At 42.4% G+C, this 46,161-nt stretch carries 34 protein-coding genes, 1 tRNA gene and 3 pseudogenes; 22 read left to right on the plus strand and 16 right to left on the minus strand.

Annotated features, from left to right (window positions below):
• Positions 1-160 precede the first annotated feature (160 nt).
• Positions 161-511: a hypothetical protein gene (locus tag V7K48_RS09580; RefSeq protein WP_335071805.1), complete on the plus strand. Its 351-nt coding sequence runs from the start codon at positions 161-163 to the stop codon at positions 509-511.
• A gap of 112 nt (positions 512-623) precedes the next feature.
• Here V7K48_RS09580 and pyrE read toward each other — a convergent pair whose 3' ends face one another.
• The gene (gene pyrE / locus V7K48_RS09585) at positions 624-1,247 is read right to left on the minus strand and encodes an orotate phosphoribosyltransferase (protein WP_335071807.1); all 624 of its coding nucleotides are present in this window, start codon (positions 1,245-1,247) and stop codon (positions 624-626) included.
• Positions 1,248-1,347: 100 nt separating this feature from the next.
• Here pyrE and V7K48_RS09590 point away from each other — a divergent pair, with 100 nt between their 5' ends.
• Entirely contained in the window at positions 1,348-1,782 is a 435-nt protein-coding gene (locus V7K48_RS09590; protein ID WP_335071809.1) for a hypothetical protein, read from the plus strand.
• Between the two features lie 198 nt (positions 1,783-1,980).
• Here V7K48_RS09590 and V7K48_RS09595 read toward each other — a convergent pair.
• Positions 1,981-2,053, minus strand: a tRNA-Ile gene (locus tag V7K48_RS09595).
• Between the two features lie 295 nt (positions 2,054-2,348).
• Here V7K48_RS09595 and V7K48_RS09600 point away from each other — a divergent pair.
• Entirely contained in the window at positions 2,349-3,050 is a 702-nt protein-coding gene (locus tag V7K48_RS09600; protein ID WP_335071811.1) for a hypothetical protein, read from the plus strand.
• A 279-nt stretch (positions 3,051-3,329) separates the two neighbouring features.
• Entirely contained in the window at positions 3,330-4,724 is a 1,395-nt protein-coding gene (locus V7K48_RS09605; protein ID WP_335071813.1) for a hemolysin family protein, read from the plus strand.
• Positions 4,725-4,769: 45 nt separating this feature from the next.
• On the opposite strand, the gene queC is transcribed toward V7K48_RS09605, so the two are convergent.
• Positions 4,770-5,447, minus strand: coding sequence for a 7-cyano-7-deazaguanine synthase QueC (gene queC / locus V7K48_RS09610; protein ID WP_335071815.1), 678 nt, complete (start codon positions 5,445-5,447; stop codon positions 4,770-4,772).
• A 687-nt stretch (positions 5,448-6,134) separates the two neighbouring features.
• Between queC and V7K48_RS09615 the strand changes: the two genes are divergently transcribed.
• The 9 genes and pseudogenes from V7K48_RS09615 (at position 6,135) to V7K48_RS09655 (ending at position 15,812) form a co-directional block, all read left to right on the plus strand.
• Positions 6,135-7,217, plus strand: a complete 1,083-nt coding sequence (locus V7K48_RS09615; RefSeq protein ID WP_334971684.1) for a Gfo/Idh/MocA family oxidoreductase — start codon at positions 6,135-6,137, stop codon at positions 7,215-7,217.
• A 329-nt stretch (positions 7,218-7,546) separates the two neighbouring features.
• A pseudogene (locus tag V7K48_RS09620) lies at positions 7,547-8,281 on the plus strand (IS5 family transposase).
• Positions 8,282-8,301: 20 nt separating this feature from the next.
• A pseudogene (locus V7K48_RS09625) lies at positions 8,302-8,787 on the plus strand (DedA family protein); the annotation flags it as partial.
• Between the two features lie 238 nt (positions 8,788-9,025).
• Positions 9,026-10,195 (plus strand): ParM/StbA family protein, encoded by a 1,170-nt coding sequence (locus tag V7K48_RS09630; RefSeq protein WP_335071817.1) that lies wholly within the window; start codon positions 9,026-9,028, stop codon positions 10,193-10,195.
• Positions 10,196-10,200: 5 nt separating this feature from the next.
• On the plus strand, positions 10,201-10,680 hold the full coding sequence (locus tag V7K48_RS09635) for a plasmid segregation centromere-binding protein ParR (protein WP_335071819.1): 480 nt from the start codon (positions 10,201-10,203) through the stop codon (positions 10,678-10,680).
• A gap of 224 nt (positions 10,681-10,904) precedes the next feature.
• Positions 10,905-11,609: a hypothetical protein gene (locus V7K48_RS09640; protein WP_335071821.1), complete on the plus strand. Its 705-nt coding sequence runs from the start codon at positions 10,905-10,907 to the stop codon at positions 11,607-11,609.
• A 120-nt stretch (positions 11,610-11,729) separates the two neighbouring features.
• On the plus strand, positions 11,730-13,166 hold the full coding sequence (locus V7K48_RS09645) for a phosphoglucomutase/phosphomannomutase family protein (protein ID WP_335071822.1): 1,437 nt from the start codon (positions 11,730-11,732) through the stop codon (positions 13,164-13,166).
• 79 nt (positions 13,167-13,245) lie between these two features.
• Positions 13,246-13,830 carry an RdgB/HAM1 family non-canonical purine NTP pyrophosphatase gene (gene rdgB / locus V7K48_RS09650; protein ID WP_335071824.1) on the plus strand — a complete coding sequence of 195 codons (585 nt, stop codon included), beginning with the start codon at positions 13,246-13,248 and terminating at the stop codon, positions 13,828-13,830.
• Between the two features lie 254 nt (positions 13,831-14,084).
• Positions 14,085-15,812, plus strand: coding sequence for a caspase family protein (locus tag V7K48_RS09655; protein WP_335071826.1), 1,728 nt, complete (start codon positions 14,085-14,087; stop codon positions 15,810-15,812).
• 278 nt (positions 15,813-16,090) lie between these two features.
• Here the strand turns inward: V7K48_RS09655 and V7K48_RS09660 are convergent, their stop codons facing one another.
• The 4 genes from V7K48_RS09660 to V7K48_RS09675 form a co-directional block, all read right to left on the minus strand.
• Entirely contained in the window at positions 16,091-16,429 is a 339-nt protein-coding gene (locus V7K48_RS09660; protein ID WP_012410794.1) for a P-II family nitrogen regulator, read from the minus strand.
• Between the two features lie 353 nt (positions 16,430-16,782).
• Positions 16,783-17,370 carry a hypothetical protein gene (locus V7K48_RS09665; protein WP_335071827.1) on the minus strand — a complete coding sequence of 196 codons (588 nt, stop codon included), beginning with the start codon at positions 17,368-17,370 and terminating at the stop codon, positions 16,783-16,785.
• A gap of 482 nt (positions 17,371-17,852) precedes the next feature.
• A complete protein-coding gene (gene thiD, locus V7K48_RS09670) occupies positions 17,853-18,674 on the minus strand; it encodes a bifunctional hydroxymethylpyrimidine kinase/phosphomethylpyrimidine kinase (protein WP_335071829.1) in 822 nt (273 codons plus the stop codon).
• 43 nt (positions 18,675-18,717) lie between these two features.
• Positions 18,718-18,927 carry a hypothetical protein gene (locus V7K48_RS09675; protein WP_335071831.1) on the minus strand — a complete coding sequence of 70 codons (210 nt, stop codon included), beginning with the start codon at positions 18,925-18,927 and terminating at the stop codon, positions 18,718-18,720.
• Positions 18,928-19,281: 354 nt separating this feature from the next.
• Here V7K48_RS09675 and V7K48_RS09680 point away from each other — a divergent pair, with 354 nt between their 5' ends.
• Positions 19,282-19,473, plus strand: coding sequence for a hypothetical protein (locus V7K48_RS09680; protein ID WP_335071833.1), 192 nt, complete (start codon positions 19,282-19,284; stop codon positions 19,471-19,473).
• 260 nt (positions 19,474-19,733) lie between these two features.
• On the plus strand, positions 19,734-22,136 hold the full coding sequence (locus tag V7K48_RS09685) for a choice-of-anchor D domain-containing protein (protein ID WP_335071835.1): 2,403 nt from the start codon (positions 19,734-19,736) through the stop codon (positions 22,134-22,136).
• A 567-nt stretch (positions 22,137-22,703) separates the two neighbouring features.
• On the opposite strand, the gene V7K48_RS09690 is transcribed toward V7K48_RS09685, so the two are convergent.
• A complete protein-coding gene (locus tag V7K48_RS09690; protein ID WP_335071837.1) occupies positions 22,704-23,138 on the minus strand; it encodes a hypothetical protein in 435 nt (144 codons plus the stop codon).
• Between the two features lie 120 nt (positions 23,139-23,258).
• Here V7K48_RS09690 and V7K48_RS09695 point away from each other — a divergent pair, with 120 nt between their 5' ends.
• The gene (locus tag V7K48_RS09695; protein WP_335071839.1) at positions 23,259-25,109 is read left to right on the plus strand and encodes a S8 family peptidase; all 1,851 of its coding nucleotides are present in this window, start codon (positions 23,259-23,261) and stop codon (positions 25,107-25,109) included.
• 121 nt (positions 25,110-25,230) lie between these two features.
• Positions 25,231-25,464, plus strand: coding sequence for a hypothetical protein (locus V7K48_RS09700; protein WP_335065949.1), 234 nt, complete (start codon positions 25,231-25,233; stop codon positions 25,462-25,464).
• Here V7K48_RS09700 and V7K48_RS09705 read toward each other — a convergent pair.
• Positions 25,451-25,774 (minus strand): thioredoxin family protein, encoded by a 324-nt coding sequence (locus V7K48_RS09705; RefSeq protein WP_335071864.1) that lies wholly within the window; start codon positions 25,772-25,774, stop codon positions 25,451-25,453. The genes V7K48_RS09700 and V7K48_RS09705 overlap by 14 nt on opposite strands.
• A gap of 1,754 nt (positions 25,775-27,528) precedes the next feature.
• Here V7K48_RS09705 and hetF point away from each other — a divergent pair.
• Positions 27,529-30,045, plus strand: a complete 2,517-nt coding sequence (hetF, locus tag V7K48_RS09710) for a cell division protein HetF (RefSeq protein ID WP_335071840.1) — start codon at positions 27,529-27,531, stop codon at positions 30,043-30,045.
• Positions 30,046-30,311: 266 nt separating this feature from the next.
• Here hetF and V7K48_RS09715 read toward each other — a convergent pair whose 3' ends face one another.
• Positions 30,312-30,635, minus strand: a complete 324-nt coding sequence (locus V7K48_RS09715; protein ID WP_335071842.1) for a hypothetical protein — start codon at positions 30,633-30,635, stop codon at positions 30,312-30,314.
• A 9-nt stretch (positions 30,636-30,644) separates the two neighbouring features.
• A pseudogene (locus V7K48_RS09725) lies at positions 30,645-32,855 on the minus strand (COR domain-containing protein).
• Between the two features lie 494 nt (positions 32,856-33,349).
• Here V7K48_RS09725 and V7K48_RS09730 point away from each other — a divergent pair.
• Entirely contained in the window at positions 33,350-34,555 is a 1,206-nt protein-coding gene (locus V7K48_RS09730; protein ID WP_335071848.1) for a glutathione S-transferase family protein, read from the plus strand.
• A gap of 721 nt (positions 34,556-35,276) precedes the next feature.
• Here the strand turns inward: V7K48_RS09730 and V7K48_RS09735 are convergent.
• From V7K48_RS09735 to V7K48_RS09745, 3 genes are all read right to left on the minus strand, one after another.
• Positions 35,277-36,260 (minus strand): RNA polymerase sigma factor, RpoD/SigA family, encoded by a 984-nt coding sequence (locus V7K48_RS09735; RefSeq protein WP_335071850.1) that lies wholly within the window; start codon positions 36,258-36,260, stop codon positions 35,277-35,279.
• Between the two features lie 760 nt (positions 36,261-37,020).
• Positions 37,021-38,751: an ATP-binding protein gene (locus V7K48_RS09740; RefSeq protein WP_335071852.1), complete on the minus strand. Its 1,731-nt coding sequence runs from the start codon at positions 38,749-38,751 to the stop codon at positions 37,021-37,023.
• 260 nt (positions 38,752-39,011) lie between these two features.
• On the minus strand, positions 39,012-39,806 hold the full coding sequence (locus V7K48_RS09745; protein ID WP_335071854.1) for a glutathione S-transferase family protein: 795 nt from the start codon (positions 39,804-39,806) through the stop codon (positions 39,012-39,014).
• A gap of 1,124 nt (positions 39,807-40,930) precedes the next feature.
• Between V7K48_RS09745 and V7K48_RS09750 the strand changes: the two genes are divergently transcribed.
• Complete coding sequence (locus V7K48_RS09750) at positions 40,931-41,821, plus strand: fasciclin domain-containing protein (protein WP_335071856.1); 891 nt, start codon at positions 40,931-40,933, stop codon at positions 41,819-41,821.
• Between the two features lie 245 nt (positions 41,822-42,066).
• Here the strand turns inward: V7K48_RS09750 and V7K48_RS09755 are convergent, their stop codons facing one another.
• Together V7K48_RS09755 and hemL are read right to left on the minus strand one after the other, a co-directional pair.
• Positions 42,067-42,963 (minus strand): polysaccharide deacetylase family protein, encoded by an 897-nt coding sequence (locus V7K48_RS09755; RefSeq protein ID WP_335071858.1) that lies wholly within the window; start codon positions 42,961-42,963, stop codon positions 42,067-42,069.
• 590 nt (positions 42,964-43,553) lie between these two features.
• Positions 43,554-44,852 carry a glutamate-1-semialdehyde 2,1-aminomutase gene (gene hemL / locus V7K48_RS09760; protein ID WP_335071860.1) on the minus strand — a complete coding sequence of 433 codons (1,299 nt, stop codon included), beginning with the start codon at positions 44,850-44,852 and terminating at the stop codon, positions 43,554-43,556.
• Positions 44,853-44,958: 106 nt separating this feature from the next.
• Between hemL and V7K48_RS09765 the strand changes: the two genes are divergently transcribed.
• Entirely contained in the window at positions 44,959-45,153 is a 195-nt protein-coding gene (locus V7K48_RS09765; RefSeq protein WP_334956933.1) for a ChaB family protein, read from the plus strand.
• 95 nt (positions 45,154-45,248) lie between these two features.
• A complete protein-coding gene (gene hisIE, locus V7K48_RS09770) occupies positions 45,249-45,899 on the plus strand; it encodes a bifunctional phosphoribosyl-AMP cyclohydrolase/phosphoribosyl-ATP diphosphatase HisIE (protein ID WP_335071862.1) in 651 nt (216 codons plus the stop codon).
• Positions 45,900-46,161 lie beyond the last annotated feature (262 nt).

Genomic DNA, 46,161 nt, shown 5'->3' on the forward strand with positions numbered 1-46,161 from the left:
AATTAGTTAGTTAAATATAATTAAAATTTTAACAGCTACAAACGAATAATTTGAGTTAGAAAATATCAGATTTCACTACATATTTACCACTACCATTTTTTGTAATAGCGATCGCCATACTGATTTAATCGCTACAACACAGGAATTATTGAAGCAGCTGGTGAGTGCAGGGGTATCACCGTGCGATATCATGCGCCGTTCCAACTGTACAGGTGCGCTACAATATATTGCCGAATTAACCTGGATTTTATTTTTACCTATACTCGATGAACACGAACAAGAAGAAATAGAAAACGCCGATGCTGTCGGTTTTAACTTTACCCGATCATTAGAACCGATTGCGATCGCTAATTTAGTATTGCACGGCGCAGTGTATGACCTGAAAGCAGTAAACCCCAATCCTAAAAATGAAGAGGATACCCATACACCAGAGGAACTGTTGAATTTTATTGAAATGAAAGGGCGTAAAATAGCGGATATTTTGGCGAGGTTAAGGACAAAAAAACATTAATTTATTAAGACGACATTTAATTAGTTAGCCGACACCTATTATTTCATATTAAGGACTTCTACCAATTTGTAATTCTTAATTACGAATTACGAATTAGTACAAGTCCTATTGTTCATAAATTTGCAAGTTGTCGGAAACGTTCTTGAACTTCCTGAATCGAAAACAAAGTTTCAAACTTCAACCCAGCTGACTGGTACAACTCACCTCCCCCTTGCTGGCGGTCTACCAGTGCAATTACTTGATTCACGGTATAACCTGCGTCTTTAAGACGCTCAACTGCTTTTAGAGCAGATTGCCCAGTTGTGACCACATCCTCTAACACTACTACTTTTGCACCTTCTGCTAAATTGGGGCCTTCTATATAAGCTCTTGTCCCATAACCCTTGGCTTCCTTGCGAATAATCAGCGCTGGTATCGGTCGGTTTTCATAAACAGAAACTAGACTCACTGCTGTCACAATTGGGTCAGCCCCCAATGTTAAACCACCTACAGCCTGTGTATCTATAGGTAGCAAAGTAAACACCATGCGCCCAACTGCCAAAGCGCCTTGAGGATGGAGTGTTACCTGTGTCTTGTTAACGTAATAAGAACTACGCAGCCCAGAAGAAAGGAGAAAATCACCTTCTTGATAAGCAAGTTGGCAAAATAAATCTAGTAGCTTGTGGCGCAAGGTAGTCAAATCAGCAGTGGTTGCCCAAATATCTGAATAGGTAAGAGTTTCAGTAGGATACGTCATTACAAAACATTAAAAGTTGTGCTACACCAAAGGTTGAACTCATGAGAGTTCTGAAATTAAGCATAAATTAAGATTGCCCAAAAATTGAGGAGTCAGAAACGTGCAGATAAAATTAAAAACCTTTGGTGGTTTATTGGTGCTGCTTGCTGCTAGTATTGCTTTTCCCTCTGTTGTATCTGCCCAAACCCAAACACCCAATTATCAAACTACGAATGATGTATTTGAACAAGCTTATTTTCGTCACGATCGCAATTTCTACGAAAATGGCAGCCTCAAGCGTCAGCTAGACTCATTTCTAGGATCTGGTTCCAGTTTCGGTGGTTCCTTCCCAGAAAATGAAATTGCCCACGATGCTGAGTTGGTTAACACTTTATATCATGATGTCCTGACTCAGCAAGTTGGCAACGATCCTTATCTTCGCACTCCTGATTTACCAAATCCTTATGACACGTCGCTGATGATGTCTCCTCGTTTGAATAGCAACAAACTCAAAGTGGGAACTGAATTCAGGTTTGAAACTTTACCACCTCCGTAACAGTCCTACCCTATGGAGTCATTAGTCCTTAGTTCCTTGTCATTTGTCAGCAACTAGTGACTAATGGCTAAATTACCAAATCATGACTGGAGGAGTCTAACAAGGATGTCAATGCTCAAGAGAATGTAGTATTACTCATGTCCCAATCATCTTTGAGGGTCTGGTAACATAACACGTTATTGCTTTTTAACGATTCAGTGCGCCCTGCTGGAATCGAACCAGCCTGAAGGCGAATTATGAGTTCGCTGCCTCCCCAATCGGCCAAAGGCGCTTGTTTTGTTGGGTTTCGGGTTACTATGAGTCAATTACTTCAACTCTTAGGTTAACCTTGTTTGCTAATTTTAGAGTGAGGAAAATATCTCATGCACTGAGTTTAGCTAATTCCATGATTATAGCGTAAATTTACTGCTTGTGAATACTGGACAATAGTTTACCAGATTTTTATACTACATAATTTGATCATGAAATAGTGCAAACTAATATTGATTAAGTTCCTTTAAGGATTGAGGTCAAAAGCTTCACTATTCTTAAATAGACCAGCATTCGTTTGTGATAGCTTGTCAGCGATGAAAATAAATTCTACTGTACTTCTTACTTTGATTTTGTTAATCCTAATGTTGGGAGCAGGTTCTGTGAGCGCATTTTTGGGGTTTGAACTGGGGAGTTCAGCACTTAAAGGCGTTACCACACCAGATGGACGTCCCACAACAAAATTTGCCAGCAATAAGACAAATAACTCTCAACAGGGAGGGCTAGTACTATTAAAAGAGGAAGAGATTCTGAAAATTGTCAAGGCGCGAATTGAGGGTAAGACCAAGGCTGCTAAATCAGAAAAGCTAGAGGACGATGATGAAGAAACCAATAGCAGCAAGCAGAAGCCAGAGGAAAAACCGCCAGCAGTGGTTGAAGAGAAACCCCAGCCAGGTTTTCCGGTTACTGCCCAGAGTCAGGGTGTAACCATGTCTGTGCAATCTGCCCGCTATTCTGGTGGTGATCTGCTACTGAAAGTGAAAATGCAGAACAAAGGTAAGGATTCTGTGCGTTTCCTGTATAGTTTTTTAGATGTTACCGATGATAAAGGACGAACCCTGAGTGCTAGTACAGAGGGTTTACCAACAGAATTGCCTGCAAATGGGCCAACCTTTTCCGGTACAGTGAGCATTCCCACAGCTTTACTTGATGATGTCAAGAAGATATCACTGGCTCTGACTGATTATCCCGCTCAACAATTGAAGCTAGAGGCATCGAATATTCCTGTAGAAAGGTAGGAGAGACAATTTTAGATTTTAGATTTTAGATTTTAGATTGGGCACATGGTACTAGTACCGCTACGCAGAAGTCAAAAGTCAAAAGTCAAAAGTCAAAAGGGTTGTATTCTGAACTCTTGCGCCATTTTGAATGGTTGGTTTATTTACGCGCCCGCTGTACTAGACAATTTGCCTAATCCCTAATCTCCAAAACTTAATCCAAAATCCGTCTTGGAAAGTTCTGATCGCCCGAAACCGGCGCTCAGACTTTCCGCAAAATCCAAAATCCAAAATCCAAAAATGGGGGGCGTGAGTTTTACACGAGCTTTGGCGGTGAGTGGTTTTCCTAATTTAATTTGGACAGACGTGGCGCTGCGGTTGTTGTCAGTGCTAGTGCTGATTGCCATAAATGCCTTTTTTGTGACGGCGGAATTTTCGATGGTGAGCGTGCGGCGATCGCGTATTCACCAGCTAGTTAAGGCTGGGGATATTCCAGCGATCGCTGTGGAGATGCTACAACGTAGTATTGACCGACTGTTATCTACCACCCAGTTAGGTATTACTCTCTCTAGTTTGGCACTGGGATGGATTGGCGAAAGTACGATTGTCGTGCTGGTGAATGCATGGTTAAAATCCTGGCCTTTACCCAGTGGAATGACTACCTTTCTAGCCCATTCCCTATCAATTCCCATCACCTTTTTCTTAATTGCCTATTTGCAAATTGTGATCGGAGAACTATGTCCCAAATCCTTAGCCATGCTGTATTCAGAACAGCTAGCTAGGTTTTTGGGGCCTTCGGTAAAAGCGATCGTGCGTTTTTTTGGCCCCTTCATCTGGATTCTCAACCAATCAACTCGTTGCTTTTTGCGGATTTTTGGCATCCAATACACAGGTCAAGGCTGGAGACCCCCTGTGACTCCCGAAGAATTGCAACTGATTATCTCTACAGAATGGGGGTCTACTGGTTTACAGCGTGCGGAGAGAGAACTGCTCAATAATGTCTTTGAGTTTGGGAATATCATGGCCCAAGATGTGATGATCCCCCGCACCAGTATTGTCACGCTGCCAAAAGATGCTACTTTCCAGACATTACTTAAGGAAATGGCTTCCACTGGTTACTCTCGCTATCCGGTGATTGGTGAATCTTTGGACGATGTTCGCGGCATTGTTTATTTTAAAGATTTGGCACAACCTTTGGCTGTAGGAAAGCTAAGTTTAGACACACAGATCCAACCTTGGATGCGTCCCGTCCGGTTTGTTCCGGAACACACATCCTTGAGTGAACTTTTGCCAATGATGCAGCAAGAGAAACCAGCTATGGTCATGGTAGTGAATGAGTTTGGCGGTACTGTGGGACTAGTGACAATCAAAGATGTTATTGCCGAAATCATTGGTGACGCCAGCGAACCTGAAAACAGTGACGACTTACTGATTCAGATGTTAGATGAGCAGAAATTTTTGGTGCAGGCACAGATCAACCTTGAAGACCTCAACGAAGTTTTGCATCTCAATTTGCCCGTGACAAGAGAATACCAAACACTGGGGGGCTTTTTGCTGTATCAGTTACAGAAAATTCCTGCTAAAGGCGAAACCTTCTGTTATCAAAATCTCGAATTCACTGTGGTGTCAATTATTGGCCCACGCCTGCATCAAATTCAACTGCGACGCTTAGAAGAGTTAGGAGTTGAGAGTTAAGAGTTAGGAATTAAAACTCCTCATTCCTCACTCCTAACTCCTCACTCAAGAAGCATACGCCAGTGGATCAATGAGTTCTAATTCCGCAAAAGCTGCTAGCCGCAAGCGACAAGAATCACACACACCGCAGGCGACATCTCCACCGACATAGCAAGACCAAGTTAGCTCCCAAGGAACTCCCAATTGGTTCCCCAGTTGGATGATTTCAGTTTTTTTCAGGTTGATCAGGGGTGCAACAATATTAATTGGTTGTCCCTCACGCCCTTGTTTAGTTCCCAGGCGAAATACTTCCTGCATTGCTTGGATATAGTCGGGGCGACAATCAGGATATCCTGAGTAATCTAAGGCATTGACGCCGATATAGACACGTTCTGCTGCGATCGCTTCGGCGTAACCAAGAGCAAAGCTTAAAAAGATGGTATTACGAGCCGGAACATAAGTGACAGGAATATTTTGAGACATTTCATCTAGAGAACGCTCTTGGGGTAAATCAATGGCGTCATCGGTAAGTGCTGAACCGCCCCATTGTCGTAAGTCAAAATTAACCACCTGATGTTTCACGATCCCAGCTTTTTGAGCGACAGTGAGGGCTGACTGTAACTCTCGTCGGTGTCGCTGCTGGTAATCAAAGGAAATAGCATGACATTCACAGCCATCAGCCTTAGCTTTGTACAGAATTGTGGAAGAGTCTAATCCCCCAGATAACAGAATTACAGCTTTCATTTCGGTTGCAAATTTTAGATTTCAAATCGCCAAATCATACCTTAACAAGATGCCAGGAAGCAACGCTAAAAAGACTCCTGAATTCCTGTTAGTTATGGCAAACAACACTGCATCCTACATATTCCAGAGAAACAATCCACACCAGTTTCTCTCAAAAAGCAGTGCAATGTTTTCTCTTCTCTACGAAAGGCTGCACGAACGTGTCTACAACAGGTGCTGCAAATAATCATACAAAATTATTTCAGATAATCAGTAATAGTAATTCCTAAGAGCATTTTTTTGAAAAAAAGTATAAGTGTTATTGTTTGATTATTTTGTAATTTTAGTAGTGTCAATTGGATATTGATCTTGGTAATTAATTGCCTAACTGTAACCCAGAGTAAAATCCGAAGAAAGGAAGCCAACCCCTAAAACTTGGGAGAATTTACACTTAGGTCTTACTGAATTTTCTAAAGTTAATAAAAAGACATATATTCTTTGTAGAAAGTGCAAAATCCAAAGTAAACCCGAACTATCTATACAAAAGATATCTGGATTACGGGAACCGATCACAAACTTTGAAATTCTTCATAAACATAGGCTCTATGTTACCATCTGGATGGTTTTAGACGGATCGTAACTGGCTTTCGAGTATAAACGCCAACGGCCGTAGCGTCTCTAAATTTGGTGGTTGAGGAGATAATAATAGTGCAAAATAGCATGTCAGTGGCAGAACCGAATCCATATACACAGCGTAACCAGCCACGACCGATCCGCATAGGCGTGATTGGAGTGGGTAACATGGGACAACACCACGCTCGCGTGCTGAGTTCAATGAAAGATGTTGAACTAGTCGGAGTGGCAGATATTAACGTCGAGCGAGGGTTAGAAACAGCCAGTAACTACAAGGTGCGTTTTTTTGAAGATTACTGTGACCTGCTACCCCTTGTGGAAGCAGTTTGTGTAGCTGTTCCCACCCGCCTGCACTACGCCGTGGGCATCAACTGTCTTCTTGCAGGAATTCATGTTTTGATTGAAAAACCGATCGCAGCCAGTATTTCTGAGGCAGAGTCTTTAGTAAATGCCGCAGCTGAGTCTGGGTGTATCCTGCAAGTAGGTCATATTGAGCGTTTCAATCCAGCTTTTAAAGAACTGAGCCAAGTGCTGAAAACTGAAGAATTGCTGGCGCTAGAAGCCCACAGAATGAGTCCTTACTCGGATCGGGCAAATGATGTTTCGGTTGTGCTGGATTTAATGATCCATGACATTGACCTACTTTTGGAATTAGCTGCTTCCCCAGTCACGAAATTGACTGCTAGCGGGACTCGTGCCTTGGACTCTGGTTATTTAGATTACGTAACCGCCACCTTGGGATTTGCCAATGGTATTGTTGCTACTCTGACTGCCAGTAAAGTCACCCACCGAAAAATTCGCCGGATTGTTGCCCATTGCAAAAATTCATTTACTGAGGCAGATTTTCTCAAGAATGAAATTTTGATTCACCGACAAACGACTGCCAATTCTCTCACCGATCACCGACAAGTACTTTACAGGCAAGATGGTGTGATTGAAAAAGTCTACACCAGCAATATTCAACCCTTAAGTGCAGAATTAGAACATTTTGTCAACTGTGTACACGGTGGCAATCAACCCTCAGTGGGTGGTGAACAAGCTCTCAAAGCCCTGAGATTGGCAAGTTTGATTGAGCAAATGGCGCTGGAAGATCGAGTTTGGAATCCATTAGACTGGGAATCGGAACCAAGAGTACAATCATTGACCCCGACAGCCTAGAACAAGAAGAGGGGGACAAGGGGGACAAGGTAAAATTTACTCCCTTCTCTCCTCCTGCTCTCTCATCTCCCCCACAGCATCAACCTCAGAAGAAAACCCTAAAGTATGTTTTTAAATTTGCCAGGACTTACGCAACTGGCACAGGGCGATCGCATTTTTATAGTAAATACGTACTAAATAAAAGTGGTATAGCCAGATGGCATTGCTGAAATTAGTAACAGTAATCGCCTGTCTTAAGTAGGACTTACGCAAGAACTCTCTGAAACTCTTATTTCTCCGTGTCCTTTGTGGACTCTGCGGTTCGATTTTCTGTTACCTGTGCGTAAGTCCTGTACCACTTGAAAACGGGGTGTCAATGGAATATGCTTCCAGGGGACTTTCCTCCAAGCTCAACAGTTCACAGTTACTACCGGAAATGGCACAAACTTGGGGTTTGGCAACAATTGAACCATACACTACGTAACCAGATTTGGGAGCAGAATGGGTAGGTCAGCCCAACGAACTGCATTTGTGTAGCGTGCCAGAGGCAATCGCAGCAGACAGTCAGTTGGTGAAAACGACCGAAAAAAGGGAGCCAGCGTGTTGCCGGGGTTCCCCCCGTTGTAGCGACTGGCGTGGGAAGTATACGGCTTTGATGGCGGGAAACTAGTCAAGGGACGCAAACGCCAAACCATAGTTGATAGTCTGGGACTATTACTTAAGAGTTGTGGTCAGTGAAGCAAACGCTCCCCTATTGAGTGCTTGCAGCCTATGCTTTGATGGAACTGCTAGAAGAACATCTAGAAGTCTTGGAAAAAGTCGAGGTCATGTGGGTTGATTCTGGCTATAACGGCGATAAGTTTGGCCTAGCGGTGTGGCTGATGATTCAATCTCATGTTGAGGTAATGTAGCATACAGGAAAAGAATTTGAGGTTTTACCCAAACGCTGGGTAGTAGAAAGAAGATTTGGATGGTTTAACCAATGTCATTGTCTTAGTAAGGATTATGAGCGTCTTCCGGAGATGAGTGAAGCTGCCATATATGCTGTTATGACTCGTGTTATGTTACGTCGTCTTGTTGTCTAAAGATTTACTTTATACCAGGAGGGGCAAAGCTGAATATTATTGGTGTGTTTTTCGCAGGACTTTTGGGCTCTGTATTGGGCGCACTTATTTGGTATTATCCGGGTAAGCTTTTTGGCGAAACCCGTTTGAAAGCTTAGGCTGATAAGTATGGTAAATGGCTGGCTCTATCTAGTAAAGATATTACCAAAGCCAAAGAGTGGTTTGACTGACAAGGTAGAAAAGCAGTATTAATTGGTCGCCTTGTACCGGGAATCCGCACCTTGATTTCTGTTCCCGCAGGGATCAGCAATATGCCCTTGCTACCATTTCTGTTTTTTCTGTTTTACACAACCTTAGGTAGCGCTGCTTGGGTGGGTTTGCTAACATACTCAGGATACATATTGGGTAGTCAGTATGAACTTGTGGATAAGTACCTTGCTCCTGTATCCAAAATCGTACTTGGGGGTCTGGTTTCGGCATTTGTTTTCTGGATATTCAAGCGCCAGTTAAGACGTACTAGAAGATGAAACACGGACGCTTTTGGTTTGAAAGCAGTGAAAGCAGGGGTTACATCTGGCCAAAATTCGCCTACACTATGCCAAATAATACTAGATGTAAGTTGGCAAAGCCCACGGAGGTATCGCCAGAATTAATTTTTGGCATATTTCTAGCTACACTTGACGCAACCTAGAATTTCTGGTTGCTCGCATTTTTGTAAGATGAGCATGACAATTTTTTACAGTTAAGTTTGAACTAGGAGCTTTCATGACAGACCAACCTTCCGCCGCTAACCCGATGAATAGTGCTGCTATACCCATGAATAGGCAGCCGTTAGCATCGACGACTCCCATAAATGCTGTTAATAATAATCTTCCTTCCGGTACCAAGCTAGGCGGTGGTTCCGGGAAAACCATTCTCAGTGTTGATTTAGGCAGAACTTCCACAAAAACTTGTGTGAGTCGCGAACCCGGCAATGTAGTGTTCGTACCTGCCAATGTGAAGCAGATGTCAATAGAACAAGTACGCGGTGGTGTTTTTGAAGCCAGGGCTACTGACCCCTTAATGGATTTGTGGCTGGAGTATCAAGGAAATGGATATGCTGTTGGTCAACTGGCAGCAGATTTTGGGGCGAATTTAGGAGTCGGACAATCTAAGGTAGAGGCTGCACTGGTAAAAGTGTTAGCAAGTGCTGGCTACTTCAAACTCAGAGACGATATCTCAGTCGTACTGGGTCTGCCTTTTCTTTCCTTAGAGCAATTTGAAAAGGAAAAAGCCCAGTTGATTAGCCAAGTAGGTGGTCCTCATGTGTTGAACTTCCGCGGTGAATCTGTGTCGCTGAATGTCAGTAAGGTATGGGTAATGCCAGAGGGCTACGGCAGCCTACTGTGGTCTGAAGCTCAACCGAAAAAAAGCCCTGGCAGTCCCGATTTTACAAAAATATCGGTAGCGATCGTCGATATTGGACATCAAACCGTCGATCTTTTGATGGTAGATAACTTCCGTTTTGCCAGAGGTGCTTCTAAGAGCGAAGACTTCGGTATGAATAAGTTTTATGAATTGGTGTCCGCCGAAATCGAGGGAGCAGATAGTCAATCTCTAGCGCTGATTTCCGCTGTTAACAAACCCAGAGGTGAACGCTATTACCGTCCTAAAGGTGCTAGCAAGCCCACCAACCTAGACGATTTTCTTCCTAACCTCACAGAGATGTTTTCTCGCGAAATCTGTAGCCGTGTGCTAGCCTGGTTGCCAGAACGCGTCACCGATGTGATTCTCACTGGCGGGGGTGGTGAGTTCTTCTGGGACGACGTTCAACGTCTACTCAAAGAAGCAAAGATTAATGCTCATTTAGCAGCACCTTCCCGACAGGCGAATGCTTTGGGGCAGTATATTTATGGAGAGGCACAATTATCCTCCAATCGCGCTGCTAGGGCATAAAGCTGATGTTCCAATGGTCAAAAAAGGTAGTTAAATCCGTCACGTTCAACCCAGAGCTTGCTGATGAAAGCTTGTTAGCGCAAGTAGAAAGTTATTTGGAAAAACAACCAGACAAGACTTTCAGTGACCTCTGTAAAGAAGCCTTGTGGCAATCTTTATGTGTACCGGAATCTGTACGACCTGGTCCACAAACAGCAGTAACAACACCGATTGAACAACAAATTGGTGAACTGCAACGTCAAGTGGCTGGACTTGAGGAACGTTTTTTTGCCAAGGGATCTAATCGTTTGGAGGCGATGGAACATCATCTACTGCAACTTTCTCAACAAGTTGCACAATTGGCGCTCATAGTCAATGATCGATCATTCATTCAGTCTTCAACTCAATTAGAAGTAGTAAATAATACTTCTCATACTGCTGCTACCCCTCCTCAAGAGGTTGACCCCGTAATCAGTCGCCTTAGTCAGTTTCTCGATGATTTTTAAGGAACAATCACGTTTGTGAGCAGTTTGTGCTCCTCTCAACAATCCTTAATAGTTAATACTATTAAGGATTATTAATGTTTATATATAGAAAGAGATTTGTATCGGTGGGGCGATTGCTCATAATAGCAAATCATCAGGACAATCCCAGTTCAACTATTCTAATTATTTGATGCCAAAGCCTAATTTACAAACAAATGTTGGCTAACTCTTAATTAGATAATATCATGGCTAATTCTTATACTAATATTATTGTCAAAGGACAAAATCAAGAAGTTTTACTTAATTATCTTGAGAGCTTAAAAATAAATGCTTATGTTTCTCCTTTTATTAAGGATATTGCAATTGTCTATCCTGAGCTAGCAGAGAATGATTCTCAGGATCTTTTTAGTTTAGCTTCTCTAATATCAAGTCAGTTTAATAACTATACTTTAGCAGTATTAAATCATGATGAAACTGTTTTTCATTATCAGCTATATGAATGTGGTAAGTTAGTAGACCAGTATCTCTCTAATCCCAGATTTCACGATTTGGAAGCTGAAGATATTCTCAAAGGAGGAAATGCACAAAAACTTTGTAGCGCTTTTAAGCTAACAAAAGCTGTTAAGAAGGTTAAAGCAATTCTAGAAGAACATGGAGAAGGAATTTATCTATTTTCCTCAGAACGCCATAAGAAATTAGTTAAGGCACTTAAAATTCCTTTTTTCTGGGCAACTGAGAGCGTAGGAGGATATATTTATATTCAGAAAGGCGCTATTACCCCTATGACAGAGAAAGAGCCTACACCAGGATTCGCCCTCTCTATGTTGAAAAAAACTAAAAGTGTGAATAGTCAAAATATTTTTCCGATCGAAGCCAAATCTCCGTTAGAAACTCTCTTAAAAGTTAAACAATACAATTTCCCACTGCCCAAACTTCGCCAGCAGATGTAACACACAAATTTGCTCACTTTTGTGTTAAATATTATTAGTACATATTTTTACTAGATTCTTTTTTTACTTTATACACTGTATAAATGCTAGAATCCTCAAGTAGACAGTTAGGATACCTAGATGCCAGTTGTAACTAACTCAATCAAGTTTGGTACAGACGGCTGGCGGGGCGTTATTGGTGACGAGTTCACCTTTGAACGTCTAGCCCTGGTCGCGCCAGTTGCCGCAAAAGTATTATATGATACATATTATTCTACGGTTGATAGCCGGACAATAATTGTCGGTTATGATCGCCGATTCATGGCCGAAGACTTTGCTCGTGCTGTCGCTGATACTGTCACCGCTGTCGGATTTGATGTGCTCCTGAGCGAAACCTTTGCCCCAACCCCAGCTTATAGTTGGGCAGCAAAACAACTCAATGCTTTAGGAGCGCTAGTAATTACAGCCAGCCATAATCCAGGTGCATATTTAGGTTTAAAAGTCAAGGGTTGTTTTGGTGGATCGGTACCGCCAGAAGTCACAAAAGAGATAGAAGCGCAGTTGTCGGTGGGAGTACCACTAGCAGCTACCCCAGGCAAGCAAGAGAAATTCGATCCCTGGCCCAGTTATACAGAAGCATTAGAAGGTAAAGTTGATATCGCCAAACTTCGAGAAGCGATCGCATCTGGCAAATTGACCTTATTTGCCGATGTTATGCATGGTGCGGCTGCCGGTGGATTGGCGAAACTACTAGGTAATCAGGTTAAAGAAATCAACTCAGAACGTGATCCCCTATTTGGTGGCGGTGCGCCGGAACCCTTACCTAAATACCTTTCAAAGTTATTTGAAGTCATCAAAACTCACCGAGAAACCGATGAATCAGGTTTAACCGTGGGGTTGGTATTTGATGGAGACTGCGATCGCATTGCAGCGGTGGATGGAGAAGCCAACTTCCTAAGTTCCCAAGTATTAATCCCGATATTAATCGACCACTTAACCTTAAGGCGCGGCTTTACTGGTGAAATAGTCAAAACTGTTAGTGGTTCCGACTTGATGCCCCTTGTAGCAGCACAACATAACCTGTCAGTATTTGAGACAGCAGTTGGTTATAAATACATTGCTGACAGAATGTTAGTAGCAAAAGTATTGCTGGGTGGCGAAGAGTCGGGAGGAATCGGCTATGGCAGCCATATTCCCGAACGCGATGCACTGTTGTCAGCATTGTACGTTCTAGAGGCGATCATAGAATCTGGTTTGGATTTAGGTGAATATTATCGTCACTTGCAGAAACAAACAGGGTTTAGTTCAGCATATGATCGCATTGATTTACCCTTAGCAAGTATGGAAGTACGATCGCGCCTTTTGCAACAACTACAAACCCAACCCTTAACGGAAATTGCCGGGTTAGCAGTGATTGATTGCCAAACAATTGACGGCTACAAATACCGCCTCACTGATAAAAGCTGGTTAATGATTCGGTTTAGCGGTACTGAGCCAGTTTTACGCCTCTACTGCGAAGCCCCGACAATTCAGCAAGTGCATCAAACTCTTGCTTGGGCGAAACAGTGGGCGGAGTAAAATTAGTGAGGAGTTGAGAGTTAGGAGTTATTAATTCCTAACTCATAACTCATCACTCCTAACTAATAATTCGTAATTCATGACATTACTTGTAGTAGCCACAGGAAATCCAGGTAAATTACGGGAAATGCAAGCTTACCTGGAAAATTCTGGTTGGGAATTAACCCTAAAACCTGAAGAATTGGAAATTGAAGAGACGGGCGAAACCTTTGCTGCCAACGCTTGTCTTAAAGCCTCACAAATTGCTAAAGCCACAGAAAACTGGGCAATTGCTGATGATTCGGGCTTGCAAGTAGATGCCCTAAATGGCGCACCAGGAGTGTATTCTGCACGTTACGCCAAAACCGACTCAGAACGCATTGCTAGGGTATTGAGAGAATTAGGTAACAAAGTCAATCGGCAAGCTCAATTTGTTTGTGCAGTAGCGATCGCTCGTCCTGATGGTGCGATCGTATTACAATCTGAAGGTATTTGTCGCGGCGAAATTCTCCATACACCGTGTGGTAATGATGGTTTCGGCTACGATCCAATTTTTTATGTGCAAGAGTTGCAATTGACCTTTGCTGAGATGACACGGGAGTTGAAGGGATCAATTAGCCATCGAGGCAAGGCTTTTGCTGCTTTACTTCCCCAACTATACACATTGTCTAGTCCTGAGTCCTGAGTTAGGAGAAGATAAATCACCATTTGGCTTTACTAATTTTAAATTGACTTCAAAATAATTATGTAGAAATTTAAAAAATTGGATGGACTAGAGAAAAGGAAAGCAAAGACATAAGCTTAACCTCTTGTTAATATAGTTTTACCTTGCTTGATTATGGGGAAATATAATAATTTGCAAAGCATTTCAAATTTCCACCATTTTTATAACAAATCAAGCAAGTATAATTACGATTTAAATCATATAAGAATTTACATATGCTGAAGCTAGCATTGTTAATTGGAGTAAGTAAGTATGAGTCTGGTTTAGCCCCTTTAGTTGCTGCCAATAGGGATGTAGAGGCAATGCAGCAAGTGTTGGGAGATCCAGAAATTGGTGGTTTTGATGAAGTAAAACCTCTGATAAATCCTGAGCGACAAGTGATGGAGGAAGCAATCTTTTCCTTGTTTGCAAATCGTGAAAAAGATGACCTTGTACTACTGTATTTTTCTGGACATGGAATTAAAGATGATAGTGGTAATCTTTATTTAGCAAGCTGTAATACCCGCAAAGAGCAAGAAAAGTTGGTTCAGCCAACTGCGGTAGCAGCAAGTTATGTACAGAACACGATGAGTGATAGTCGCTCTAAACGACAGGTGGTGATTCTTGATTGTTGCTTTAGTGGTGCTTTTAGCCAAGGAATGAAAGTTAAAGATGACGGTTCCATACCTATTAAGCAACAATTAGGTGGAGAAGGACGAGCTATTCTTACCTCTTCAACTTCAACTCAGTATTCTTTTGAACACCCAGGATTTGAACTTTCTCTTTATACACATTTTTTATTTGAGGGTCTAAAAACTGGCGTAGCAGATTTAGATAGTGATGGTAATATTTCCATTGATGAACTACATATATATGCTAGCGAGAAAGTTCAAGAGACTGCTCCTGGAAAAATGAAACCTGAATTTTATCCAGTCAAAGAAGGTTACAAAATTTTATTAGCTAAAGTACGTATTAATGACCCCAAGTTGGAATATCGTAAAGTAGTTGAACGTTATGTTATAAACGGCGAATTTCCTAAATTTACACGTAAGCTACTAGATTTAAAGAAGGATAATTTAAAAATAAGTTTCTCGGAAGCAAGAATAATTGAAAATGAAGTTATTAAGCCTTACCGAGAATACAATGCCAAATTAAAAGACTATCAAGAAATGCTATCAGAAGCAATTCAGCATTTTTATCCTTTAGATAATTCGATTATTAATGATTTTAAGTTAATTGAACAAGACTTGGGACTTAGAGAAAAAAATGCAGTTAAAATCCAACAAAAAATTATTGCTAAACGGGAAGTAGGATTTTTAATATCTTTGGCTACTAGCATTTTTGAGAAGCTTGGATTTGAGGAATATTTCATAAAGAGTAAAGGTGTATACCCTCCATATGTAGCTTATAAATTCAGGCAACCTAGAGAAGATAATGAATTTTATCAACTTGTTTTACTTCAACGAAATGATGGTCTAGATATTTATCTTCTTAAAGAGGTTTTGAATATTAGTTTATTAAAAATAAAATGTTGGGAATATAACGACTTTACGAGAGAAGCAGACACTTTAACAAAAGGCATTTTTTTGATATTACCTAGTAAAACTGATATCTTTTTAGATTCACTTCACCCTGTGTATGCAGATTTCTTTAAAGGTAAAGTACAAGGTGATTTTTCTCTAAATCGATTTTACCAAGATGAATATGGAGAAGAAGAATGCACTAAGCCTAAATTTTCCTTAGTTGAATTTCCGTTTGAGATAATGAGTAACAGAAGAGATAGCTATTTGGTAGTTAGTGACAATGAACTTTTTACCAATACTTGGAAAATATCTATTAGATCCCGCGAAGTCCTAGAAGAGGTTATTGATTATTTATTCCAGCAAATGACAATACAAGGTTTATTACAGCCACTTTCCAGTCCTATTGGTAACACTGAAAACCCACCTATGAGTAGTAGTTGAACGAATAATGTATGCTAAGGAATCTCATTGAAGCCCGACCCAGCAACTAGATTGTACAGCATTAGTAAATGAAAATATAAACCATAAGACAAAAAGTGCAACTAAGTAAAAAACTCTCGTTGCTATTTCTTACTTTTTTGTGTCCATTTCAAACTCAATAAAAGGCGTTGCTGATTTAAGAAATGAAAGACTATCTCAAAGTTAACATTTTCGATATATTTCATCCTACTATTCAGCAAGGCCCACCATACTGGTACTCAGTACTCAGTATTTATTACTCAAACTGCTTCTGTGTTCTTTTCTCCGGTACGAATCCGAATCACTTGCTCAACAGGCGAGATGAAAATTTTACCATCGCCGATTTCACCAGTGCGGGCAGCGGCAATAATTTTGTCCACCACCATATCAACCTGATTGTCGTCAACTACGATTTCCACTTTCAGTTTTTGGAGAAACTCAACGGTGTACTCAGAACCGCGATACCGTTCAGTTTGGCCTTTCTGCCGTCCGAACCCCCGAACTTCAGAAACAGTCATGCCAACGATACCAGCGTTAACTAAGGCAATTTTCACCTCATCTAGCTTAAATGGGCGGATAATAGCTTCTACTTTTTTCATCTTCTTGACTCCTGACTTCTACTAGCTTCGTTTATATATCTAACCAGATCCGCTGTCTGAAGCTGTAACTAGCAGTGCTTTTCCTAAAACATATGTAATAATTACCACTTTTTAAAATGTAGATGCTTCGCCTGAAGGTTTGGGACATGAGAAGTGGCAAGGATTTATTAATTGGATAATCTTTGAGGTTCTAACATAAAGAAGTTGCTGTCAAGTTATTATTTTATGTAGCTTTTATAACCTAAAAATAGATAAATTACGTCATTTAGCAGATATGCTCAAATATTTAGAGAGTGATTGCAGAGAAATTGCTCAGTAGCCCGAAAGCCTTCTGCTGACTGTGGGAGTGTCAACTAACGTTTCTGATGTTCAAACAAGGGACGCACAACGAAATATCCAGCACTAAAGGCAGTAAGCATGATTAACAAAATAGTGATAATTAACCACCACCCACTGACTTCCTTGGCATCTGGCTCAGTAGTGGAATAATAACTTACTTGTTGCTCTTCTATAAAAACTGGTTCTGGTATCGGGAAATTCATTTCCATTACAGGTGTAGAAAAGTCTTGGCGGCGACTTTTTTCGGGTGGCGCTTTGGGCACAACGGATGGACGCGAACGAGAAACCTGCTGACGTGGACGCACTTGGGTTACTGGCTGTTTAGTGGCACTTTTAACGTCGCCAGAAGCTTGGGTAGCATGGAAATCCACAAACTTTTGCAAGTGAGAAAAAGACTCAACGACTTTGGTAATTTCTTGGCGTAGTAGTTGATTCTCTTGTACTAATTGCTGATTTTGGGTAGTGAGTGCATTTAGCCTTGCCTGTACTGCTTGCAATTCTGTTGACAATTCCTTGTATACAGATAGTGGTACAGAGGGAGGGTAGGCTTGAGTAGTCGGTGTTGGCGAATTCCTGGGAACAGAACCTATGGTTGTTCGCATCGGGGGCTTGGTATTAAAAATCAAGGTAATTAGATCGTACAGAGATGCTAACAGAGATAGTCAGCCCTGAAACTATGCCCAAGAATAATAGAAAAATGCCGAAAGGGCAAAGATTTCTGATTAAGGATAGGAGTAGCCCTTTCAAGGTGGGTGGAAATTTTAATCCATAAATTCTTCTTTAACCTCTTATCTCTGTGTTCTCTGTGACTCTGCGGTGAAATAAATTATTTTTAAACCGCAGAGGCACAGAGATCGCTGAGAAAAACAATCTTATTTTATGAGTCATCTTAAAAGGGCTAGTCCTAAAGGATTAGGGATTGGGGATTGGGGAACACGCGGCGCTCTCTGGGGATAAGGGGCGATGGGGATTAGGTTAAAACCCTGCTTCTCGTGGGCGGATTTCTTCAATCTTAAAGAAGGTTAAAACACCGTCTCTAGTGGGCAGATTTCTTCCTCAGTCCCATTGATAACTAAGCACGAGGTTAATTTGGTAACAATGGGAAGAAATGTCCTACAGGGCCTTGTCCTTCGCCAATATCTAGGGCGTAAGTGAGTGCAGTAGTCACATACTCTTTTGCCTGTTGCACCGCCTGCCACAAGTCTTTACCCTTAGCCAGATTAGCAGCGATCGCAGCCGATAGTGTACAACCAGTACCGTGAGTATTTTTTGTCTTTACTTGCTGGCAAGTCAAAACTTCCAACTTGTCCCCATCAAACCAGATATCAACACCACGCATATCTCCCTGCATAGCTCCGCCCTTGACTAAAACAGCCTTTGTCCGTAAAGTCTTGTGAATAATTTCAGCAGCGGCTTGCATATCCTCCAAGGAATTGATTTGTAAACCGCTCAAAATCTGGGCTTCATAGCGATTGGGCGTGATGATAACCGCCTTGGGAATCAGGGCATGGCAAAGAGTCTTCACAGCATCATCATCAATCAATTGTGCCCCCGTACGTGACACCATTACTGGATCAACTACTAGATTATCAATTTGTAAAGCTTCCACCTGCTGGGCAACAGCAAAGATAATTTCCTGATTGAGCAACATTCCCGTTTTGGCAGCTTGTACGCCAATATCCTCAACTACTGCCTGAATTTGCGCCACAACAGCCTCTATTGGCATCGGATCAACCCGCCTCACTTCTAGAGTGTTTTGTGCCGTGACACAGGTTATGGCGCTAGCACCGTGGACACAGTGAAAAGCAAAGGTGCGTAAATCAGCTTGAATTCCTGCACCGCCACCGCTATCTGAACCAGCAATGGTTAAAGCAACGGGTATTCTAGAGTTTATTTCAGTGTTCATATTATAAAGATTAAGTAAGTTGGTGCCATCAAACCAAACTATCTCAAAGATGATCAACTAGGCTAAAACCCTCTTCCCTCGTGCCTGATCGCAACAACAAAGATTTACAGTAACCTACTTGCTGGCGAGATGGTCGTTGCTTGGCGTAGGCGTAGCTCACCGTCCCCTTTAGGATCTTGCTACGCGTAGTGGACGCAGCAGAAGGCATCGCTTCTTTAAAAATTTTTAGAGAAACTTCATCAAATCCTCGCACAAAGCGCTCTCCATCCCATATCACTCTGGAAATTAACAGGACTCTACCACGACACTTAGATAATTTTTAGTACTAAAACGCACTAGATTCAGAATATTCACTGATATCAAGTGCTATTTGTAAAGGTTAGTTTTAACTAAGTTCAAAACACTCAGTTACACCGTTTACAACAGGTTCGACTAAGTTGTTACATTAGTTCCCTTAAGTTAAGGGATCAACCTACTAAAGTTTCAACCAATTTAACTTTTACCACTGTAACTTTAACTCTCCAGTTATTAGCGAGGGGTGCATTTTACCATGCTGATTTGGCAACCTCCTGACCTAAGACAACGGATAAAGTTCAGAGGAATTACCATGCCAAATATGATCACTGTATCAAATATAGCAGATAGGAAAGCTAGCTTGCAAAGAGTAGCGATGTCTACGACGGGCTATTCGGCGTCGCGGCTGCTACAGATGAAAATACGATTCAATTCGACTCCATCCAGCCTTGCTAATCAGACGATGTCTGACAACAAGCCCGGAGGCGAAGCGTCTACACACTAATCGTCCGATCACCTTCAACAGAACACTGACGATTGACGGTATCGATACCCCTGGTTTAACCATCAACGGTTGACAAGAAAAGAAATTTTCAGTTTTACAACAGCGTTTCTACAACCGATGCGATTTCAAGTCGCGATCGGACAACTGTGACTGTCCTGAAAAGTTCAGACAGATGACCTGTGCAAATAGCTACTTAGCAACTGAGGAAAGTTGCTGAAAGTGTATTACCAATTCACCCTACACACATTCAGAGTAAACAGATGACTACATTCTACGTTTCTGGAACAGGCAATGATAAATTTAATGGCTTGAGTCAGGGAGGTGCATTTCGCAGTCTCCAAAAAGCTGCCGACTTGGTGAAGGCAGGTGACACAGTCTACGTCATGAATGGTACTTACACCTCACCTTATGCCAATATCCTGCATATTGCAGATAAGCATGGTAGAGCTGATGCGCCGATCACATTTACGGCGCTACCAGGACAGACACCTGTTTTACAAGCAAACGGAAAAAATTGGCAAGCTATATCAATTACAGGCTCGACATACGTAGTAATTCAAGGCTTAACATTGGTAGGAAATCGGGACAATATTACATTAAAGGATGCACTTGAACAGAAAGACAATTTAAATAATCCAGCAACATCTGGAAGTGGTATTTTCGTTACGGTCAGTATTGACAATCCAAATCAACATTCAAGTCATATCACAATTAGTAATAACAATGTTTCTAAGTTTCCTGGAGCAGGAATTGGAACAGCACTATCAGACTACATTACAGTAGAAAACAATGTCGTTTCTGGAAATTCTTGGTACTCACCTTATGGTACGCAAGGTATTACCATGCTCAACCTTTGGAACTCTGACAACAACACGACAGATTACAAAGTAATTATTCGAGGTAACACCTCTTTTGATAATAAATCTTTAATTCCTTGGAAGACAGCAGGAGCAATCACTGAAGGTCATGGAATAATGCTTGACACTTCTTATGATGGAAATGTTGCTTACACTGGTAAAGCCTTAATTAGTAACAACTTAGTTTACAACAATGGCGGGGCAGGTATTCAGATTTTCAAAGGAGAAAACCCTGTAGACATTGTGAATAATACAATTTACCAAAATTCAAAAGTACTTTCAGACGGAGAGATTTTCCTTAACGTTGCTAAAAATGTTCGAGTCTATAACAATATTCTGTATGGAAGCCAGGGAGAGTCTCTCATTTTCAACAATAAGTCTACTAATCTTACATTCAACAATAACCTTGCTTACAACGGAGTTTTTAACGTCAGAGGTTCAGGAAATATTTTAAACCAAAACCCGTTGTTTGTTAATCCAGCGAATCGTAACTTTAGTCTCCAACCTGGAAGTCCTGCGATCGATGCTGGTTCAAATGCCTTCAATAGCGTCACTAAGAACGTTCCTCAGGATGGTGATGGTAATGGCAGCGTAGTGATTGATATTGGTGCATACGAAGCCCCTCGCAGCCTCATCCCTACTCCAGAAATTGAAGTTTTCAATGGCACAGTTGACATTGCAGATGGCAGCACCACCGCCATTAACTTTGGCGACATCACTGTTGGTAACACCCTGACCAAAACCTTTACTATTAAGAACACCGGTATAGCCGCACTCAACTTGAGTGATCTCAAACTTCCCAACGGATTTAGTTTGGTCGGAACTCTTGCTGCTAGCGTGGCTGCTAATGCTTCCACCACCATATCGGTGGCACTCAACACTACTACACCTGGCACCTATGGTGGTAGCCTCAGTTTAAACAACAACGATAGTAACGAAAGCCCCTTTGACTTTGCTATTAGTGGCACGGTTAAACCCGCTCCTGCTCCAGAAATTCAAGTTCTCAATGGCACAGTTAACATTGTAGATGGCAGCACCACGGCGATTAACTTTGGCAACACCAGGGCTGGTAACACCCTGACCAAAACCTTTACTATTAAGAACATCGGTACGGCTGCACTTAACTTGAGTAATCTCAAACTTCCCAACGGATTTAGTTTGGTTGGTACTCTTCCGACGAGCGTGACTGCTAATGCTTCTACCACCATATCGGTGGCACTCAATACCACTACAGTCGGCACCTATGGTGGTAGCCTCAGTTTAAACAACAACGATAGTGATGAAAGCCCCTTTGACTTTGCTATTAGTGGCACAGTTAGTCCCGCTCCTGCCATTGTCGGTACTTCAGGAAATGATCAACTTTTTGGAGGCGATCCAGACGATACTATCTGGGGACAAGATGGTGATGACCGACTTTACGGCAATAATGGCAATGACCAACTTTGGGGTAATAACGGTAACGATACCCTGTTCGGTGGTCTTGGCAATGACCAACTCACTGGGGGTGCAGGCAACGACTGGCTTTACGGTGGTAAAGGCAACGATGTGCTTACCGGGGGCAATTATGGTGTTGACACCTTTGTATTGGCTTCTGGTGAGGGTACGGACTCCATTACTGACTTTGAAGTGGGTAGGGACAAGCTTGCGTTATCAGGTGGTCTTCAGTTTGGTCAATTGTCGATACAGCAACGAGGAAGTCAAGCCTTCATTGTGAATAGTTCTGATAATCAAGTGTTCGCGAAGTTGGATGGGGTTAGTGCGTCAACGCTCTTGGCTCAGGCTTCTACAACTTTTATAACTATTTGATTCTGTTTTCCGATGACCAAGCCTCGTCACAGTGGGTATAGGTGTGTAGAGGAATAACTAGAGAGAAAAGATTTGGTATTGAGCAACTAAATTTATTTTATGGGGTTTCTCTACACTTTAATCCCTGTCAAGATGACCACAACTTCTATTCATTCAATGTGAGAACTAGAAACTTCAAGATTAGAACTCGAAACTTCCGATAAAAACTTGGAATTCTAAGAGTTCGCCAACCAGTCTCATCCCAACAATAGCTGGGGAATTTATTCCCCGGCTAATAGCAGAAAACTTCTAAAGAGGACTGATGGCAAAGTCGGATGTGAGTTAGAAACCAATACCTACAAAAAAATTTACGCAAGCAACTTGTTTTACCGGACTGATAATAACCCAAGTTGCTAGTTATAGAACTCCAGGATACTTCGCACACCTTGTTACGTGAGATCGCACGTAGCCCAACCGCATATTAGACTTAATCAAAATTAAATATATTTAATTTATACAGTCTAAAAAGTAGCTGATGATATAAATGCTTGCTTTAAAGTAAAAGTTTTCAAGGTGGACGCAGTTTAACTACTGATTTTGTTGCGATCGCAAGTTTTGTAATGCAGAGAGCAAATACTTACCCCATTCAGCTGCCAAAGGGATTTCTGTAAACGGAACCCGCACTGAATCGGTAGATTCAGAAAATAGAAATTCTAACTCTATAGAACGACCTTTCTCAGGAATATTTTCTAAATCTACTTTTTTGTCATCTACCAAAAGAGCTATTTGCATAACATCAAGCAAAGAGAATGTTTCTAGTTGAATTGGCCCTTTAGGCGTGGGTTTTCCCCAAGTTAGATTGTGGCCTTTTTGAGCTAATACTGAATAAATATCGTACTTAGCCCGTTCAAATTGCTCTGCCCAAGCGCGATAGGCTTCGACTTTTTGATACTCTTTCGAGCCTTGCCAAGCCAACCAGAAAAACATTACTAATAGGGGCAACCACAAAAGACCACGTTCCATCGTTTAAAAAAGTCCTGAATCGTGAGTGAAACTTGTAACTAAAAGTGCAAAATCTACCAATAAAGGATGCAGATAAGTTATGGTAGTGAGCAAACTGGCAAAAAGCGGTGATGAGTTAATATGAAAAAACTTATATTATTGTGCTTGTTTGTCATTGGGCTAGGATCTGCCATGTTTGGTTTCCTGAATTACCAGGGATTGGCAGCTAAAGGAGAGTTTGAGACGATTTTGCTTGATTTTCGGGAAGATATTCCATCACGTGTGGTGCAAGAGAATCTCCAAGCGATCGCCAAACAATATAACGTTACACCCCAATTAGACAACAAGTTTTCCCAAAAAGATAATGTGTATATTGTCAAAGGCGATCGCCAGCGACTCCAAGAACTGAAAAAATCTCAGTTTGCCCAAGCTACAGAATTCATTGAACCAAATTATATCTACAGGAAGATTCCACAACCAGGTGAAGTCGCAAGGCTTGGAGAATTTTTGAGACCCCAAGAAGATGACGAAGCAAGTCCCTCATTAACTGGTCCCAATGACCAATATTACAGCAAACAGTGGAACTTGCACAAAATCGGCATTGAAGGCGCATGGAGTCAAACCAAAGGCAGCGGCGTCACAGTTGCAGTGATTGACACCGGGATTACCAAGGTGCGGGACTTGTATGAGACGAAATTCGTCAAAGGCTATGATTTTGTTAACGACCGAGAAGAAGCCAAAGACGATAATGGTCACGGTACCCATGTTGCCGGAACTATTGCCCAAGCCACAAATAACAAATATGGTGTAGCTGGAATTGCCTATGAAGCCAATCTGATGCCGCTGAAGGTACTCAGTTCATATGGTGGCGGTACTGTTGCCGATATAGCCGAAGCGATTAAATTTGCTGCTGATAAAGGCGCAGATGTGATTAATATGAGCTTGGGCGGTGGCGGTGAAAGCAAGTTGATGAAAGAAGCGATCGAGTATGCCCATAGAAAAGGTGTAGTTATCATTGCCGCAGCGGGGAATGAAAATACTAATGGGGCAAGCTATCCAGCCCGCTATCCCTACGTCATCGGCGTTTCGGCAATTGGCCCAGATGGCGAAAGAGCACCCTATTCTAACTTTGGTGCTGGGGTAGATATCTCCGCTCCTGGTGGTAGTGAAGCTGGTAAGATTCTGCAAGAAACTATCGATGAAAACGGCGAAGGCGTATTTCTGGGCTTCCAGGGTACAAGCATGGCTTCTCCCCACGTTGCTGGTGTTGCGGCATTAATCAAAGCTGCTGGCATCAAAGAACCAGATGAAGTGTTAAAAGTCCTCAAGCAGTCGGCGCGAGTTATCCAGGATGATGGTTTGAACTATTATGGTACTGGACAACTCAATGCAGAAGCAGCAGTCAAACTAGCTTTTGTGGGGCAAATCAGTTTCTCAGATTTCTTCCGGTGGTTACGCGATAACGGCTATTTTAACCCCGGCTTTTGGATTGATGGTGGTGCGATCGCACTCTTACCCAAGATTTTAATGGTAATTGGTTCCTATCTGCTGGCTTGGTTTTTACGGGTTTACTTCCCCTTCACTTGGAGTTGGTCTTTATCCAGTGGCTTAATTGCCGGCAGTTCTGGATTATTTTTCCTCAAGGGAATCTATATTTTTGACCTTCCTCAGTGGCCTTTCCGGGTTTTGGGCAGTTCAATTCCTGAACTAGGCAATACCCTTCAGGGAACTGATGCGTTGAATCCCCTGTTTGCCAGCGTACTGATTCCCATTGTGTTAATGGCATTGCTGCTGGGACATCCTAGTTGGAAATGGTTTGCCATTGGTTCAACTTTAGGTGTAGCAGCGTGCTTGACAGTAAGTGCATTTTTAGATCCGGCAGTTTGGGGTTTGGGAAGTGGTCACTTAGCACGCCTCTTCCTCATCGCCAACGCCCTAATCTGTTATGGACTTGCTCGTTTAGCATTGAAAAACGAAGAAAAAACAGCATAAATGGGGAATGGGGCATTGGGCATGGGGATGGGGGAAAATTCTTAATAACTCCTAACTCCCCCACTCAGCACGGGCTAAACGCCCCGCTACCGCTAACAGCACTCACAACTCAGCACTATTTATGAGCATTACACTTAAAGGTACAATCGAACGCCGTGATATTGGCACAGGCGCATGGGCATTAGTCACAGAAGAGGGCGTTACTTACGAAATCCTCAAAGGGGCTGACAAAGACTTACTCAAAGCCGGACAAAAAGCAAAAGTTAAAGGACAGGTGCGTGAAGATATCATGACAACTGCCATGATTGGCCCTGCCCTGGAGGTCAAATCTTTTGAGGTAATTAGTTCTGATTAGCTGTGGAATTCAGAACCTCTTGAAGACAGCTTCTAAACTCCCCTTTGGGATGACCTCCTTTTACTTCACCCACAATCTGAAATTCCCCTTCTGGAGAATTGCAGATGATGTAAGTAGGCCATCCCATTTCTGATTTATCAGGATACTGAGTTAATAAAATCTTGCGATACTTGCGGTAAGCAGCCGTATCCTGCATTTTTACATCGATAAATTCTAAACCCAGTTCTTCAGCCACCTTTTTGTCATAAAAAGACATTTTGTGGCAGATGCCGCACTCTTCTGAAGAGAACTTAATTACAGCTAAACTCATGGGTTGGCGACTCTTTGATTTTAGGCAAAGTTTTTTAGCATAATGCCATGAAATACTACCATATAGCTGGTCATTAGTGTCAACTTCAGGCTGAAACCCTGAACCATTATCTTTTTTTCCTTCCCTGCAAGTAGCAAGGAAGGCAATTTTTTGGAGGCTCTGCCTCCAGTAATGCATTCCCAGGCTGAACCTGGGAACAAGAAATTATGATGTAGTCGGCGAGGAAGCTCTGATCTGAAATTGACAGCATGATTGCTGGCAGACAAAAAATTAAGGGTCAAAATGTAGAAAAAAAATTAAGAATGTGATTAAATATCATAGCAATCATTTTGGTGTGGCATCTTTAGCTCACAATAAAAAGAAAGCGATTCAGGGATTGGGTGATCAGGTTATGCTCTATCCTGGCGGAGGATACTCAAGGTCTACCAGCAGAGTGGTGCATTGCAGTTATGTGGACAGGAAATGCAACCTAATCGCCAAAAAAACCCCCAGCGGGTGTTAGCCAACCAGGGGAGTTAGTTATCAGGGTGCATCTACCAATTAAATGTTCTCAGGTTGAACACCATACTCCGGATAAATTTGTATAAAGGTCAGTTATTTTTTTAGATAAAATAAACCTCAGTTGGTGTTAATCTGCTAGGGGAGTGAGTTATCAGGGTGCATCTACCAATAGTCTTATCTAGGGGCAGCCAGTATACTTCCGGAGAAAATGGTCAAAATCAGGGTTAATGGCGATGTCTACGATAAGCGTAGCTGCGTTAACTAGAAAAAACCCCCAGTGGGTTTTAGCCAACCAGGGGAGTGAGTTATCAGGGTGCATCTACCAATAATCTTTTCTCAAGTAAATGGGTAGCTACCGGATAAATTAGCAGAGGTTGAAGTTGTTACTGTTTGTTTATCAGAGAAAAACCTCAGAGGGGTTAGTTATCAGGACAGACCTGCTAATAAAATGACCAGTGTGCTGCCTTAAAAAATGGATGTGTCAGGGATGATTGCTGTTTTAGAACTTATGCACAAGAGATTCTCCAATCCCTTAAAAAAAGTTGGCTCTTAAAGTTCCCCCTTTTTCAGGGGAGCTACTGCCTTGCTGTTAGCGCAGGGTAGGAACGACTCAAAGGATTCCCCGACTCCTAAAGCAAGCTTACAGGCAGCGTCTTTAAGCAGGAGAAGCAACTGGTGTAGGCTTATTCAGATATAGGTTTGGTGGTTTTCAGTGCGTAAGTTGTGTGCTTATTAAGTAATAAAAAAACCCCCAGTGGGTTTTAGCCAACCAGGGGAGCTAGTTATCAGGGTGCATCTACCAATTAAATGTTCTAAGTTAAACCACCATGCTCCGGATAAATTTATTAGAAAATTTATTGTTGCCGTGTGTCAAAAAAAACAAGAGTGGATATTAACTGAATTAGGGGAGTTAAAGATCAAGGGACATCCATCTACTAATCAAGTATTCTAGGGTTAAGCACTATTTTCTGGTAGAGAATATCTGCGTTAGAGGTTACTGTTGTTTGCCAAAATAAAAAAACCCCCAGTGGTGTTAGCCAACTAGGGGAGTTGAAGATCAAGGTGCATCTACCAATTAAGTGTTCTAGACCGAAGTAATCCGATCCGGATAAAGTTGTAAAGGCAGAAAACGCAAAACAACTAGAATCAGAAACATTCAGGGGTGGGATGCATCTAAGTTATCAGAGGGAGCGAAAAATCGACTTGAAACTTTCGCGTTTCAAACCAGATTTAGGAGGCGGACAGGAGAAACTGTGACCCAGGAATTCCACATTTCGGTAACTCCTGTAGGGCAAAATGACTACTTGGTGCGGACGGAACAAGTCGCGCCTGGGGTGCCATTGGCAGAAGAACTGGTGACTTGGCCTGTAGCTGATTGGTTGATCGCTGCTGGGCATTTGATGAATGACCCGTTAAAGTCGGTGTTGCAAGGAGATCCATTCGCCTCTGGCGGCCATGAAAGCGATATCGCCAGAAACTCTGTAAACTTGGTGGCGTTGGGTCAACAATTTTATAACGCTTTATTTCAAGGCACTCTCAGAGATAGTTGGATTACTGCCCAAGGTATTGCCCAGAACCATCAACAAGTACTACGCTTGCGCTTGGGGCTAAAAGACACTAGATTAGCTCGTCTGCCTTGGGAAGTGATGCACGCAGGCGATCGCCCTCTGGCTACTGGGCCTTATGTCGCTTTTTCTCGGTTCCAAAGTGGAATTTTGGGAGCTTCCCTTTTGCGATCCCTGCGGGGGGCTACGCCTACGCGAAATATGCCCACACCACTAGAACAAGGTGGTGTGAAAGTATTGATGGTAATTGCTTCCCCCTCAGATCAAGTCCGTCTTGACTTACTCAAACAAGAAGCGATCAAACTGCAAGCTGAACTTCACCGTCAAACATCACGACTTGCTGAAGGTAGCAACCGTTACCCACAAATTGACCTGACTGTGCTAGACCAGCCAGGACGGGAAGAACTGACGCAAGCCCTAGAACAAGGCAGATACCACGTTCTCCACTACTCTGGTCATAGTAACTTAGGTACCAATGGCGGAGAAATTTATCTTGCTAGTCGCAGAACTGGCTTAACAGAAATCTTGACTGGGGACGATCTGGCAGGTTTGCTTGTCAACAATAACATCCAAATGGCAGTGTTTAACTCCTGCTTGGGGGCGTACACACCTGCATCCAATCCCTCTGGAGATACTGGCGAACGAAACCTGGCAGAAAGTCTGGTGAAACGCGGAATCAGAAGCGTTTTGGCTATGTCAGAACGGATTCCTGATGAAGTGGCACTGACGCTCACACAATTGTTTTACCGCAACTTGAGTCAGGGATATCCAGTAGATTTGTGCGTAAGTCGGGTGCGCCAAGGATTAATTTCTGCCTATGGTTCTCACCAGATGTACTGGGCATTACCGATTTTATTTCTCCAGCCAGAATTTGACGGTTTCTTGAGGCAGGAAACTGAGTTATCCGAAAGTGAGGAGTCCTCCAACCAGTATAGTTCGCCTTTAGGGGCAACTTCCACGATGTACTCTGCGATCGCAGATGATACCGAAATGCCTTTAGGAATGGAGGAAATGATTCCTTCTGATTTGGCGCGTGACTCTTCTGGGTTGGACTGGCTGGGTGAAGATACTTGGGGCGATCTCGTTGATGAAATTGAGTATGATGACCCAAGCTATGCAGAAGATTGTGCTATAGTTTCGGATTTATTTCGTCAGCTAGATAACCAAAAAGCTCCAACTGAATTAGATCAACAAATTCGCGAAAATAATCTTCAGCAAAGGCAGGTTTCAGAGGAAATAACTTCTTTGCAAAAGGAAGCAGATTTGTGGGGAGAAGCCCCAGCACCTCCATCTGAAACTGCTGGAAACTTGGAAGGAAATTGGCAAAATTCTGCTGATTTTTTGCGTTCGCAACCAGCCCCACCAAGACCTCATACCCGTCGCCGCAAGCTATGGCCGATTGTGGGCATTGTGGGAATTAGTGCGTTAGCAGCTGCGATCGGTTTAAATTGGTGGTGGCAAAATCGACCCCAAGCAATGCCTAAAATACCAGTAATTCCTACCCAGTCTTTACCCATTCAAAAGCAGCAAAATATCGACTTAGAAACAGCAGCGACTGGAATTGTCACTGCCACCGCTACGGAAAAATTGAGCCAGGGAGATTTGCAAGGTGGGTTATTGGCTGTAGAAGAACTACTTAATCGTGGCGCACTGGCTGCGGCTGATACTGCCCTGAAACTAATTCCAAATAAACAAGCTGATGATCCATCTGTCAACTTTTACAAGGGACGATTAGCATGGCAGTCTATCCAAACTAGAGACAATAACTATAGCATTGATGATGCCCGCCGTTACTGGGAAACTGCTGCAAAAGCTAAACCAGAATCGCTTTTGTATAATAACGCTTTGGGATTTGCCTACTACACAGAAGGCAATCTAAATCGAGCTAATGACTCTTGGTTCAAAGCTTTGAATTTAGCTCTCAAAGAAAAGAACACAGACTCAAGATCCACAAAGACAGCAGTTCCTCAGGATGCTTTAACTTCCTATGCTGGTTTAGCTCTCGGACTATATAAATCTGCACTTAGTCAGCCTAATGGTAAGCAGACACAATATCTGAATGAAGCGTTCAAGTTGCGGCAGTTGGTAGTTAAGTCTGATCCAGTAAATTTCCAGGTAGATAAATTAGCTAAAAATTGGTTGTGGACGGAGAAGGCGATTGAAGATTGGCGATCGCTCCTTCAGGAAAAAGGTGAAGAACAGTAATATGTTGTGGTGGAGCGATCGCTTTTAATTAAATAGCAGTTTTCAATTCTATGTAATACAGTCGGTTTGTAGGGGCACAGCAATGCTCATCGGTGTCAACTTAAGCCCAAACACTCAATTTCCCGTTCTTTTAGATCCCCCAACCCCCTTAAAAAGGGGGCACTCGATTCTAGTTCTACCCCCTTTTTAAGGGGGGTTAGGGGGGATCAAAATCTAGGTGGTACATCGAAAAATTTTCACAATTCAAATAGGATTTTTCTATACTCTTATTTATTGCCTTGAAACTGCTTAATAATATTGCCAATTAAAGGTAACTGTTCCAATACCATTTTTGTCAAATCTACAAAAGATTTCTCAGATAGGCGGTTATCTTGACGGAGTTGTAGAACGCCTATTAAAACGATAAATATTGCTGTGCCAATAATTGTTAAAGCTAGATAATGAAATGGTAGCGAACCACCAAAAAATGCAATTAGACAAAATACAACTACAAATACAAATAAATAGAACATTCCATTTCTAAACGCAAACGGAAGCGTAACCTGCACTTCTGGTTTAGAATTCTCTTCTTGTTTAAATGGTTCTGTCATAAAATTATTTTATTGCTTTGATGGCTGAATTACATTATTAACTGTTACAACGATATTTTCCTTTCTTGTCTCAGAGGAATTGAGCAGAAAATTGCCACCTATCTGCTGTTCTACTTTCAGTAACTCCCTTCTATCCATCACATCATCAATTAAGCCCAAGACATCAACCATTTGATAGCTTTTTTGACATTGAATGCGTTCTTGCTTATCAGCTACAAACTGTCGCAATCTCTCAAAAAAGTAAAAGTATGGCTCTTGGCTATCTTTGCAGGTGTCGCAATTACAGGGGATTAACTTGTTGTACTTTAGTCGCTTGTACGAGTCATGAATTTTATCAAGTTCATGTGTAACTATAGTCATCAAATCTCTTTTGTGACGACCTGAGACTCGAATCTTAATCTCCCGCTTGCCGTAATATTAAATCACCTCTGCCTTCGTCTGGTCTTTGCTGAGAACAACACCGCTTTTGTACACACATTTTTGTTGATTAATCAACTCATGCATGTCGACAATGAACTGGGTGATGATGCCCTTGGGCATGAACTCGTAGGTGTAACGCAGAATCAGATTGTTGGTTTGATTCCAGTCATAGGAGGGTTGATTTGCAGACAGCAGCTGTGGGGCAATATACTTTCCTTTGCTTCTAGGAATTTCGTAGCACAGCTTGAAGTTGATCATCAGGCGCAATAGTTCATCATGCATCGTGGCGTATTCATCTTCACACCAGATGTTTGCCAAATCAGATCGTGTAAAACTGCCCAGGTTGCGAATCACCTTTTCATTATCCAGCACTTTGTAGACTGCACTAGTACCCCACTTGGGTTTGAGGATGACGGTCTTATTTAAAAGTGGGTCTTGCTGGAAGTGTAAGCATACTCCCAAATCGTGCAGATAGCTGCTTAACTGCAACTTGTCATTTCTTCTATTGAACCTATTTTTCTGGCAAATGTTCAGGTATTCATCCAAACTGATGTAATTGCGTGAGTCACTCTCCAAAGCTTCCCGGACTCTAACCCAGGTTTTTGGGAGCGGACTGCCAATATGGGGTAGATTTTTAATGTAATACTTGATTTTTTCTAAAACTTGTTTTAAATCTCTGTTGGTAGCAAGGTTTGTTGGTAAAGTCTCCTTAAAATTAGTAAACTGCCCCCGTAACTGGAGTTCATTAATCTCCCGGTGGCGGTTTTGCTTCTCATTTTGGATGATAAGCAGCGGACTGTTATCGCTCAACAGTTCCACCACATTCAGCCAGTAATAAAAATCCGTGTCTTGTTTGCGGGTATCTTCCACTAAAAGGTAGAGAGAACGCTTGGTGAGGAAAAACTGGTGAGTAGCATGGTAAATCTCTTGCCCCCCAAAGTCCCAGATATTGACTCGAAATTGTCGCCCATTTCCCATTGGGAAACGCCATTGGATTACCTCAATACCCTTCGTTGAGTCTTCATCTTGGAGTTGATAATTCTGGTCTTCAATTTTCTTCGCCAATGTTGTCTTCCCTGCTCCTCCTTCACCAACAATTAGTAACTTTGCTTCACACAAATAATCTGTGCCTTCTGCTTGCAGTTGTCGAAAATAATCCTTAATTGCCTTAATACCTTTTGTAACAACTTCTAATGGTGGAGTTTCGATAGGGTTGGCTTTTAAATGCAGAGTAGTGAGACATTGCAGATGGATGATCGCTTCTGGTAGTGTTGTTAATTCGTTGTAGCTTAAATCTAAGGAAGTGAGTTGTTGCAAGCGAATTATGGCTTCTGGCAATATGGTTAATTTGTTGCCACTTAAACCCAGGATAGTGAGACGTTGGAGACGGGTGATTGCTTCTGGAAGTGTTGTTAATCTGTTGTAACTTAAAAACAGGGTAGTGAGTTGTTGCAGGCGGGTAATCGCTTCTGGCAGAGTGGTTAATTGGTTGCGACCTAAATCTAAGCTAGTGAGTTGTTGCAGACGGGTGATCGCTTCTGGCAAAGTAGTTAATCCGTTGCCACTTAAATACAGAGAGCTGAGTTGTTGCAGGCGGGCGATCGCTTCTGGTAGTGTCGTTAATTTGTTGCGGCTTAAATTCAATACCTTCAACCATTTCAGTTCAAACACCTCAGCAGGAATCTCTGTTAATTTTTCCTTGTCATCAGTACCCCAATCATTGCTTAAATCTAATTCTTTAAGCTTTTTCTTTTTCGCTTCGCGGATTTTTTCAAGGAAACGTTGAGGCGTATTTGCCATAATGAGGTTTACCTGCTAACCGAAATTATATGTAATGCCCCTGATTGGCTGCACAATCTCGCAACTATTAATATTTTGCACTAATCTCAACAACCGCCACAGGTTAGAAACCTATGGCTAATAGCGAAAGTCCTCTTAAGAGAATTAAATTCTTTCCAGACTTAGGTTTTAGTTCACTTGAGTAGCTTTGGCTATTGGTTCCTAGAACTTCGAGTTTCAGGCGATCGCGGGTGCTAATTAAGAATGCTGCAAGATATCAAAGCAATCTACTATGCTGTGTAACACTACGCGATCGCTAATAATTTTTACAGGATTTTAAATAGAATTTATCATTACCAAAGCTCAAACTCTGACAATTGCCATGCTTTCAGGCTGCTATTTGTCCAATATATTTTCCAAATGGGGAAACCTACTGATTAAATTAAGCCTTGGTGTAATTGAAAATGTTGTAGAGTATAGAATTGTCCTAAGTATTGCCTTACGCAACTCACCCTATGACTACCGCACCCTTAAGCTGGCAAGAACTAGAAACCCTCACGGACTATCAAATAGATACCGTTAATGGTCTCACCAACGCTAAAGCCAGGTTGCGCTTGTTTGGTCAGCCCGAATCTGATGTGCGGGTAACGCTATACCGCGATAACCACGCCTGGTGTCCTTACTGTCAAAAAGTTTGGTTATGGCTAGAGGAAAAACAGATCCCCTATCGCATCGAAAAAGTGACAATGTTCTGCTATGGGGAGAAAGAAAGTTGGTACAAGCGTAAGGTACCATCAGGAATGCTCCCCGCGATCGAGCTAGATGGACGGATTATTAAGGAAAGTGATGACATTTTGATCGCCTTGGAAAAGGTCTTTGATCCATTGAGCCAAGGGATGGAAGACCGCATGGTGCTTCCTCTACGTCAATTAGAACGACTTTTATTTAGAGCCTGGTGCACTTGGCTGTGCTCTAGAGCAGGTTCTTCTCAACAAGAACAACGCAACCGAGAACAATTTATCGGAGTGGTGGCTATGGTCGAGTCGGCTCTGGGTCGCACCCCAGGGCCCTACTTTCTAGATAGTTTCGGCATCGTCGATGTCATTTTTACGCCCTATGTTGAACGGATGAATGCAAGCCTTTATTACTACAAGGGCTACTCCCTGCGGGAAGAAAACCCTCGCTTGAGGGCATGGTTTGCGGCAATGGAAAGCCGACCAACTTACTGCGGTACCCAGAGCGACTTTCACACCCACGTACATGATTTGCCGCCCCAGATGGGGGGCTGTTGGGAAAACGGCGAAACCCAGATGCTTCTCAATAAAGCGCGGGTGGATAATGGTTCCTGGTTTGGGCTACCAGATGTTACTTATCCAGAACCGGAAAACTCCCGTATGGAAGCTCTTCAACGAACTATCGAACACCGCATCAATATTATCCGAGTCAACCCCTTAGATGATAAATTGTTTGACCAAGCTCTACGTTGTGCTTTAACACACATGATGACCGATGAAGACTGTGTACCCCCATCGGGATCTGATATTGCTCTGCGATATTTGCGCGATCGCATTAATGTACCCCGAGACATGTCTATCTACGCAGCCAAGCGATTGAGGGAATCCCTAGAGAAAACCGCAGCCCTTGCGGGTGATGGGCAGCCAGACCCCATTCCCACTAAGCATCGACGAGATCAAGACCCGTCTAACTTTGTCATCAAGTAGAATTCAGGCATCCATCCTGGCAGATCGCGCTCCTCTAACACTTAACAGTGTCACTAATGTTGAAATATCTATATTATTGGTGACCACTCGCTTCTCTACGAGACGCTGCGCGAACGCTCGAATTCAATAAGTCACTCATTCAAAAGTCAAAAAAGGGATACAAGCCCCTAAATTTATTTATGAAAAAATAAAAATATTTGAACCGAGATACGTAGCACTTCTTTTCAATGCGTCCTTGTTACAAGCCCCTAAATTTATTTATGGAGTTCAAAATATTTGACTTTTGAATGAGTGACTTTTGACTTCCCCGTTCGCGTAGCGTTTCCTTGGCGCAGCCTCTCGTAGAGAAGAGTTGGGGCTGACTGACACCGATTCACTTTGAAATGCTTCATCCCGATTGAGCCAGATTGGTTAGCCACCAATTAAGTAGGTTCAGCTTGGAGTACCTGCGTTAGTTTGGCAATTGAATTTGCTCTATAGGGGACAGATGAGTGTGAGATCGCGACTAAACAGCAAAGTGATCGCGATCGTGCAGTTCGTCAAAATCAATGATTGGCCCCTTCAGCACAATTCAATTGCGATCACATCCGACCTACAACCATTAAATCAGTAGGGGTAACCCAAGCGTAATTGGATTGCCAGCACAAAAAAAATCGCCCCCTGAATTCAGAAGGCGGATCACCAAAGTGGTCTAGAGACGCGGTATTTCGCGTCTCTCGTTTTAGCTTGCAACGTATTCTTGGACATTGGCACGACGGCGACGCAGATGAGCCAAAGCTTGATGCTCTAACTGGCGAACGCGTTCACGGCTGAGATTCAATCTCTCACCCACTTTCGCCAATGACATTTCGTTACCATCTTCTAAACCAAAACGTAGAGCTAAAACTTCTCGCTGTTGCGGGGTTAGTTCTGCTAGCAGGTTGTTCAAGTCTTGGCGTAAGAATTCCTGGTTGGTGTAATACTCTGGTGATGGGCCATCATCTTCGAGCATTTCTTGCAACTCAGTATCCTGGTTATCACCAACTCGCACATCCAAAGACACTGGTTGACGAGCCATATTCAGGTACTCGCGGATCTGAGCAGGTTCTATTTCCAGTTCTTTGGCAATTTCGGCTGGAGTCGGCGATCGCCCCAAGGTTTGAGCCAACTCGCGCTGTACTTTTTTGATTTTATTCAGTTTCTCAGTAATGTGGATCGGTAACCGGATGGTGCGACCTTGCTGGGCGATCGCCCGGGTAATCGCTTGGCGAATCCACCAGTAAGCATAGGTTGAGAACTTATAACCCCTGGTTGGATCAAATTTCTCCACACCCCGTTCTAATCCTAGTGTTCCTTCCTGGATTAAATCCAGAAACTCCATATTCCGCTTTTGGTACTTCTTAGCAATAGCAACGACCAAACGCAAATTTGCTTCGATCATTTTTTGCTTTGCCCGCTTACCTTGCGCCACCGTTTGTTGTACCTCGGTTTCCGATTGTTCAACCTGGTCAGCCCACTCTGACATATTAGGTTCGCGCTGCAACTTCTTCGCCAAATCTTCTTTGGCGTCAATCAGCGTCATCATTTGTTGCACCTGCTTCCCATAGACAATTTCTTGTTCACGGGTTAGCAGTGGTACACGACCAATTTCCCGCAGATAGGTTCGCACCATATCAGCCGTGAATTTGGTATTGAGGTTTTCCGTTTGGGTGTTGACAGTAGGCATTGGTGCGTTATCCTCTACTCCGTAAACACAATGTATGTTTTCTTACTAAAAAAGATTGGGAGAGGTAGTACATCTATCACGAAATATCGGGAGCTACCAAAAGCAATTAATCAATTGATATAGCCGTTGTTAAGACGGTAAGCTCCCAATGATAGGTTCCCCTACCTTCCCTAAATTTTCAATCTCTATATAAGCACGTTGGTTGTTTTTGAGAATTCTTCTTTTAGGCAGTTACTGACAGTAACTGGAAAATCCGAAGTCGGTATGAGTTCTACTTAGCTTTATAATACGATAAATTAGGCAGATAGTAAAGTATCTTAAGATAAAGCGTCTAATTATAATTCAAAAGCCGTCGTTTGCGAAAAATAAATTAAGGTTCCTTGAAATTACTTACTACATCTATAGTGACGCCAAAAACCCCTCTTCTGTTGCTCAAACCTAGCCGGATAACCGAACTTAATTTGTTGTGACGATGGAGGGATGTCACGAATTAGTCATTAGTTATTAGTCATTGGTCATTTGCAAAGGACAAAGCGCAAAGTCGAGCCAGTCGCTTGGGCGGGTTTCCCGACTTGTGCGAACTGGCGTTGAGCGGAGGTTTCCGACGCTCATGGACTAGTTGGCGTAGCCTCTGGTAGAGAAGAGGCTGCGCTTCCGTTGACGCAGCCGCCGTACTCCTATGGAGAAGCAAGCTATGCGTAGCGTCTGGTAGAGAAGGCATCAGAACTTTGTAACAGAGGACAACTGAACAAATAACTATCTAGAATCCCAGGTCAGCTTTGGCTAGTTCAGCAGCGGCAAATACTTCTGCGTCAGATTTTTCTTCCCAGGCTGGCTCACCAATTTCTTCGTAAAAAGTTGCGTCGTAAGGACGGGTACGCACTACTACTGGCATAGGAACGGCGTGACCCAAAATTAAAGCTTGTTGTTTAGAGTCTAATTTTGCCAACACTGATCGTAGTCCGCCACCACCAGATACACCTGTAAAAATTGCGTCAATGTCTTTTTCATCATTCAGCAAAGCAGTAATGCGAGTCCCTATCTGGGACATAACTTCATTATCTATGCCTGATGGACGTTGATCAACTACCAAAAGTGTGACAAAATATTTCCGCAGTTCACGGGCAATAGTCCCAAAGATAGTACTTTGTACCACTCCTGGGTCAAGGAAACGGTGCGCCTCTTCAATGGTAATCATCAATGGTGTCGGGCGATCGCTAGGATTTTTGCTTTGCAGGAATTTATCTGCTTTTTTGACGTAATGCTCGTGAATCCGTCGGGTGATCATGTTCGTCACCAACATATAAGAGAGCATATTAGACTGGGAACCAAATTCTATCACAACATTCTTCCCAGATTCCAGGCACTGGACAATTTTACTAATGTAATTCTGGGGGCAAACCGCTCGCATATACTTCAAACTATCCATCCGCAAGAGTTTGCGCTGCAATGCCATAATCGAGCCTTTGTGTCCGCGTTTCTCGTCGCAGAACATCTCGATTTCTTCATTGGTCATATTCAGCAACTGGACAATCCAAGACTTGCCAAATTCGCTATATAGAATATTAGCGTTATCCAAGGCTGCATCAGAGAGTCCTAAATCTCGGCTACATAACTTAATATCTTCAACTTCTATTTGCTCGTAGCTCAAATAAAGTTCTTGAGCATCACGCACACCCCGACGCTTTGTCGATTCTGGGTCGAGGGTGTAAACCTCAACTTTACTAGGAAAAAGTTGCTTTAGACCCTTAACAGTACTTACATTTTTACCTTCTGCGACTGCTTCCCAGCCATACTCAGAGTGCATATCAAAAATCAAGTTTACTGCCGCATTTTTACGGATAACGCCAGCTAAAAGTAGCCGTGTTAGAAAGGATTTACCAGTACCAGATTTCCCAAAAACCCCATTACTCCGTTCAACAAAGCGGTTTAAATCGATGCAAACGGGCACATCCATATCCAAAGGTTTCCCGATGGAAAAATTGCGCCTTTGGGGGTCATCTTCCCAACCAAATACCCGGCGAAAATCCTCAACACTTGCTTCGTAAACTTGACTAAAGTGGCTAGGAATAGTTTTAACAGGCAACAACTCCATCGTCGTACTGGTTTGTGGCACAAATGAAGCTAAACCCGTCACCGATGGGATAAAGGGATTTGCCGATTTGCCATTTGTTGGGGAGAAAAATTCTTCAGATTCGGGAGTGAACATCAACATCGGCACGAGGTTGATAGTACCGTATGTACCACTTCCGGCTAAAACATCTCGTAAAAAAGTGTCTTCCCAACTGGGAGGATTAGCAATAATTCGCGCATTAGCAGCTCCTAGTGCCACATCTGTCAGCATACAAAAAAAACGCGATCGCATCCCTTGCACAACAAGAAACTTACCCACCCGCATATCTTCCACAGAAATGTCAGGATGCAATCGTACTTCTAAACCTTCAGTCAGAGAACCTTGAATAACCGAACCTAATGGCTGTCCCGAATTCATCTAATTAATTACATGATTGTTGGTGCTATCTCTTATGTTGAATTTTAGTTGGATAGGGCAAAAGTTGCGAATTTGTCAAGAGTTAGGAGTTAGGAGTTAGGAGTGCTGAGTGGGAGGAAATAATTAATGCCCAATGCCCAATATTTCTCTTCTTAGGCTGCGCCTTAAGCGAAGCTATGCCGCAGGCTTTACGGCTACGCTCAGGACAAGCTCGGCACAAGTCGCTCAGGACAAGTGCCCAATGCCCAATGCCCAATTACCTAGTCAATCTGAATAGAAGTTGGCGCACCCCCTGTTGATGAAGTGGTACTGATGAATGGTTTACGGAATTGGGCATAAAGGCGATCGCGCCAGGTAAAGAATGGTGCATAATCTATATTCTCTGCAAAGATTGGCAATCCTTTACCTCTAATAGAAGCTGGTAAATCTAGGTAGGGGCCAGGGGGGAACTTGAGCAATATCGATAAGCCAGCCACTGATAAGTCAGCTAAAGTCGGCTCGTCTCCTGTTAAATAAGGACTATCTGCCAGTAATAATGTTAACGCTTCCAAGTCTTGTTTCAAGGATGCGATCGCTGACTGGATCACATCTGGACTATAACCTACCCCAAAACCCAACACTGTCAGGAAGTTACTAGGTACTCCTTGAACTAGACTTTTAAATATATCTGGTGTTGAGGTGGGTAATAAAGACTTGCGGAAATTTTGATCTTGACTTATTGCTGCAAATAGTGCTTTCCGACCTTTGATGCCTATAGACTCATCCGCCCATTCTTCTATTAATAAAGTTAAACCCCGTTTTTTGGGATCTTGCGGTATTATTGAGCGATCGGGATACTCTAAGTCTAAATACTTAGCTATTTCCGTAGAATCCGCAATATATCTATTCCGATCCTTTAATACCGGGACTTGTTTTTGACCAGTCAGCCGGAACAGTTCTACTTGTCCAATTCCAGGCGTAACTTCTATTTTGCGGTAATCTAGTCCTTTAAAATCTAGAATTAGGCGCACTTTCTCTGAGTATTGAGATAACTCCCATTGGTATAATTCCAACATATTGTATGCCTTGTAACTGCTCAACTTCTTAACTTTACAATTGTATCTTTAGTTAAAGTAATTTTTATTGGCATTAGTTGCTTAGTTGTCTCTTGAATTAAGATCAGAGTTGAACTTATGCCTGATTTTTGGCAAAATTCTCGAGTTAAAAAATATCGTTTTCTGATTGATTCAAATATCAAATAACTAAATAATTTAATTCGGCATAATTAATATATAAATAAACCTAACCGCTCAGTCGGGAATCTTCAGCAGTTATTTTAATTTCTGTCACCGTTAGCCTATATAGCAATTCTATTTGAGTTGTAAAAATTATTAAACCGCCAAGTCGCCTTCTCTGCAAGAGACTCCACCAACGCGCAGCGTCTCGTAGAGAAGAACGCCAACAGAAGAAGGAAAAAAGTTTACAAATCATTTAGGACTGCTATATTAAGATAATCTAGTACGCCACCGCGTAAATAGAGCAATCATTTAAAATACCTAAAAAACCCATTCTATAATACTGTTGACTTTTGAATAGACCTTTTGCAAAAGTCCCTAACACCCCACCCCCAACCCCTAAGAGCAAGCGGGGAGGGGAGACAAAGCGTAGCTTTGGCGGTGTGGGGTTCTTATTTTTGATTTATGCAAGAGGTCTAATAAGTGACTTATGCCTTGCGGTACTAGGTACTTAATTTCTGTGCTTTTTCTGTGCTTTTGTTGAGTAATCAATAGTTAATTAAGAGATATAGCCTTCTCCCGTATAGGATTCATGATTTTTGAATCAACTATTAATTTACGTACAATGTTGTATATAAATTGGCATTTTAAGTACAATCTCTCTCAGAGCTTATTGTAACTCATAACTTCTAGATGTGAGGTTTCCCCACTTTCCTAGAGTTGACTTACACCAACTGAGGCTTTTTAACTCCTTTTAGTGTGACGGAGAAAATCTGCTTAGTTTACATGAAATATATGCTAAATATATTTCATCCTTGTCAGCGTCAGTTGAGGTTGGATAATTTACCTGATCAGCACAAACTTTTCTGGGGAAAAATTTTACTTCCCTTTCAGTTAGATTTTGTGCATTGTAAAATGTTATAAATCTTTATGTAATGTATGGACAAAAAAGACAAACAAAATTTATGAAGACAAATTACAGCAAATTGCTGACCACGTTGGCAGGCATAGCAGGATTTACTAGTTTCAGCCTTCTCATTACTTTACCATCTGATGCGAAATCAGCACTAACTGCTAACCCCAGTATTTTCAACGAAGCCCCATATAACCAGGGACAACGCCTTCAAATAAACGCTCAATACACACCTGCTCAGGCCGCTTACCAAATAGACAAGGGCAATACCAAACGCCAACAAGTGGCGCAGAAAACTGGTGGAGCGGTAAATCCCAGACCAAGTATTTTCAACGAGCCTCCCTATAACCGTGGTAGTGCTACACCTAGTGAACCTGGTACACCTAGTGAAACTGCACCACCTACACCCCGCACCCCACGCACTATCCCGGATGCTAAACCTCAACCCAGCACACCACCAACACAAGTACCATCTACGGGGACACCGACTCCAACTTCACCAGGGCCAGGGGCTAGCGACAATCAAGGCAAAAACCTATTAGCGTTGGCAGAGTCAAACGCTTCTTTTACCACCTTAACCAAGGCTTTGAAAGCAGCAGGATTGACCGCAACTTTGCAAGGCAAAGATAACTTAACTATTTTTGCACCCACTGATGCAGCTTTTGCTAAGTTGCCACCAGATGCTTTGCAAGAATTGTTAAAACCAGCCAACAAAGAAGTATTGATCAAAATCTTAACTTACCATGTAGTACCTGGTAAGGTATTATCCACTGATTTGAAGTCTGGCGAAGTTAAAAGCCTTGAAGGCGGCACAATCAACGTTAAAGTTGATCCTGCTACCGGTGTGACTGTCAATGATGCTAAAGTGACACAGGCAGATATCACAGGCACTAACGGTGTAATCCACGCGATCGATCAGGTGATTTTGCCTCCTGACTTGTAATTTTTAGGTACAAGTACAAGCGGGAACAGAACTAGGTTAGTATAAAGTATTAATACGTAAAAATTCCGTTCAGATGTCAATTTTGGACGGTTTTTTGTCAAAACGGTGAGTTAAATTGGTAATCTCGCCTACCTGGCTTTTCACGAGTTTAGCTAAAAAAACCTACAAATCGCCAGAAAAATTCAACTTGTTTTTAGTTGCCGAGTGGCGATTGATAGAGGCGCTGATTTCCATCGAAATAACAATTACTTTTTGTTTGCAATCAGCTTTTGATCTTTATCTTGCATTTCTAAAAGTTCAGGGATAGTAACAAAGCTATAGCCCTGTTTGCGAAAGTTGGCAATAATTACTGGTAAAGCTTGCACAGTTTTAGAGCGATTACCACCACCATCATGCATCAGCACAATCCCACCTGGCTTGGCCTTACTGAATACATTATTAATTAATTTTGGTACAGCAGGACGCGAGTAGTCTACAGAGTCTGATGACCAGAGAATGATCGCATATTTGCTATTTCTAGCGAAATCGGCCACCCCATTATGCATGATTCCCCCTGGTGGTCGAAACAAATTTGTTTTAATCCCTGTCACTTGATAAATCAGGTCTGCTGTGTGGACAATTTCATAGGCAGCTGCTTGTGGATTCAAGAATTGATACCAATGATGCCAAGTATGGTTGCCAATTACGTGACCTTCAGCAATCTCCCGCTTTACTAAGCCTGGATAATTCTTCACGTTCTGCCCAATCAGGAAAAATGTCCCTTTGATCTGATTTTGTTTAAGAATATCCAGTACTTGCGCGGTACTCTCAGGCCATGGACCATCATCAAAGGTCAGAGCAATTACTTTCTGTTCGGGAGTAAGTTTTCCCGAGTCAATTACTGCCCCTTGAAAACGTTGTGGCACAGCATAGGAGAAACCCTTTATTTGTGCTAGTTGCTGCCAACTGTTAAGCATCGTCGCTTTTAGTTCTTCAATCTGCTGCTGAGTTCCAACCTTGACTGGTAGATTGTTTACATTTATATTTTTTGTACTTTCAGCCTCAGAGGAGCTTGACTTGATAAGCATCATCGTGCCGACACTCAAGACAAGCAACGTAATTAATATTTTTTGCAGACTAAAAAATGACTTATTTTCCTCCACTTTATAGCTCCTTCAAGGGTTGAACCATCTTTTTTTTCACAATACTTCTGGCAGTTTTTTATCCTCTGGTAAGCCTTGCCATGCAAGCTACAGCATGATTGATATATTTTTTAAAGTTAGATCCAACCCTAACTCTGAAAAAATATCTTACCCGACCGATAATCTAATATCTATAAGCAAGACCCTCACATAAAGTTAAGAGCCTTCTTGCAGGTTAATTTTTGTAAACTATGGGGTATGAGGGGAATTTCGAGAACTGTAAAAGGCAATTAATCCTGCCTTGTTAATATGAATATACTTATGTAGGTTAAATATTGCATATTGTATTGACGAAGCCATTGCGAAAATATGACGTAGATATGACCTTCTTTGAGTGATGACGGTACAGGGCAGACCTGTTAAAAAATTTCTTTGATCCCCGACCGCGCAAGATGAGTGAACACTATAGTCAGAGAATCTTGCACGCTTACTTTTGTCTTACTCGCTTAAAAAAGGGACTTCCAATAAATCATCCATTTTGGGGGATGGGCAAGATGCCCATCCCCCAAGAGGTCACTGGATACTTTTTTATTTGGAAATTCCTTAACAGGTTACAGGCTCGACATTACATCCCGTGCTACTGCTAAAGTCTGATCAATATCCTGTTCGGTGTGAGCAAAAGACGTAAACCCAGCTTCAAACTGAGAGGGTGCTAAGTAAACACCATGCTCTAACATACCACGATGAAAGCGTCCGAATTTGGCTGTATCAGACTTTTTCGCATCTTCGTAGTTATGAACTGGGCCAGAGGTAAAGAATAAGCCGAACATCGCGCTGATTTGACCGCTACAAGCCGCGTGACCAGTTTCTTTGGCAATTTGCAGCAAACCATCTGCTAGCTTTTTAGTAATCCAGTCAAGATACTCGTAAGTACCTGGCTTTTGCAGCAATTCTAAAGTCTTAATCCCAGCAGTCATCGCCAAAGGGTTACCAGAAAGAGTCCCAGCTTGATATACGGGGCCGGCGGGCGCAACCATTGACATAATATCTCGGCGACCGCCATAGGCTCCTACTGGCAAACCACCACCAATCACCTTACCCAAGGTTGTTAAATCGGGAGTAATGCCAAATTTTTCCTGAGCGCCACCGTAAGCAATCCGAAAGCCTGTCATCACCTCGTCAAATACTAATAACGCTCCATGCTCGTGAGTCAGTTCTCGTAATCCTTCTAAGAAGCCAGCATCAGGCGCAATAAATCCAGCATTGCCAACAACTGGCTCAAGAATGACGCCAGCAATCTCGTCGCGGTTTTCTTCAAACAAGACTTTGACGGATTCTAGGTCATTGAAAGGCGCGGTTAGAGTGGTGCTAATTGCCGCTTTAGGAACTCCCGGCGAGTCTGGCAAGCCAAGTGTGGCAACACCAGAACCTGCCTTAACTAGAAACGTATCAGCGTGTCCGTGGTAGCAGCCTTCAAACTTGATGATTTTGTCTCGGTTGGTGAAAGCCCGCATCAGGCGCAAAACTCCCATACAGGCTTCAGTTCCAGAGTTGACAAATCTGACCATTTCGATGCTAGGAACGGCATCGATGACCATTTCTGCCAAAACATTTTCTAGTACTGAGGGAGCACCGAAACTGGTGCCTTTTTCTAAAGCTTCATGCAACGCTGCAATTACTTCTGGATGAGCATGACCGCAAATAGCTGGCCCCCAGGTGCCTACATAGTCTATATATTGGTTGCCATCTACATCCCAAATGTATGCGCCTTGAACACGATCAAAAACGATGGGTTGTCCGCCCACAGATTTAAAGGCACGAACAGGAGAACTGACTCCTCCTGGCATGAGATTTTGAGCCGCGGCGAAGACTTCTTGTGATTTTGTTGTTTTAATTGTGGTATTTACCAAGGTTTTCTCCTAACAGTGGGCAATAAAAAGCTCTATCTTAGGATAGGGTCAAAAGCTGCTTAGAACTTCTATCCTATAAAATTAGATAAATTAGAAAAATAACAATATGTTATACAAGTCGAATAAAGACTTGCCTTTAGATATTCAAACTCGATTATCTGAAGCATACCAGGATCTTTACCGAGCAGCTTTTAACTCGGCTATTCATTGGTATGGTGAAGCCTCAAAAGCTCACAAAGTCGCGTTGAGTGCTGTAAAGATGCAGTCTGCTATGGAACGGAATGCTCTTGTTAAGAGCTAGATAAGATAGTGGAATTTAAAAAAACATGCCAGCTACCCTATTCTGAATGGTATCGTGAATCCATGAATTATTCTCATTAGAGCAAACTAGCTGGTATGTCTTCTAACGATTCGCACTCACTGCATTACGCCATCCCTGTTGAGGAAATTCGCTACGATGAACGGGGTCTAGTACCTGCAATTGTTCAAGATTATTTGGATGGTACTGTCCTGATGATGGCGTGGATGAATCAGGAGTCGTTACAAAAGACTTTGGAAACCGAAGAAACTTGGTTTTGGAGCCGTTCCCGGCAAGAATTGTGGCATAAGGGGGCGACTTCTGGACATATTCAGAAAGTCCAGAGTATCCGTTATGACTGTGATAGTGATGCGTTGCTCATAGGGGTAGAGCAATTAGGAGATGTTGCCTGCCACACTGGAGAACGCAGTTGCTTTCACCAAATAGAAGGGAAAATTGCTCCACCACCAGGTGATACATTGTCGCAATTGTTTCAAGTAATATGCGATCGCCGCGACAATCCTATTGAAAGTTCTTATACCTGTAAGTTATTAGCAGGTGGCGATAACAAAATTTTGAAAAAGATCGGTGAGGAAACTGCTGAGGTGGTAATGGCTTTTAAGGATGATCAAGCAGATGCGATCGCAGGTGAAGTGGCTGATTTGCTATATCATACTTTGGTTGCCTTAGCTCACCATAAAGTTGATTTAAAATCTGTCTATCGCAAGCTCCAAGAACGTCGTCAATAAAAAATGTAGGCAAATGACAGCATAAATAAGCAAGCAGGGAAAGTAGATAAAAACTTGATTCCCTAGCTTTGCCAGTTGCCAAACTTAAACAAGCGTCCCCTTTATTATTGGCTATGGCAAGTTAACTTAGCCGTGTACCTACAGGTTGAACCTCTCTGGCCAAACCAATATCCCTCTTCTGTCACTTTCCGGGTATTCTGAATAAAAGAATGAACAGAAAAAACCCTGAAAGGTAAGTAGGGCAATGGATGTAGAGTTACAA

This window comes from Nostoc sp. (assembly GCF_036919615.1).
GTDB lineage: Bacteria > Cyanobacteriota > Cyanobacteriia > Cyanobacteriales > Nostocaceae > Nostoc.

Excerpts from the sequence above, each read along its gene's own strand:
- pyrE (WP_335071807.1), bottom strand. The coding sequence starts at position 1,247 with ATGACGTATCCTACTGAAACTCTTACCTATTCAGATATTTGGGCAACC.
- V7K48_RS09600 (WP_335071811.1), top strand. The coding sequence starts at position 2,349 with ATGAAAATAAATTCTACTGTACTTCTTACTTTGATTTTGTTAATCCTA.
- V7K48_RS09605 (WP_335071813.1), top strand. The coding sequence starts at position 3,330 with ATGGGGGGCGTGAGTTTTACACGAGCTTTGGCGGTGAGTGGTTTTCCT.
- queC (WP_335071815.1), bottom strand. The coding sequence starts at position 5,447 with ATGAAAGCTGTAATTCTGTTATCTGGGGGATTAGACTCTTCCACAATT.
- V7K48_RS09630 (WP_335071817.1), top strand. The coding sequence starts at position 9,026 with ATGACAGACCAACCTTCCGCCGCTAACCCGATGAATAGTGCTGCTATA.
- V7K48_RS09635 (WP_335071819.1), top strand. The coding sequence starts at position 10,201 with ATGTTCCAATGGTCAAAAAAGGTAGTTAAATCCGTCACGTTCAACCCA.
- V7K48_RS09640 (WP_335071821.1), top strand. The coding sequence starts at position 10,905 with ATGGCTAATTCTTATACTAATATTATTGTCAAAGGACAAAATCAAGAA.
- V7K48_RS09645 (WP_335071822.1), top strand. The coding sequence starts at position 11,730 with ATGCCAGTTGTAACTAACTCAATCAAGTTTGGTACAGACGGCTGGCGG.
- rdgB (WP_335071824.1), top strand. The coding sequence starts at position 13,246 with ATGACATTACTTGTAGTAGCCACAGGAAATCCAGGTAAATTACGGGAA.
- V7K48_RS09655 (WP_335071826.1), top strand. The coding sequence starts at position 14,085 with ATGCTGAAGCTAGCATTGTTAATTGGAGTAAGTAAGTATGAGTCTGGT.
- V7K48_RS09660 (WP_012410794.1), bottom strand. The coding sequence starts at position 16,429 with ATGAAAAAAGTAGAAGCTATTATCCGCCCATTTAAGCTAGATGAGGTG.
- V7K48_RS09665 (WP_335071827.1), bottom strand. The coding sequence starts at position 17,370 with ATGCGAACAACCATAGGTTCTGTTCCCAGGAATTCGCCAACACCGACT.
- thiD (WP_335071829.1), bottom strand. The coding sequence starts at position 18,674 with ATGAACACTGAAATAAACTCTAGAATACCCGTTGCTTTAACCATTGCT.
- V7K48_RS09680 (WP_335071833.1), top strand. The coding sequence starts at position 19,282 with ATGCCAAATATGATCACTGTATCAAATATAGCAGATAGGAAAGCTAGC.
- V7K48_RS09685 (WP_335071835.1), top strand. The coding sequence starts at position 19,734 with ATGACTACATTCTACGTTTCTGGAACAGGCAATGATAAATTTAATGGC.
- V7K48_RS09690 (WP_335071837.1), bottom strand. The coding sequence starts at position 23,138 with ATGGAACGTGGTCTTTTGTGGTTGCCCCTATTAGTAATGTTTTTCTGG.
- V7K48_RS09695 (WP_335071839.1), top strand. The coding sequence starts at position 23,259 with ATGAAAAAACTTATATTATTGTGCTTGTTTGTCATTGGGCTAGGATCT.
- V7K48_RS09700 (WP_335065949.1), top strand. The coding sequence starts at position 25,231 with ATGAGCATTACACTTAAAGGTACAATCGAACGCCGTGATATTGGCACA.
- V7K48_RS09705 (WP_335071864.1), bottom strand. The coding sequence starts at position 25,774 with ATGAGTTTAGCTGTAATTAAGTTCTCTTCAGAAGAGTGCGGCATCTGC.
- V7K48_RS09715 (WP_335071842.1), bottom strand. The coding sequence starts at position 30,635 with ATGACAGAACCATTTAAACAAGAAGAGAATTCTAAACCAGAAGTGCAG.
- V7K48_RS09730 (WP_335071848.1), top strand. The coding sequence starts at position 33,350 with ATGACTACCGCACCCTTAAGCTGGCAAGAACTAGAAACCCTCACGGAC.
- V7K48_RS09735 (WP_335071850.1), bottom strand. The coding sequence starts at position 36,260 with ATGCCTACTGTCAACACCCAAACGGAAAACCTCAATACCAAATTCACG.
- V7K48_RS09740 (WP_335071852.1), bottom strand. The coding sequence starts at position 38,751 with ATGAATTCGGGACAGCCATTAGGTTCGGTTATTCAAGGTTCTCTGACT.
- V7K48_RS09745 (WP_335071854.1), bottom strand. The coding sequence starts at position 39,806 with ATGTTGGAATTATACCAATGGGAGTTATCTCAATACTCAGAGAAAGTG.
- V7K48_RS09750 (WP_335071856.1), top strand. The coding sequence starts at position 40,931 with ATGAAGACAAATTACAGCAAATTGCTGACCACGTTGGCAGGCATAGCA.
- V7K48_RS09765 (WP_334956933.1), top strand. The coding sequence starts at position 44,959 with ATGTTATACAAGTCGAATAAAGACTTGCCTTTAGATATTCAAACTCGA.
- hisIE (WP_335071862.1), top strand. The coding sequence starts at position 45,249 with ATGTCTTCTAACGATTCGCACTCACTGCATTACGCCATCCCTGTTGAG.